Origin of the sequence: Nakamurella lactea DSM 19367 (assembly GCF_000426645.1) — a bacterium.
GTDB classification, from domain to species: Bacteria; Actinomycetota; Actinomycetes; order Mycobacteriales; family Nakamurellaceae; genus Nakamurella; species Nakamurella lactea.
This window is the reverse complement of record NZ_KE384550.1, coordinates 138,076-195,746: the sequence shown is the minus strand read 5'-3', so window position 1 is coordinate 195,746 and position 57,671 is coordinate 138,076. Positions and strand designations below refer to the sequence as shown.

General features: G+C 68.7%; 51 protein-coding genes (2 of these 51 only partly in view). 27 read left to right on the top strand and 24 right to left on the bottom strand.

What is annotated here, in order from left to right; genetic code table 11:
* Nucleotides 1-941 carry the 3' portion of a class I adenylate-forming enzyme family protein gene (locus tag K340_RS0124505; protein WP_029138630.1) on the top strand. 676 nt of this gene lie to the left of the window's left edge, so only the last 941 of its 1,617 coding nucleotides appear in the window; the start codon falls outside the window, past its left edge; it ends in the stop codon at nucleotides 939-941.
* 75 nt (nucleotides 942-1,016) lie between these two features.
* On the opposite strand, the gene K340_RS36810 is transcribed toward K340_RS0124505, so the two are convergent.
* Nucleotides 1,017-1,190: a winged helix-turn-helix transcriptional regulator gene (locus K340_RS36810; protein ID WP_211229630.1), complete on the bottom strand. Its 174-nt coding sequence runs from the start codon at nucleotides 1,188-1,190 to the stop codon at nucleotides 1,017-1,019.
* 72 nt (nucleotides 1,191-1,262) lie between these two features.
* On the opposite strand from K340_RS36810, the gene K340_RS0124495 reads away from it, so the two are divergent.
* Nucleotides 1,263-1,883 carry an SDR family NAD(P)-dependent oxidoreductase gene (locus K340_RS0124495; RefSeq protein WP_051267554.1) on the top strand — a complete coding sequence of 207 codons (621 nt, stop codon included), beginning with the start codon at nucleotides 1,263-1,265 and terminating at the stop codon, nucleotides 1,881-1,883.
* A gap of 32 nt (nucleotides 1,884-1,915) precedes the next feature.
* On the opposite strand, the gene K340_RS0124490 is transcribed toward K340_RS0124495, so the two are convergent.
* Entirely contained in the window at nucleotides 1,916-2,500 is a 585-nt protein-coding gene (locus K340_RS0124490) for a TetR/AcrR family transcriptional regulator (protein WP_161632178.1), read from the bottom strand.
* A gap of 140 nt (nucleotides 2,501-2,640) precedes the next feature.
* On the opposite strand from K340_RS0124490, the gene K340_RS33090 reads away from it, so the two are divergent.
* Nucleotides 2,641-4,221 (top strand): AMP-binding protein, encoded by a 1,581-nt coding sequence (locus tag K340_RS33090; RefSeq protein WP_051267552.1) that lies wholly within the window; start codon nucleotides 2,641-2,643, stop codon nucleotides 4,219-4,221.
* 25 nt (nucleotides 4,222-4,246) lie between these two features.
* On the opposite strand, the gene K340_RS0124480 is transcribed toward K340_RS33090, so the two are convergent.
* The 5 genes from K340_RS0124480 to K340_RS33080 are packed head-to-tail and all read right to left on the bottom strand — an operon-like array spanning nucleotide 4,247 to nucleotide 8,977.
* Nucleotides 4,247-5,182, bottom strand: coding sequence for a TIGR03619 family F420-dependent LLM class oxidoreductase (locus tag K340_RS0124480; RefSeq protein WP_029138626.1), 936 nt, complete (start codon nucleotides 5,180-5,182; stop codon nucleotides 4,247-4,249).
* 33 nt (nucleotides 5,183-5,215) lie between these two features.
* On the bottom strand, nucleotides 5,216-6,202 hold the full coding sequence (locus tag K340_RS0124475; RefSeq protein WP_029138625.1) for an LLM class F420-dependent oxidoreductase: 987 nt from the start codon (nucleotides 6,200-6,202) through the stop codon (nucleotides 5,216-5,218).
* Nucleotides 6,199-7,260, bottom strand: coding sequence for a hypothetical protein (locus K340_RS0124470; RefSeq protein WP_029138624.1), 1,062 nt, complete (start codon nucleotides 7,258-7,260; stop codon nucleotides 6,199-6,201). Before K340_RS0124470 ends, K340_RS0124475 begins: the two co-directional genes overlap by 4 nt.
* Nucleotides 7,260-8,099: a CoA-transferase subunit beta gene (locus tag K340_RS33085; RefSeq protein WP_051267550.1), complete on the bottom strand. Its 840-nt coding sequence runs from the start codon at nucleotides 8,097-8,099 to the stop codon at nucleotides 7,260-7,262. Before K340_RS33085 ends, K340_RS0124470 begins: the two co-directional genes overlap by 1 nt.
* Entirely contained in the window at nucleotides 8,096-8,977 is an 882-nt protein-coding gene (locus K340_RS33080; RefSeq protein ID WP_051267548.1) for a CoA transferase subunit A, read from the bottom strand. Before K340_RS33080 ends, K340_RS33085 begins: the two co-directional genes overlap by 4 nt.
* A 157-nt stretch (nucleotides 8,978-9,134) precedes the next feature.
* On the opposite strand from K340_RS33080, the gene K340_RS0124455 reads away from it, so the two are divergent.
* The 6 genes from K340_RS0124455 (at nucleotide 9,135) to K340_RS0124430 (ending at nucleotide 15,303) form a co-directional block, all read left to right on the top strand.
* Nucleotides 9,135-10,292, top strand: coding sequence for an acyl-CoA dehydrogenase family protein (locus K340_RS0124455; protein ID WP_051267546.1), 1,158 nt, complete (start codon nucleotides 9,135-9,137; stop codon nucleotides 10,290-10,292).
* Between the two features lie 204 nt (nucleotides 10,293-10,496).
* The gene (locus K340_RS0124450; protein ID WP_029138622.1) at nucleotides 10,497-11,372 is read left to right on the top strand and encodes a branched-chain amino acid ABC transporter permease; all 876 of its coding nucleotides are present in this window, start codon (nucleotides 10,497-10,499) and stop codon (nucleotides 11,370-11,372) included.
* A complete protein-coding gene (locus K340_RS0124445; RefSeq protein ID WP_029138621.1) occupies nucleotides 11,369-12,514 on the top strand; it encodes a branched-chain amino acid ABC transporter permease in 1,146 nt (381 codons plus the stop codon). The genes K340_RS0124450 and K340_RS0124445 overlap by 4 nt, the downstream gene beginning before the upstream one ends.
* The gene (locus K340_RS36325) at nucleotides 12,511-13,221 is read left to right on the top strand and encodes an ABC transporter ATP-binding protein (RefSeq protein ID WP_051267544.1); all 711 of its coding nucleotides are present in this window, start codon (nucleotides 12,511-12,513) and stop codon (nucleotides 13,219-13,221) included. The genes K340_RS0124445 and K340_RS36325 overlap by 4 nt, the downstream gene beginning before the upstream one ends.
* Nucleotides 13,218-13,991 carry an ABC transporter ATP-binding protein gene (locus K340_RS0124435; RefSeq protein ID WP_029138619.1) on the top strand — a complete coding sequence of 258 codons (774 nt, stop codon included), beginning with the start codon at nucleotides 13,218-13,220 and terminating at the stop codon, nucleotides 13,989-13,991. Before K340_RS36325 ends, K340_RS0124435 begins: the two co-directional genes overlap by 4 nt.
* A 37-nt stretch (nucleotides 13,992-14,028) precedes the next feature.
* Nucleotides 14,029-15,303 carry an ABC transporter substrate-binding protein gene (locus K340_RS0124430; protein WP_029138618.1) on the top strand — a complete coding sequence of 425 codons (1,275 nt, stop codon included), beginning with the start codon at nucleotides 14,029-14,031 and terminating at the stop codon, nucleotides 15,301-15,303.
* Nucleotides 15,304-15,378: 75 nt separating this feature from the next.
* On the opposite strand, the gene K340_RS0124425 is transcribed toward K340_RS0124430, so the two are convergent.
* The 4 genes from K340_RS0124425 to K340_RS33075 form a co-directional block, all read right to left on the bottom strand.
* Nucleotides 15,379-16,668, bottom strand: coding sequence for an ABC transporter substrate-binding protein (locus tag K340_RS0124425; protein WP_084614923.1), 1,290 nt, complete (start codon nucleotides 16,666-16,668; stop codon nucleotides 15,379-15,381).
* A 242-nt stretch (nucleotides 16,669-16,910) separates the two neighbouring features.
* Nucleotides 16,911-17,777, bottom strand: a complete 867-nt coding sequence (locus tag K340_RS0124420; protein ID WP_029138616.1) for an enoyl-CoA hydratase-related protein — start codon at nucleotides 17,775-17,777, stop codon at nucleotides 16,911-16,913.
* A 70-nt stretch (nucleotides 17,778-17,847) separates the two neighbouring features.
* A complete protein-coding gene (locus K340_RS0124415) occupies nucleotides 17,848-18,612 on the bottom strand; it encodes an SDR family oxidoreductase (protein ID WP_029138615.1) in 765 nt (254 codons plus the stop codon).
* Nucleotides 18,613-18,669: 57 nt separating this feature from the next.
* Nucleotides 18,670-19,752 (bottom strand): Rieske 2Fe-2S domain-containing protein, encoded by a 1,083-nt coding sequence (locus tag K340_RS33075; protein ID WP_051267542.1) that lies wholly within the window; start codon nucleotides 19,750-19,752, stop codon nucleotides 18,670-18,672.
* 113 nt (nucleotides 19,753-19,865) lie between these two features.
* Here K340_RS33075 and K340_RS36160 point away from each other — a divergent pair, with 113 nt between their 5' ends.
* A complete protein-coding gene (locus tag K340_RS36160; RefSeq protein WP_154674468.1) occupies nucleotides 19,866-20,804 on the top strand; it encodes a hypothetical protein in 939 nt (312 codons plus the stop codon).
* Between the two features lie 3 nt (nucleotides 20,805-20,807).
* On the opposite strand, the gene K340_RS33070 is transcribed toward K340_RS36160, so the two are convergent.
* A complete protein-coding gene (locus K340_RS33070; protein ID WP_051267540.1) occupies nucleotides 20,808-22,199 on the bottom strand; it encodes an MFS transporter in 1,392 nt (463 codons plus the stop codon).
* Between the two features lie 228 nt (nucleotides 22,200-22,427).
* Here K340_RS33070 and K340_RS0124395 point away from each other — a divergent pair, with 228 nt between their 5' ends.
* Genes K340_RS0124395 through K340_RS0124380 form a run of 4 tightly spaced genes read left to right on the top strand, consistent with a single transcriptional unit; the run spans nucleotide 22,428 to nucleotide 26,186 of the window.
* A complete protein-coding gene (locus K340_RS0124395) occupies nucleotides 22,428-23,201 on the top strand; it encodes an SDR family NAD(P)-dependent oxidoreductase (protein WP_029138613.1) in 774 nt (257 codons plus the stop codon).
* The gene (locus K340_RS33065) at nucleotides 23,198-24,058 is read left to right on the top strand and encodes an enoyl-CoA hydratase/isomerase family protein (protein ID WP_051267536.1); all 861 of its coding nucleotides are present in this window, start codon (nucleotides 23,198-23,200) and stop codon (nucleotides 24,056-24,058) included. Before K340_RS0124395 ends, K340_RS33065 begins: the two co-directional genes overlap by 4 nt.
* On the top strand, nucleotides 24,055-25,089 hold the full coding sequence (locus K340_RS33060) for an acyl-CoA dehydrogenase family protein (protein ID WP_051267535.1): 1,035 nt from the start codon (nucleotides 24,055-24,057) through the stop codon (nucleotides 25,087-25,089). Before K340_RS33065 ends, K340_RS33060 begins: the two co-directional genes overlap by 4 nt.
* A complete protein-coding gene (locus K340_RS0124380; protein WP_037366612.1) occupies nucleotides 25,086-26,186 on the top strand; it encodes an acyl-CoA dehydrogenase family protein in 1,101 nt (366 codons plus the stop codon). The genes K340_RS33060 and K340_RS0124380 overlap by 4 nt, the downstream gene beginning before the upstream one ends.
* 6 nt (nucleotides 26,187-26,192) lie before the next feature.
* Here the strand turns inward: K340_RS0124380 and K340_RS33055 are convergent, their stop codons facing one another.
* Complete coding sequence (locus K340_RS33055; RefSeq protein ID WP_211229629.1) at nucleotides 26,193-26,891, bottom strand: enoyl-CoA hydratase-related protein; 699 nt, start codon at nucleotides 26,889-26,891, stop codon at nucleotides 26,193-26,195.
* Nucleotides 26,892-27,046: 155 nt separating this feature from the next.
* Between K340_RS33055 and K340_RS0124370 the strand changes: the two genes are divergently transcribed.
* A complete protein-coding gene (locus K340_RS0124370) occupies nucleotides 27,047-28,624 on the top strand; it encodes a class I adenylate-forming enzyme family protein (protein WP_161632177.1) in 1,578 nt (525 codons plus the stop codon).
* A gap of 42 nt (nucleotides 28,625-28,666) precedes the next feature.
* Nucleotides 28,667-29,545 (top strand): MaoC/PaaZ C-terminal domain-containing protein, encoded by an 879-nt coding sequence (locus tag K340_RS0124365; protein ID WP_029138610.1) that lies wholly within the window; start codon nucleotides 28,667-28,669, stop codon nucleotides 29,543-29,545.
* A gap of 6 nt (nucleotides 29,546-29,551) precedes the next feature.
* On the opposite strand, the gene K340_RS0124360 is transcribed toward K340_RS0124365, so the two are convergent.
* Both K340_RS0124360 and K340_RS0124355 read right to left on the bottom strand, forming a co-directional pair.
* The gene (locus tag K340_RS0124360) at nucleotides 29,552-30,316 is read right to left on the bottom strand and encodes an enoyl-CoA hydratase/isomerase family protein (protein ID WP_029138609.1); all 765 of its coding nucleotides are present in this window, start codon (nucleotides 30,314-30,316) and stop codon (nucleotides 29,552-29,554) included.
* Nucleotides 30,317-30,373: 57 nt separating this feature from the next.
* On the bottom strand, nucleotides 30,374-31,990 hold the full coding sequence (locus K340_RS0124355; protein WP_029138608.1) for an AMP-binding protein: 1,617 nt from the start codon (nucleotides 31,988-31,990) through the stop codon (nucleotides 30,374-30,376).
* Nucleotides 31,991-32,208: 218 nt separating this feature from the next.
* On the opposite strand from K340_RS0124355, the gene K340_RS0124350 reads away from it, so the two are divergent.
* A complete protein-coding gene (locus K340_RS0124350; RefSeq protein WP_029138607.1) occupies nucleotides 32,209-33,222 on the top strand; it encodes an MBL fold metallo-hydrolase in 1,014 nt (337 codons plus the stop codon).
* A gap of 9 nt (nucleotides 33,223-33,231) precedes the next feature.
* Complete coding sequence (locus K340_RS34790) at nucleotides 33,232-33,687, top strand: pyridoxamine 5'-phosphate oxidase family protein (protein WP_051267527.1); 456 nt, start codon at nucleotides 33,232-33,234, stop codon at nucleotides 33,685-33,687.
* 31 nt (nucleotides 33,688-33,718) lie between these two features.
* Here K340_RS34790 and K340_RS0124340 read toward each other — a convergent pair whose 3' ends face one another.
* Nucleotides 33,719-34,468 (bottom strand): SDR family NAD(P)-dependent oxidoreductase, encoded by a 750-nt coding sequence (locus tag K340_RS0124340; protein ID WP_029138606.1) that lies wholly within the window; start codon nucleotides 34,466-34,468, stop codon nucleotides 33,719-33,721.
* Nucleotides 34,469-34,597: 129 nt separating this feature from the next.
* Between K340_RS0124340 and K340_RS0124335 the strand changes: the two genes are divergently transcribed.
* Nucleotides 34,598-35,587, top strand: coding sequence for an NAD(P)H-dependent flavin oxidoreductase (locus K340_RS0124335; protein ID WP_029138605.1), 990 nt, complete (start codon nucleotides 34,598-34,600; stop codon nucleotides 35,585-35,587).
* A 1-nt stretch (nucleotide 35,588) separates the two neighbouring features.
* The gene (locus K340_RS0124330; RefSeq protein WP_161632176.1) at nucleotides 35,589-36,365 is read left to right on the top strand and encodes an enoyl-CoA hydratase/isomerase family protein; all 777 of its coding nucleotides are present in this window, start codon (nucleotides 35,589-35,591) and stop codon (nucleotides 36,363-36,365) included.
* A gap of 45 nt (nucleotides 36,366-36,410) precedes the next feature.
* Here K340_RS0124330 and K340_RS0124325 read toward each other — a convergent pair whose 3' ends face one another.
* On the bottom strand, nucleotides 36,411-38,396 hold the full coding sequence (locus tag K340_RS0124325; RefSeq protein ID WP_029138603.1) for a glycoside hydrolase family 15 protein: 1,986 nt from the start codon (nucleotides 38,394-38,396) through the stop codon (nucleotides 36,411-36,413).
* A 70-nt stretch (nucleotides 38,397-38,466) separates the two neighbouring features.
* Between K340_RS0124325 and K340_RS0124320 the strand changes: the two genes are divergently transcribed.
* Nucleotides 38,467-39,009: a DUF1697 domain-containing protein gene (locus K340_RS0124320; protein ID WP_029138602.1), complete on the top strand. Its 543-nt coding sequence runs from the start codon at nucleotides 38,467-38,469 to the stop codon at nucleotides 39,007-39,009.
* A 133-nt stretch (nucleotides 39,010-39,142) separates the two neighbouring features.
* Here the strand turns inward: K340_RS0124320 and K340_RS0124315 are convergent, their stop codons facing one another.
* Genes K340_RS0124315 through K340_RS0124305 form a run of 3 tightly spaced genes read right to left on the bottom strand, consistent with a single transcriptional unit; the run spans nucleotide 39,143 to nucleotide 41,752 of the window.
* Nucleotides 39,143-40,171: an NAD(P)/FAD-dependent oxidoreductase gene (locus K340_RS0124315; protein WP_029138601.1), complete on the bottom strand. Its 1,029-nt coding sequence runs from the start codon at nucleotides 40,169-40,171 to the stop codon at nucleotides 39,143-39,145.
* A complete protein-coding gene (locus K340_RS0124310) occupies nucleotides 40,168-40,680 on the bottom strand; it encodes an isoprenylcysteine carboxyl methyltransferase family protein (RefSeq protein WP_029138600.1) in 513 nt (170 codons plus the stop codon). Before K340_RS0124310 ends, K340_RS0124315 begins: the two co-directional genes overlap by 4 nt.
* A gap of 4 nt (nucleotides 40,681-40,684) precedes the next feature.
* Nucleotides 40,685-41,752 (bottom strand): type III polyketide synthase, encoded by a 1,068-nt coding sequence (locus K340_RS0124305; protein ID WP_029138599.1) that lies wholly within the window; start codon nucleotides 41,750-41,752, stop codon nucleotides 40,685-40,687.
* A 51-nt stretch (nucleotides 41,753-41,803) separates the two neighbouring features.
* On the opposite strand from K340_RS0124305, the gene K340_RS0124300 reads away from it, so the two are divergent.
* The gene (locus K340_RS0124300) at nucleotides 41,804-42,640 is read left to right on the top strand and encodes a UbiA family prenyltransferase (protein WP_029138598.1); all 837 of its coding nucleotides are present in this window, start codon (nucleotides 41,804-41,806) and stop codon (nucleotides 42,638-42,640) included.
* A 43-nt stretch (nucleotides 42,641-42,683) separates the two neighbouring features.
* On the opposite strand, the gene K340_RS0124295 is transcribed toward K340_RS0124300, so the two are convergent.
* Nucleotides 42,684-45,281, bottom strand: coding sequence for a LuxR C-terminal-related transcriptional regulator (locus tag K340_RS0124295; RefSeq protein WP_154674465.1), 2,598 nt, complete (start codon nucleotides 45,279-45,281; stop codon nucleotides 42,684-42,686).
* Between the two features lie 790 nt (nucleotides 45,282-46,071).
* On the opposite strand from K340_RS0124295, the gene K340_RS0124285 reads away from it, so the two are divergent.
* The 3 genes from K340_RS0124285 to K340_RS0124275 all read left to right on the top strand — a co-directional run bounded on the left by K340_RS0124285 (nucleotide 46,072) and on the right by K340_RS0124275 (nucleotide 54,168).
* Nucleotides 46,072-50,454, top strand: a complete 4,383-nt coding sequence (locus K340_RS0124285) for a DUF7927 domain-containing protein (protein WP_029138595.1) — start codon at nucleotides 46,072-46,074, stop codon at nucleotides 50,452-50,454.
* A 172-nt stretch (nucleotides 50,455-50,626) separates the two neighbouring features.
* Nucleotides 50,627-51,370, top strand: coding sequence for a class F sortase (locus K340_RS34785; protein ID WP_245599722.1), 744 nt, complete (start codon nucleotides 50,627-50,629; stop codon nucleotides 51,368-51,370).
* A gap of 143 nt (nucleotides 51,371-51,513) precedes the next feature.
* Nucleotides 51,514-54,168, top strand: coding sequence for a LuxR C-terminal-related transcriptional regulator (locus tag K340_RS0124275; RefSeq protein WP_084614910.1), 2,655 nt, complete (start codon nucleotides 51,514-51,516; stop codon nucleotides 54,166-54,168).
* Here the strand turns inward: K340_RS0124275 and K340_RS33040 are convergent.
* The 3 genes from K340_RS33040 to K340_RS33035 form a co-directional block, all read right to left on the bottom strand.
* The gene (locus K340_RS33040) at nucleotides 54,147-54,629 is read right to left on the bottom strand and encodes a DoxX family protein (protein ID WP_051267523.1); all 483 of its coding nucleotides are present in this window, start codon (nucleotides 54,627-54,629) and stop codon (nucleotides 54,147-54,149) included. The genes K340_RS0124275 and K340_RS33040 overlap by 22 nt on opposite strands.
* A gap of 176 nt (nucleotides 54,630-54,805) precedes the next feature.
* Entirely contained in the window at nucleotides 54,806-55,462 is a 657-nt protein-coding gene (locus tag K340_RS0124265) for an alpha-ketoglutarate-dependent dioxygenase AlkB (RefSeq protein ID WP_029138593.1), read from the bottom strand.
* 73 nt (nucleotides 55,463-55,535) lie between these two features.
* Nucleotides 55,536-56,159, bottom strand: coding sequence for a TetR/AcrR family transcriptional regulator (locus tag K340_RS33035; RefSeq protein ID WP_051267520.1), 624 nt, complete (start codon nucleotides 56,157-56,159; stop codon nucleotides 55,536-55,538).
* Between the two features lie 130 nt (nucleotides 56,160-56,289).
* On the opposite strand from K340_RS33035, the gene K340_RS0124255 reads away from it, so the two are divergent.
* Both K340_RS0124255 and K340_RS0124250 read left to right on the top strand, forming a co-directional pair.
* On the top strand, nucleotides 56,290-57,225 hold the full coding sequence (locus K340_RS0124255; protein WP_051267640.1) for an SDR family oxidoreductase: 936 nt from the start codon (nucleotides 56,290-56,292) through the stop codon (nucleotides 57,223-57,225).
* A gap of 101 nt (nucleotides 57,226-57,326) precedes the next feature.
* Nucleotides 57,327-57,671 carry the 5' portion of a UbiX family flavin prenyltransferase gene (locus K340_RS0124250; protein ID WP_245599712.1) on the top strand. It continues 222 nt past the right edge of the window, so 345 of the gene's 567 nt are visible here — the first part of the coding sequence; it begins with the start codon at nucleotides 57,327-57,329; its stop codon lies beyond the right edge, outside the window.

Genomic DNA, 57,671 nt, shown 5'->3' with positions numbered 1-57,671 from the left:
TTCCGGGCGACACCTGGCTCAACCCGGTGCCGTATTACCACGTGGCCGGCAGTTGCAGCGTGATCCTCGGTGCCGTCACCACCGGTGGGTCGTTCGTCGTGTTGCCCCGCTACGAACCGGACCAGGCGGTCGGGTTGATCGACGCCGGCGGCATCACCCGGCTCGGCGGCGTGCCGATCATGGTGGAACAGATCCTCGACGCGTTGGTGCAGCGCGGCAGCACCCCGCGACTGAACTCGGTGCCGACCGGTGGCGCCACCGTCAGCCAGGCGCTGGTACGCCGGATCGGCGACACCCTCGGCGCCACCGTCGTGGTCGGGTACGGCCAGTCCGAGTGCCCGATCATCACCAACAGCGACCTCGACGATCCGCCCGAGGTCATCGAACGAACCGTCGGCCGTCCGGTGGAGGGCACCCGGCTACGGCTGCTCGACCCGCAGAGCGGCGCGGTCGTGCCACTGGGTGCGGTCGGTGAGATCGCGGTGAAATCGCCGGTGACGATGAACGGCTACTTCGGCCAGCCCGACGCCACCCGCGAGGCGTTCACCGATGACGGCTTCCTGCGGACCGGCGATCTCGCCTCCATGGACGAACTCGGCCGCCTCACCTTCTTCAGCCGGGCGCGGGAGGTGATCATCCGCGGCGGCGAGAACATCTATCCGGCCGAGGTCGAAGAGGTGCTGCTGTCCCATCCGGCCGTTCGCGGTGCGACCGTGGTCGGCATCGACGACGAACACTGGGGTGAGCAGGTTGCGGCCGTGATCCAGTTGACCCCGGGTGCACACGTCACCGGCGACGGACTGCGGGAGTGGCTGTACGGGGAACTCGCGCACTTCAAGATCCCGAAACACTGGGTCTTCGCCGACGAGGTCCCGATGACCTCGTCCGGCAAGGTCCGCCGGCTGGCGGTCCGGGACGACCTCAACGCCAGCCTGCGCTAGACGCCTGCCTGCGTGAGACGTGCACCGGCGATACCGCCGGGCCGTTGATTTCCCGACGATCTCACGGTGTGGCGGTCATGCCTGCTGGTCGAACTGGGCGTCGTAGGCTGTGCGTGCGGTGTTGATATCGTCGACGGTGGTGAACGCCCACTCGATCAACGGCTGAACGGCCCGGCGCAGGCTGTGCCCGGTCTTGGTCAACTCGTAGGTGACCTGCGGCGGCACCGTGGGGGTCACCGTACGTGTCACCAGACCGTCGCGCCCTCCCGCGCCCGAGTGCCACCTTCCCCGCAGATCGGGTCGGTTTCGCCGTTGACCTGCATGGCCCGGACCTTCGGCTCCCACGGATTCGACGTGGCCCTGCTCTCCCGCAGCCAGGCCAACCTCGACGCGCACGCCGCGACTCTTTCGGCAGAGGGCATCTGCGCCAAGGGCTTTGCGGCCGACGTTCTGGACACCGATTCCCTCACCGGCGCACTCGAGTCCGCGGCACAACACTTCGGCGGGATCGACGTGCTCGAATACTCCCCTGGCGGCCCCGAGCCGAAGTTCCGCACGCCCTCCAGGGTCACCGCTGCGGATGTGGACCTGCAGATGCGGTACCTGGTCTACGGTGCGATCGCCGCCACCGCAGTGGCGCTGCCCGCGATGCGGAGGGCCGGTGCCGGGACGTTGCTGTTCACCACCGGCGCCGGGTCGGTCGACCCGACCCCGATGCTCGGTGACATCAACACCGCGGGTGCGGCTCTGCGTTCGTGGGTGCTGAACCTGCACAAGGAACTCGAGCCCGAGGGCATTCAGGCCGCGCACGTGGCGATCGGGGCGTGGATCGGTGACCGCGCGCCTGAAGGCACGCCGAGTGCCTCCGCGGATCAGATCGCTCCGCTGTACTGGGACCTGCACGTTCAGCGTGACCAGGCCGAGACGATCTTCACTCCCTGACCCACCCGGTGGCCGTGCCCCGGCGGGTTCGGCTAGCGTACGTCCAGGCCGCGCATGGCCAGGTCGGCGACCTGCACGGCCATCTTCTTCTTGGCCTGCGGCGTGGTGCCATGGAACCAGTTCGGGATGTAGCCCAGCATGCCGACGATGCTGTAGATCACGGTTGAGGTGTCGGACTTGACCACCTCGCCGGCCTTCGCGGACCGGGTGAGCAGCTTGCGCATGAAGTTCTCGTACCTGCTGAACCGCTCGCGCAGCGACTGCGCCTGCTCGGGCGTCAGGTTCTGGCTGATCCAGCGCATCTCCTGGAAGAACACGATCAGCTCGTCGTCGCTGTCCGCGACGTGCAGGGCCTGCAGCCTGATCAGCTCGTGCAGCCGATCGCGTGGGGAGAGGTCCTCCGGCACCTCGTCCAGCAACTCGAGCGTGACGTCGACCTGTTCCGACATCAGGTCGTACAGGATCGCGGACTTGCCCTCGTAGTAGTGGTAGAGCGTGCCCTTGTTCAGACCGACCTCGTCGGCGATGAGATCCATCGTGGTCGCGGCATAGCCGTGGGTGCGGAACAAGTGCGCCGCGGTCGCCCGCACGTCCGTGTATCGAGAAGCCCTAGGCACTGTGTCTCCGATTCATCATTGCGTTCAGCGTGACCAACGTACCTCAACAGGCGGTCCGAAGCAGGGGGACGCGGACACCCTCATGAACTGGTCGGTGACACCTGTTGTCAACCATCTAGTTGGTTCAGTACGCTCGACGGGTGAGCAACGACGCGCGCACGGTGGCCGGCTGGCTGCGCCGGCGTGCCGATGACAATCCCGCTGCCGACATGGTCTCCACCGGGAACGGGTGGTTGACGGTCGGCGAGGTCCGGTCGAGGTCGACATCATTGGCGGCCGGACTGTACCGCGCCGGGTTGCGTCCGGGCGACCGGATCGCCTCGATCATGACCAACCGGCCGGAGTCCGTCCTGCTGTTCTTCGCCTGCGCGGAGCTCGGCGTGGTTCAGGTTCCGGTCAACGTCTTCCTCAAGGGCGAGTTCCTGCGCTATCAGCTCGCGGACGCCGAACCCTCGATGATCGTCGCCGACGCTGCCGGCGTGACGGCGTTGGCCGCCCTGGATGCGCCGGAGGTGGCCGGCGCGCGGCTGGTGGCCCTCGATCCGGAATCCGATGCCCCGCTACGGATCACCGATCTGTACGACGAGCCGCGGACCGGGCTCTGGCCCGATCCGGAGCCGACCACCCTCACCCTGGTGATGTACACCTCCGGCACCACCGGCGCTCCCAAGGGCTGCATGATCGACTCGGGGTATCTGGTGCACATGCCGCTGGCGCATGCGATGAACGACTGGTTCCGGCCCGACGACACGTCTTACTGCCCGTTGCCGCTCTACCACGGGTTCGCGATCAGCGCGCTGATGGATTCGCTGGTGGTCGGCAGCCGGGTCTGCTTCGACCCGGAATTCCGGGCCTCCCTGACGTTCGACCGGATCCGGGAGCTCGGCGCCACCCAGATGTTCGGCGTCGGAGCAATGCCGGCTGCCCTGATGGCCACCCCGGAACGGCCCGACGACACCGAGCACACCCTGGACCGGGCGATCTACATTCCGACGGCGCCGGCGCTGCAGCAGAAGTTCGCCGAGCGCTTCGGCTGCACGGTGTACTGCGAGGGATACGGACAGACCGAGGTGCTGCCGGCAACCATGGGCCGGACCACGGGGGCACGGGACAAGCCGAGCGCGGGAAAGGCGTTGCCCTGGTTGGACGTCCGGGCGGTGGACGACGACGACAACGTGCTGCCGGCCGGTCAGCCGGGCGAAATCGTTGTTCGTCCGCTGGAGCCGCATGCCATCTTCAGCGGCTACTGGAGGAAGCCGGAGGCAACGTTGGATGCCTGGCGGAACCTGTGGCATCACACCGGCGACATGGGGTACTTCGACGACGAGGGCACGCTCTACTTCGTCGACCGGAAGAAGGACGCACTGCGGCGGCGCGGGGAGAACGTCTCGTCGGTCGAGCTGGAGCAGGCGATCGGAAAGCACCCCGACATCGCCGCGGTGGCCGTTCATGCCGTCCCCTCCGAACTGGCGGAGGACGACATCAAGGCGTGTCTGGTGCTGGCGGCCGGAGCCGACGTCGAACCTGGGTCGCTGTTCGAGTTCTTCAAGGCGAACCTGCCGTACTTCGCCATCCCGCGCTATGTGGAAGTCATCGACGCGCTTCCGGTGAATGCGGTCGGCCGGGTGCTCAAGCACCAACTGCGCGCCGGCTGGGACACCCCCGGCACCATCGACCTGGAGGCGCTCGGTCACGTCGTCGCCCGATCCGACCGGCGCTGAGCCGGCTGGGCGCGCTGAGCGGCCGCTATCGTTGGTGTGTTTGTCGGCGGAATGCGGTGTCGAGGCCGGTGAGGAACTCGCGGGCGGCGTCGTAGCCGTGCGGAACACGGGCGAGCGTCCGGAAATCGGAGATGCCGAGTTCGAGCAGCGCCGGCACCGGAGCGAGCATCGCCGACAGGTCGAGGGCGCCGTTGTCGGCGATCAGCGTCGGTAGCGAGTAGGCGAGCCGGATGGTGTCGAAATCGCGACCCTCCGCCTCCACCAGCGCGCGCATGGTCGAGATCGCGTCCGGATAGGACTCCGGCGTTGCGCCCCACGGGATCCAGCCGGCACCGAACCGGGCAAGTCGGCGGGCAATCCGGGGCAACGGACGGCCGCCGATCCACACCGGTACCCCGCCGGCCGCAGGTTTGGGCATCATGTGGATGCCGGTCAGGTCGAACGAACTGCCGACCAGATCGGCCTGCGGCGAATTCCACAGCTGCTGGCAGGCGGCCAGCGTCTCGTCGAGGATGGCGCCGCGTCGGGAGAACGGAACTCCGGCGGCCCGGTACTCGGCCTCCTGCCAGCCGACGCCCGCGCCGAGCTCGAAACGCCCGTGGGACAGGGCATCCAGCGTCGCCGCCACCTTCGCAAGCACCACCGGACGTCGCAGCGGAACGACCAGCACGTTGGTCGCCAGCCGGACCCTGCTGGTCACGGCCGCCAGTGCGCCCAGGGTGGTGAGCGCCTCCAGCCACCCGCCGTCGGCACCGGTGGGCTGCTTGGCGCCGGTCACCCCACCGGAGGCCGGGTCGGCATAGCCGGACAGGTCGGTGCCGAACGCGACGTGATCGGGAAGAAACACCCGGTCGATGCCGGCGTCGTCGGCCGCTCGCGCCTGCTCCAGCAGAAACCGCCAGTCCGGCACCGGAGTCCGGGAAAAGTTGCGCAATCCCACGGTGATCTGGGGTTCGGCCATCAACGAGGTCCTCTCGTGGTCGGTGGTTGCAGGTCAGCGCGCCGCGATGATCTCGCGGGCGACGTCGAGCGGATCGCGTCCGACCGGCTGTAAGGCCAGGACGGGGGTGACGTTGTGGTCGCGCCGGTAGCGTTCGATGTGCTCGGCGCATTCCTGCGGGGTGCCATGGATGATCAGGTCGTCGACCACCGAATCCGGGACGGCCGCCAACGCGCCCCGCCGATCCCCGTCGGCCCACCGCTGTTGCATGGTTGCCAGCTGGTCGCCACGGCCGAGCCAGTCGTGGAAGGCCGCGTAGGCCGGGACGGTCAGGTAGGCGGCGATCAGCCGCCGGCCCAGCGCGCGCGCCCGGTCGGCGTCATCGGTGGGCACCACGATCAGCCGCACCACGACCTCGGGCACCGCCCCCGCTGGGGCAGCGCCGCGGACCACGGAGTCGACGGTGTCCATGTCGTCGGCGGCCAGCCAGTTGACGATCACCCCGTCGGCCTCCCGGCCGGCCAGCCGCAACATCTGCTCGCGCAGGGCGGCCAGATACACCGGCGGGCAGTCCTGGCCGGCAAGATCGAGGCGGAAGCCTTCCACCGTCAGTGTTTCGCTGTCCACGGTGACGCGCTCGCCGGCAAATGCGCTGCGCAGGAACCGCAGCATGCCGCGGGCCCGCTGGTATGGCTGCTCGTAGGGCAGCCCGTTCCACTGCTGCACGATCGCCGGAGAGGCCACGCCGATGCCCAGGATCGCCCGGCCGGGCGCGATCGCGCCGAGCATCGCCCCGCTCTGGGCGAGCAGGCCGGGCCCGCGGGTGTACACCGAAGCGATCGCCGTTCCCAACCGCAGACCGGCATCGGCCGCAGCGGCGATGGCGAGCGGGGTGAAACAGTCCGGTCCGCTGACCTCCGAGGACCACAGGTCGGTGTAGCCGGCGGCCGCCAGCTTTCGGGCGGCAGTCAGCTGTTCGGTCGCGGAAAGGCCGCCCAACGGCACGGTCATGCCGTAGCGCAGCGTCGCCGGCCGGGTCACTTCGCCGTCCGCGGGAACGGGAAGTTCCCCGCCTGGCTGCCCCACTCGTGCACCGCGGTGCCGGTCAGCGGCCGGGTCCGTCCCCACTGCGCGAGCCGGCCCTGCACGGTGCTCACCTGCCGGCAGTACAGCGAACCGGGCCGGCCGTTGAGTTCGAACTGATCGGAGACCTGGCCGTCGACCAGCCGGGCGGAGAACTCGAGGTCGTCGGACCACGCGCGGAGCGTCGTCACCTCCGGGCGGACCATCCCGGTCGTCGGATCGACCACGAACTGCTCCACCTGGGCGGCGAAGGCAAAGGTGGAGAGAACGGGAAAGTCCTTGTAGTACAGAACGAACGGGCTGAAGTGCCCGTTGCCGAAGGCGGCGGACGCCGCGGAGTCGGTCCAGATCGCCGTGTAGTCGCCGGCCGTGAAGTGTCCCCAGAACCAGATGGACTGGGCCGAGGCGTCGCCCGCGTCACCGGCCAGCGGCAGGGTGGACAACTGACGTTCGGCGTGCACCACCGCGGTGCCGTGCCGATGCTCACCACGCCAGGTCACCGCGGCCGGACCCACCGCCCGCGGGGTCACCGGCCACCAACCGACCGCCAGCCGCGCCGACTTCCGATATCCGGAGAAGCCCGGTGACGCACCGGAGAACTTCACCCCGGGGCAGACGGGGTCGACGGCGAGGGTGACGACGAGCTCGCCGAGTTCGATCATCAGCCTGATCGCCGTGACCACCCCGTCGACGACGTCCAGAGCAAGCGCTGCGGTGTCGCCCCAGCGGCCACCTAACTCGTCGGCGGTGAACTGCTCGGGGCGGAAGCGCTCGTGCAGCTCGACGGTGCGCTCGCCGGGGCGGATCAGATTGACGGTGACGCCGGGATTGCCGTCGTCGTACGGGCGGCACCGGTAGAGCCCGATGCCCAGCTGCCAACCGTCGTCGAGATCGACGTCCAGCCAGAACATGTCAAGGAAGTCCGGGTTGTGCTCGCCCTGCGGCCAGCTGTCGAGTTCGGGGAACCAGCGGAGCTCGTCGACGGTGATCGGCCGGAAGATGCGCTCGACGCCCATCACGCCTTCTCTCTGGGTTGGCGGACTCCGCGGGATCGAAGCCCTTGTGGATCAACAACTGTGCGCAGCAGGGTGACCTCCCGGACGGAGGGGGGTGGGGTGATCCCGACGGGCCCGTCGACGACCGGCTCGAATCCGGTCGCCGCCAGTACGGTTTCCAGGTCGATGCCGTGATGCACCGAGCGCAGCCGCAGGCGCTGGGAGATCGGGGTGAAGTCGAAGACTGCGAGGTTGGTGACGACCAGCTCCGGTCCACCGCCGATGCCGAGCCGCTCGCGTTCGCCGTCGCCGTCGAGATAGCCTGCGCCGGAGCGGAAGTCGACGCGCTCCACCAGGGTCCGCCGACTGTGGTCGGGCACCCAGTAGATCAGCCGCTTGTCGAGCGCGCTCATGTCCGCGAGACCGGCGGTACCAGGGAGCCGGGCGCGGGGGTGATGGAAGTCGCCGATCACCGACAGATTGGTGTTGCCGTGCGCATCGATCTGCGCGGCACCGACGAAGAAGGTGGACAGGAACCGGGGATTGGCGACGTAGTCCCAGAATTGGGCGGACAGTTCGAAGTACATGCTCGAGTGCTGCCAGATGGGCCATTCGAAGGTGGAGTCGGTCATCCGCGGGTCGAGTGGGTCCAGACCGGAGCCGCCGGCGATCCACACCAGATCGGGGGCGTGGGTGCGTCTGGCCAGCTCGATCGCGCACACTGCCATGAACGAGGAGATGCCGTTGGTGATCTGGTCTCCGTCGGACAGGCACCTGGCGAGCGTGGCTGTCATCAATTCGTCGACCGTGTAGTCGGCGGCGGGGCTGCTGTCGGCATCCCCGGATGACGGGTTGCTCATCGGGTCATCGCCCGCTCCAGCCGGGCCAGTCGATCCGGACCGATCGCCGCCCGGTATCCCGCGGGGTCCACCCGGACGTAGCTGTTCAGGAACTCCCGGGTGGCCGCGGCATCCGAACTGCAGGCCACCCACTGCTCGAACAGGTCGGCGTCGTAGTCGTAGGCCGGAAACATCGATGTCGGGTGGGCGCCGTGCGGGGCGAGGACCACTGCATCGACCGCGAACCCGGGCAGGATGGTGCGGTCCGGGTTCTCCCGAAGCACGTCGGTGGACACGATCTCCTCGACCGTGACGATCACCCTGGCCGCCGCGCGTGGCATGACGCCGATCGTTGGGTAGCGGGGTCCGGCGTCGATGCCGACGTTACCGAAGCGGTCGGCCCGGGCCGCGTGCAGCAACGCGACGTCCAGCGGCAGGGCCCGGCAGGCGACCACCGGCATTCCGCCGAACGGATCGGCGATGACGGCAAGGTTCGGATTGCCGACCTGCAGCAGATCGGTGCCAATCATCCCTCGGGTGGGCAGGAACGGCAGGCCGCGGGCGGCGGCACCGAGCCGGGCGAACAACGCCGTCTCGGACAGCTCTTCGGCGGAGATCCTGCCGGACTCGACGCCCTGCCGGAAGCACTGGGCCAGGCCGTAGTGCTCCATCGTCACCGCGGCGAACGTGCATCGGGAAAGGCATCCGGCGGCGGCCAGCCAGTCGAGCGCCAGGCCACCGCTGAGGGTAACGACATGCAGGTTCTGCCGGCCGTCGCGGATCAGTCCGCGGACCAGCTCCATCGGTGCGCACTGGGTGGGCCCGGCCTGCAGGCCGACGACATCGTCGTCGCGCACGAGTCGCAGAGCGTCCTCCAGCGAGGTGAGTTTCTCCTTCACCGCGGATCCACCTCCTCGAAATGTCAACCATACCCAGCTGGATAGTTGGGAACGCTAGTGAATGGATGCGGGCGGGTCAACGTGCCCAACGGAAAGCGTTGTGCGATCGGCTGACGACTGCTTTACTCAACCTATCGGTTGGGATAGGAGGGCACGAGTGCTCGGATTCAGTGAACCTGCGGAACACCTCGCGATCAGGGATGCGGTGGCCTCGATCGGCGGGAAGTACGGCCACGGCTACTTCGCCGACTGTGCCCGGCGCGGGGAGTTCACCACTGATCTGTGGGACGAGATTTTTGCCGGGGGGTTCGGGGGAGTGAACCTGCCGCAGGAATACGGCGGTGGTGGCGGTGGCCTGCAGGAGATGTCGCTGGTGATCGAAGAACTGTCCGCGGCGGGCTGCCCGCTGATCTTCCTCATCGTCGCCGGCATGTGCGGCCCGCTGATCAACGAGTTCGGTACCGAAGAGCAGAAGCGTGAATGGCTGCCGGGCATCGCCGACGGAGCCCGGCGGATGGCCTTCGCGACCACCGAGGCAGGAGCAGGCTCGAACATCTACAACACCACCACCCGGGCTGAGCCGGCCGGGGACGGCTGGATGTTGAACGGGGCGAAGCAGTTCATCACCGGCGTCGACATCGCCGACGCGATGCTGGTCGTCTGTCGCTCCGGGACGGACGACCGGGGTCGGACCCAGCTGTCGCTGCTCATCGTCGACACCGACGACCCTGGAGTCACGTTCCATCCCATCGACATGGAGATCAAGGCGCCCGATCGTCAGTTCGGAGTCTTCTTCGACGACGTCCGGTTGCCGGCCGATCGGCTGATCGGACAAGTGCCGCACCAGGGGTTCAAGCAGATCTTCTCCGGGCTCAACCCGGAGCGGGTCAACGTGGCCGCACAGGCCGTCGGACTGGGCCGCTACTTCCTGTCGAAGGCGGTCGCCTACGCGGGCGAACGGAACGTGTGGGGAGTGCCGGTCGGTTCCTATCAGGGCATCTCACATCCCATGTCGGAAGCCAAGATCCATCTCGACCTGGCCGACCTGATGAAGACCAAGGGCGCCTGGCTCTTCGACCATGGTCTGCCCGAAGTGGGCCAGGCGGCGTCGGCCGCCAAGCTGGCCGCCGCCGATGCCTGTCTGGAGTGTTTCGACGTGGCGATCCAGGTGCACGGTGGGAATGCGTTCGCCACCGAATACGGTCTCGGTGATCTGTGGGGCCTTGCCCGGTTGATGAAGTCCGCGCCGGTCAGCCGCGAGATGGTCCTGAACTTCGTCGCGCAGCAGTCGCTCGAGTTGCCGCGATCCTACTGACGGACCGGTGTCACCCCGGCGCAGGCAACGATCCGGCGTCGGCGCGCCAGGTCGCTTGACGAACCGGGTGAGCGCCACCACAATTGTCGGAACCCAGCCAACTGGTTGGTGAAGTATCGCTCTCCGCGCCGGCTCAGCCGGCCGTGCCGCCAATGAAGTCGTGCAGCGACTGCTGCACCCGGTCAACCGACAGGGGTCGTTCACATGGACGTTGCTGCGCAGACGGTGTGGGGGTCGATCGTCACCGGGGCGCTGTACGCGCTGGTCGGCGTCGGGTTCGTCCTGCTCTACCGATCATCGAAGGTGCTGAGCTTCTGCCAGGGTGGCTTCATGTTGCTCGGGGCGTTCATCTTCTACGACCTGGTCACCTACGAGCAGCTGAACTGGATCCTGGCCGCCGCGATCGTCGCGGTCGTCGTCGGTGCCTTCAGCGCGCTGATGTACGTCGGCCTGTTTTCGCGGACCGCCTCCGGGGCACCGTTCGTCACCTCGGTGGCCACCATCGGGCTGGCCGGCGTGTTGCAGGCCGCGGTGTCGATCAAATACGGCACCTCGGCGCTGCCGATCGGCGACGTCGTCAGCGGATACCACACCAAGATCGCGGGGGCCACGATCACCGCAGCGGATCTGGCCGCCTTGGCCCTGCCCCTGCTGGTCTTCCTCGGGCTCGCGCTGCTGCTCAAGCGCAGCCGTCTCGGACTGCAGATGAACGCGGTTGCCGACAATCCGGCGCTGTCCGTGCATCTGGGCGTCAGTGCGGCCAGGATCGCCACCATCGCCTGGGCGCTTGCGGGATTCACCGCGGCGCTGGCCGGGGTCGCTTTCGCGCTCCGGTTCTCGGTGGATCCGTCCGGGGTCGCCAACGTCGGCCTGTATGCCTTTCCCGCGATCATCATCGGCGGGCTCGACTCGATTTCCGGTGCGGTCTTCGGTGGGTTCGTGCTGGGTTTCTTGCAGATCACCACAACGACCGTGCTCGGCGCCGACTGGGTGACGATCGTGATCTTCGGGGTGCTGCTGCTGTTCCTGATGTTCCGGCCCACCGGCCTGTTCGGGAAGGCCGAGGTGGTCCGGCTATGACCGAGCAGGCCGAGCTGAACAGTCCGCCGGCGCTGCCGGCCGCTCCCGCCGCGAGCGACCGGCCACGGCTATCGCCTCGACGGGCCGGACTGCTGTCGCCACTGGGTCGCCGTGGTACCCCGGCGAGGCTGTTCATGATCGCCGCGCTGCTCGCCGGGGGTCTCTGGGCGGGCTTCGGCAGTCCCTACATCAACCTGATCGGCCAGGCCTGCGTGATCTTCGGCATCGCGGCGCTGGGCCAGTGGATGCTCGTCGGCGGCGCCGGCCAGATCGCCATCAGTGGTGGCGCCTTCATGGGCATCGGCGCCTTCACCGCCGGTCTGTTGGCGAATGCCGGCATCGAGAACTTCTTCGTCATCCTGGTGGTCTCGGCCGTCGTCGGCTTCGGGGTCGGGTTGCTGTCCGGCATCCCCGGGCTGCGCTTCCGGGGTCTGTATCTGCTGCTGGCCAGCCTGGCGCTGCAGTTCATCATGCAGTCGATCAGCTACCAGGTACAGCAGAAGGTGAGCCCGGCCGGACTTGTCGTCCCGCCGTTGACGATCGGCGGGAAGGACTTCTCGTTCGGGACCAGCTTCTACTGGCTCGTCCTGGTCATCCTCGTCGTCATCTACGCGCTGCTGGCCGGCCTGGAGCGCACCGGGGTCGGCGTCGCCTGGAAAGCGCTGCGGGAAAGCGAAGTAGCAGCGGCGATGACGGGTGTGGATGTCACGAAGTGGAAGCTGTATGCGTTTGCTGCCAGCGGCGCGATCACCGCGATCGCGGGAACCCTGTTCGCCTACTCGGTCGGCAGGGCCGACCACGAGAGCTACACGATCCTGGTCAGCATCAGCCTGCTGACGATGCTGTTCCTCGGCGGCTCGGGCTCCCGGATCGGTGCGCTCTTCGGTGCGGTCATCATCACCGCGCTGCCGTACTTCCTGCAGTCGGAGGTGTCGGTCTGGTTCCAGAACGCCGGCCTGTCTTTCGACTGGTACACGAACAACATGAGCGTCATCAATGCCGGCCTGTTCTCGGCGATCTTCGTGATCGTCATTCTCTTCGAGCCCGAAGGCATTCAGGGGTTGTTGATCAAACTCGAGACCGGCATCCGTTCGCTGTTCCGTCACCGGAGCCCCAAGGGCGCCAAGGGAGTCGAGTCGTGACCGCCCTGACCGTGCGCAACCTGCAGGTCTCCTACAGCGGTGTACCGGCCGTCGCCCGGTACGACGTGGAACTGCAGCCAGGGTCCCTCACCGTGATCCTGGGACGCAACGGCGCCGGCAAGACGTCCACCCTGCGGGGGATCGTCGGCTTCCTCCCCGGTGAGACCGGACGGGCGACCGGTGAGATCGAGCTGCTCGGCCAAGTGGTGAAAAGACCGTCGCCGCTTGCCCTCTCGCGACAGGGACTGTGTCTGATCTCGGAACGGAACAAAGTGTTCACCGGCGTCACCGTTGCGGACCAGCTCGAGCTGATCTCGCCGAACGCGCGGGCCCAGCGACGCGTGCTGGACATCTTCCCCCGGCTGGCGGAGCGACTCGACATCCGCGCCGGGCTGCTGTCGGGTGGTGAGCGGCAGATGCTGGCAACGGCGTTGGCACTGCTGCGCGAACCGAAGGTGCTGCTCGTCGACGAGTTGTCGCTGGGCCTGGCGCCGGCCATCGTTCATGAACTCATGCAGCGACTGCGAACACTTGCCGACGAACAGGGTTTGGCGATCCTGGCAGCGGATCAGGCGGTGACGGCCTCACTGAAGGTCGCCGACGTGGTGCAGGTGATGGACGACGGTGAGGTGGTCGCCTCGGGTCCGATCGCCGATCTGGATGTCGAGACGGTGCTGGCGACCTACCTCGGTCAGGAGACGGTGTGACGGCGACATTGGAGGTTGCGACGCTGGAGGTTCAGCACGTCGATGTCGAACTCGGTGGGGTATCGATCCTGCGTGACATCAGCTTCGACGTGCGGCCAGGGCAGACGCTGGGGATCGTCGGTCCCAACGGCGCAGGCAAAACGACCATCCTCAACGTGATCAGCGCCGTGGTGCCGACGGTCAAGGGTCAGGTGCTCTTCAAGGGCCGGCCACTCGGTCAGCTGCGCCCACACCGGGTGCGTGATCTCGGGATCGGCCGGAGCCTGCAGTCCACCCACTACTTCCACGACATGACCGTGCTCAACCTGGTGTCGTTGGGCAGCCTGCGGAACACCGTATGGGGGGCCTTGCGATTCTCCGACCACCGCAAGCTTGCCAGACGGGGTGAGCCGAGTCGGGCGGCCGAGGTGCTCGATCTGCTGGGTCTGACGCACTACGCCGACCGCCCGCTGGGTGAGCTGTCCACCGCAGTGCAGAAGCTCGTCGACATGGCGCGGGCGCTGGCGGTGGGGACGGACCTGGTCCTGCTCGACGAACCGACCTCGGGGGTATCGGGTGCCGAACGTGGGGTGGTCACGACTGCCCTGTCCAAACTCCGGGAACTCGGCGTGACCATCGTGCTCATCGACCACGATCCCGGATTCGTGATGGCCAATTGCGACCAGTTGATGGCCATGAACTTCGGCGAGGTGCTGAAGATCGGCAACCCGCGCGAAGTGATGGACAGTCCCGAGGTGCGTCAGTCGTACCTCGGTGACTCGCAGTACTGAATTCCCACCGCAGTACTACCTCGTCAAGGGAGATGGCATGAAACATGGCCCACGGAACGTCCTCGTCTGCGCGATCGCCGCAGCGGCGCTGACGCTGGCCGCGTGCAGCAGTTCGACCGACACCGCATCGGGTACCGGAGCCGACGGGGGAGCCGACGCCGGCGCGGCCACCAGCGCCGGTGACGCGACCGGCGCTGCCACCAGCGCCGGTGGCGAGAGTGCCGGTGGCGGCACGATTGTCTGGGGCGCGACCGATGCGTTGTCCGGCGCTCTGGCCACTTCGGCCGGAGCGATCCAGATCGGGCTGAACGCCTATGTCAAGGCGACCAACGCCGCCGGCGGACTGGACGGAAACACCATCTCCTACGAGGCGTTGGACTCGGCCGGCGACGCCAGTCGGACCGCCACCAACATCACCCAGCTGGTCACGGCCAAGAAGGCGACGGCGATCTTCGGGAACACCCTGAGCTCGACCTGCTCCGCCGGGGCGCCGATCGTCGAGCGGTACAAGGTACCGATGGCCTGCCTCTCGATCGCCGAACCCAATGACTGGGTGTACCCGATGGGGCCGAAGAACGACAAGATGGCGGGCGCCATGCTGGCCTCCGCCAAGCAGATCTCGGGCAAGGACGACCCGACGGTCGCGATCGTCTACCTCAACACCCTGACCGTGGTGGCGCTGTCCGACAACATCACCAAGCAGGCGGAGGCCGCGGGTGTCAAGGTCGTTGCCAGCGAAAAGGTCGAGATCACGGCGAACGACCTGTCTCCGACAGTCTCCAAGATCGCGGCGGCCAAACCCGATGTGATTCTGTACAGCGGACTTTCGGCGGCGCTCATCAGCCTGGTCAAGGGCGCGGACGCAGCGGGCCTGAAGGCACCGGTGATCGTCGCCGATGGCGTCATCGCGCTCGATGCGGTCGCCGCCGTGCCGGACGCCCCGATGTACTTCCTGTCGGTCTACCAGCTCATCGACCCCGCGAACGCAACCGGAGAGGCGAAGACCTACCTCGACGCGATGACGGCAGCCGGGGCGAAGGTCGACTACCACAACCTGAACCAGGGCACAACGGTGGCCGGCTACCTCGCTGCAGCGGCCTTCGGAGAAGCCTCCACGGCGTGCGGAAATCCCTGCAGCGGTGCGGATCTCAAGAAGCAACTCGACCAGGTGAAGCCCGACTTCGGGGGCTTGGCGCCCGGCTTCTCCTATGCGAACCGCGCCGACCACTACCCGTATCCGAAGCTGTACCTGAACCAGGTGAAGACGGCCGAGTCGACGACGCAGGTCGGTGAGTTCGACGTAGACGAGTAAGCGCCCGACCGTGCCTCACGCCGATGGCCCTGCCCGAGAAGGGCAGGGCCATCGTTTCGTGCGTGGCGCGGAGTATCAGTCCTCGAGTTGGAACGTTCCGAGCTCATCGGCCCCGGCGGCGTCCGGATGTGCCTGGTACAGGAAGAACGTCGAGTACGGGTACTTGTCGTCCCTGTTGGCCCAGGAGAAGCCGGGCGCAAGACCCTGGAAGTCGAACTTCATCGTGTTGAGCTTCTCCTGGAGATCCTTGCCGGTGCAGGGGAATCCGCACTTCGTCGCAGCCTCGCTGGTGGCCAGCGCGCCGATGTAGGCCGCTACCCGGACCGGGGTGTTGAGGTACTCGTAGTCGGACTTGCCGGTGTGGGCCGTGACGGCTTCGACGTAGTCCTTGCCGGCTCCGGTTGCCGTGGCCGGATCGAGCGCGGCGAACGGCTGCATGAAGTAGACATTCTTGTCGTTGGTGGCGGCAACCGCCCCGAGCGCGGAGGCCCCGTCGATCGACATGACCGGGACGTCGAGACCGCCGGCCCGCAGCGCCTTGACGAATCCGTTGAGGACAACCGGAACGCCGTCCCACATCACGATATCCGGCTTGGCCGCGATGATCTTGGCGGCGTAGCTGGAGAGATCGGTGGTGGCGAAGTCGACCTTGTCGCGGAACACGACGCTGGCGTTCGCGGCGGCGGAGGCCGCCTCAACCGAATCCGCCCATTCGATCGTGGTGGCGGTGTTGAGATACACCAGGGCCATCTTCATCGGCTCGCTGGTGTCGCCGACGACCTTGCGCGCGGCCTGCAGACTCACGCCGCCCATCCGCTCGTGCTGGGGACCATAGGTGAAGATGTTGTCCTTCACCTCGGCGACCGCGTAGCACAGGACCGGGATGGAATAGCGCTCGGCGATCGGTTGGGCAGAGCTGCAGACCGCACTGGTCGGCCCGTTGAAGATCGCCGACACCTGGTCGGAGGTCGCCAGCTGGGTGGTGGTCACCGCGGTCTTCGAGGCGTCAGCACCGTTGTCCTGGGTCTTGGTCTCAACCTGGTGCCCGTCCAGGCCGCCGCCGGCATTAACCGCTCCGACGAGACTCTCGACACCGGTCTGCACCCATTCACCCGAACTCGCCAGCGGCCCGGCGAGCGGGATCGACACCCCCCAGGTGTGGGAGCCGTCTGCCGCGGCCGGCTTGCCGCTCCCGCTGGTGGTGTCCTGACCGCCGGAGGTTTCCGCACCGACGGATGCAGAGCTGCTGTTGGGAGAGTCGGTCGGATCCGCGGCGTTGTCACTGCTGCACGCGGCCACACCCAGCGCGAGCGCCACGATCGCTGTCAGCGCTAGCAACGAGCGCCGAGTACTTCGATGAACCATGAGCTACCTCCATCGACAGCGGCCGACGCCCAGTTGGCATCGTGCCGGTGGGTATCGGACGTCCGGTTGGAGGTCCGACACAGCCGGAGTGCGCCGAGAGTGAGCTGGGTAGCGACGGAGCACGCTACCGCACGTCGTTGGACTCGAGCGCATCCCCGCCCCGGTAGCGTATCCCAACTAATAGGTTGGGATCAATCGTCAGACGGATTTGCTGGTAACGATCTGAGCCGCCGCCGTGCAGGTCAGAAGAGGTCGGGGATATCGCTCGCCCGTCCGGTGAATCGCGGTCGCCGATGCTCCTGGAACGCCGCAATACCTTCCTGGGCATCGACCAGCGAAGCCCAATAGGTGGCCAGCGAGTCGGACAGGTGAGCTTCCAGCGGATCGCCCGCTCCGGCGCCGTGGTAGACGAGTCGCTTCGTCAGCCCTGTCGCGTAAGGGGAACGGTCGCTGGTGCAGCGGCGGGCGAAGATCATCGCCTCCTCGACCAGCCGGTCGGGTTCGTGCACGCTTCGGACCAGGCCGTACTGCAGGGCGAGCGATGCGTCGATGATGTCGGCCGTGTAGACGAGTTCCAGACTGCGCGCCAGTCCGACAATGCGAGGGAGAAACCATGACGACGCGGCCTCCGGAACAAGGCCGATGCGTCCGAAGACGAAGCCGATGCGAGCGGCCGACGACATCAGACGGGCATCCATGGCCAGGGTCATCGTCGCGCCGAAACCTACGGCAGGGCCGTTGATCGCGGCGATCACGGGCTTGGGAACTGCGTTGATCGCCAACGTCATCCGCCCGCCGCCGTCGCGTACCTTCTGCTGATACGGCGGTTGGTCGTACCGCTCGCGGAACTTGTCAAGGATCTCCAGCAGCGACCGGTCGTAGGCGAAGACCTGCTCAGCGGCATCCAGATCGGCGCCCGCGGAGAACGCCCGGCCGGCTCCGGTGACGACGATGGCACGCACCTCGTCGGACAGTGCGTCGGTCCGGAAGAACGTCTCGATCTCCTCGGCCACCTGCCAGTTCATCGCATTGAGCCGGTCGGGCCGGTCGAGCGTCAGCAGCCCGACGCCGTCCTCGTCGAGTCGCCAGTCGAGGCTGTCGTACGTCACGGGGTCTCATTTCGAGCGCGTCGGGGAGATGGGTGAAGGCGGCGGCGTCGGCCGTTCGGGCCGACTGCGCTCACAGTGGCGTGCCGGCGACGCCGCGGTGGTGCAGGTGTCCGCCGTCGACCGGGAGCACGGCACCGGTGATCCAGGCCGCGGCATCGGACAGCAGAAAGCTGGTAGCGGCGGCAATGTCGTCGGGTTGACCGAGTCTGGCCAATGGAATCTCGCGGCGCAGCTGCTCCGCTTGCTCGGCCGGGATGGCCGCCGCCATGTCGGTGTCGATCAGGCCCGGAGCGACCGCATTGACCCGGACCCGGGGTGCGAGCTCGGCGGCAAGTTGCTGGGTCAGGTAACTCAGCGCCGCCTTCGTGGCGTTGTAGTACCCGGTGTTCGGTGACGGAGCGAGGCCGCCGATCGAGGTGATGTTGACGATCGCCCCGCCGCGCGCCCGCATCACGGACTCATGGGCGAGTCGAGACCAGAGTACGGGCGCCCACTGATTGACCTCGGCCATCTTGGCGGCCGCGCCGGGATCGACTGCGAGCGTCGGACCCCATTGCAGGCCCGCGGCCGCGTTGTTGACCAACAGATCAACGGTCCCGTGCCGCTGCACGGTTTCGGCGACCACCTTCGCGGCTCCCTCGGTGTCCGCGACGTGGCAGGACCGCCACTCGCATCGCGCGCCGATGGCCGCGGCCGCCGACTCCAGCGGCGCCTGCCGACGGCCGACGATGATGACCGTGGCTCCGCGGGCGACCAGCTCTTTCGCAATCGCCCTGCCTATCCCGCGGGAGCCGCCGGTCACGATGGCGACCTTGCCGGCGTGCGTCTGGTCCACGGCTCATGCCTTTCAGCCAACCAGTCGGTCGAGGTGACTCTGTTCGGCCCTGGCCGGTCAGCCGACCGGATTGTGGTCGTACTCCGGAATCGCCCAGTCCCCGGTGGTGCGCTGGTCTCCCTCGAGTCGCTTTCCGTCACGGTAGGCGGTCTCGAAGTAGAACTGCTTGGACCAGCGGCGGAAGGCCGAGTAGTAGATCTCCTCGCCGCCGGCATACGGCGGGTGCTCGATGTACTTCTGGTTCTCCCAGATCGCGAAGTCGCGACGGATCTGCGCGTCCTGGAACCGGAGCATCATTTCTGCGCGGCCGGTCGGCGGATCGTCCAACTTGCTCCCGGGCTCCCGGGAGACTGCCATGGTGCAGAAGATCTGCGAGTGCTCACGGTCGATCGGGGTGGTTGCCGTCATCTGCGCGGTGATGAAGTCGTCGATGTGGAACCGGGCGAGCGACAGGCCGAGGCCCCAGGCCTCGGTCTCCGTCACGCCGTCGACCGGGCCGTTCGGCGTCAGCCAGGTTGCCGGCTTGTTGTACCCGAACCAGTAACCCATCTCGGTGTGCAGGTACTCGCCTTTCTCCTCCCACAGCAACGGCCGGCCCGGCTGGCCGGCGCCGTGCACGATGGGAAAGTGGAAGTAGTCCGGGGTGTTCTCGATCGGCATCTGGGTGATGATCTTGCGCACCCCGACGTGGTCGGCCCCGTACGGATAGATCGGGTAGAAGTTCTCCTGGTCGCCGTACTCCGGCACCCCCGGGTACTCCCAGAACGGCTCACGGCCGTAGCCGTCGTACCAGACGATGAGTAGCCCCTGGACCTCGCGGGTGTGCCAGCGGTCCAGCTTGACCTTGCGGGTGGCGTTGGGGGCGTAGGGGATCCGGTTGAGCGTGCCGTCGGTGTTCCACAGCCACCCGTGGAACGGGCACTCGATGCAATCGTCCTTCACCCGGCCGCCGTGGCCCAGGTGGGCGCCAAGGTGCTGGCAGTAGGCGTCGAGCAGCGATACCTCTCCGCTGTTCGAGCGGAACAGCACCAGATCCTGGTCGAAGTACTTGACCGGGCGAACGTCCCCCGGTGCCAGCTCCGCAGAGAACCCGATCTGGTACCAGCCGGTGGCAAAAACGTCGTAGGGCCAATCTTTCATCTCACGCTCCGAGTGCGATCTAAACCAACTCCTTGGTTGGTTATAGTGAGTCAGAGTAGTCCTGGAGTCAAACCGGCGCACGGAATCCGGGCACAGCTGAGAGGAGCCGCACAGTGGTGGATACGGCGCAGGAGCAAGGTCCGGTGGACCTGGTGCTGATGGACGAGGTGTCGGGCGCGGTCGTCGTCATCGCGGCAACCCGCGGCCGGCGGATGTCGCTGGACCGGGTCATGGTGTTCCTGGCCGACGGGGTGACGCACTGGTACCACCGCGACTTCGGCACCATCGACCACACGCCGCTGCTGAGTTGGACACCGGACGGGCGCACGGAGCGGGTGCGGGTCTCGGCGCACACCGTGCAGGACCTGGAGCCCGCGGAACACCTGGCCGCCGAACACGAGCCACTCGCCTTCCGGCTGCCGCTGACCATGGATCTACTGCTGGAGCCCATGTCGCTGCCGGTGCCGCGGCAGCGCGAGTTCGGTGACGGTGGGCTGCTGGGCTCGCAGGTCTACCGTGCCTCCGGCACGGTGGCGGCCGGCAGCGTCATCCATCGGGTGCGCGGGCAGGCCTGGACCGGCGGGACGTCGTTCGGCGGCCAGCAGAACGAGAACGGGGTCCGGCTGCAGGCGGCGTTCCAGGACGGCTCGTCGCTGCTGGCCACCGCCGCGACATCACCCGCTCGGCGTGGCCCGGCCGCGGTGCAGGTGCACACGGTGACGTCTCCGCGCACGGTGTCCAGATTCGACATCCACGGTCCGCACCGCAGGATCCCGATGCGGCTGTACGGCCGGATCGATGAAACGCCTGGTACCACCGCGGTCTCCGGTGCCCCTGGGATCAACCTGATCGGCGGTTACCGCAGCCTGGACCAGCACCTGGCCTTCGTCCAGCCCAGTCTGGACGGCCGCCGGTGGGTCCGCCGGGCGTACACCCCGTTCGACGTCGCGCAGTCCGGCGTCACCGGGTTCGGCATCCTGGAACAGGTCGGGATCGTCACCTCGACCGAGCCACCGACCGTCGTCGGCACCGGAATCCCCGAGACCTTCTGACCTTCAGGCGACCGCAGCGAGAGGCTCACGATCGCCGTTGCCGGGAATCGTCAGCGCCAGCACGCTGGCCACGGCGACGATGACCGCCAAGGTGGCGAACGCGATCAGATATCCGGACTCCGCGGGAGGCCCGCCCGGCTCGACCCCGGCGGTGATGACGGTAGCGATCATCGCGGCGCCGATGGCGCCGCCGATGGTGCGCATGTTGACGTTGACCGCGCTGGCGACCGCGGTGAGCTTCGCGGACACTGCCAGCACGACGGCCATCGACACTGCGGCCAGATTGACACCGAGCGCGACCCCGTACACCGCGAGGGTCGAACCGATCTGCCACAGTTGCGTGCGCGCCGCCAGCAACACGACCAAGGACAGAGCCATCACCGCGCTCGCGGTCAGAATGACCAGGCGTGGCCCGAACCGGGCGGACGCCCTTGCCGCGGTGACCCCGCCGACGAACACGCACGCGGCCATCGGCGCCATCACGAGGCCGGACATAGTGACCGACGCGCCGAAGCCGTAGCCGGTGGATCGCGGCGCCTGCAGGAACTGCGGGACGTACGCGTACACACCGAACATCACGAAGCCGAGCAGGAACGTCACCAGGTTCACCGAACGGACCGCGGGACGTTTGAGCATGTCCAGATCGATCAGCGGCCGTTCGGCGTGCCGCTCCGCGACCACCCAACAGATCCCGAACCCGACGGTGGCCGCATACAGCCCGAGCATCCGCGGGTCGGCCCAACCCCAGGCTCCGCCCTGGATGGTGGCCAGGATCAGTGCGGTGACGGCGAGGCTCAGAAACGGTGCGGGGAGCCAGGAAACCGTTCCGGCCTGCCGTGGCGACTCGCGCAGGACCAGCGCCGCGAGGACGGCGGTCGCCGCAGTCAGTCCCATCGGAACCAGGAACAGTGACCGGTACCCGAGCAGATCGATCAGCGGGCCGGCCAGGACCAATCCCACCCCCGCGCCGATGCCGGTGAGCGCCGCAATGGTGCCGACCGCCGCCGGGATCCGATGCGCGGGAAACTCGTCCCGGACAATCCCGATCGACAGCGGCACCACGCCGGCGCCGACCCCTTGCAGCACCCTGGCCGCCACCATCAGGCCGAGGTTCGGCGCGTAGGCGGCGGCCAGCGACCCGACTGCCAGGGTGCACAGTGCGGCGACCAGCACCCTTTTCCGGCCGAGGACGTCCCCCAACCGCCCGACCAGCGGGGTGGCGACGGCGGACGCCAGCAGATACGAACTGACCACCCAGGCGACCTGCCGGGAATCGGTGCCCAGGTGGTCCTGGATGGTCGGCAGCACGGGCATCACCATCGCCTGCAGCAACGCGAACGCCAGCGCAGCACCGAGCAGAACCGCGTAGGTCAGGCGGAGGTGAAGTGTGGTCACCCGGTGAACTTAACCAACCATTGAGTTGGTTTGATAGTGGTGTCTCCGGTGCGCCGGGCCGCCATCGGATCGTCGCCGGTGTCGACGGGTCGGGTAGCGGTGGCCAACTACTTGGTCGATATGTTCAGATGGGACGCCGGATCCGGGCAACGCCGCGGAGCGCCGACGCCGATCCCGGCCACGGTGGCCGCTGCCGTCAGCGGGACACCCGAGAGAGAGGGTGCGGACATGGACCGACGAAGGGTCGCGGTGGTCACCGGTGCGGGACGAGGTCTCGGCCGTGCGGTGGCCGCGGAGCTTGCCCGACAGGGGATGGACGTGGCGGTGCTGGCCCGCAGCGCCGACCAGGTGCAGCAGGTCGCCGCGGAGATCGGCGAGTTGGGGGTCCGCGGACTCGCCGTCACCGTCGATGTGCGCTCCTCCGCCGCGGTGGCGACGGCCCGCGACGACGTGCTGGAGGCGTTCGGTGCCGTCGATGTGCTGGTGAACAACGCCGGCTCGCTGCTGTACAAGCCGCTGGTACCCCTGCCCGGTCGGGACGATGGCGGTTCGCCGGTGTCCGACGACGAATGGGATTCCGTTCTCGACGTTCATCTGCACGGCGCCATGCGCATGCTGCGTGAGTTCGGCCCGTCCATGCTGGCGCAGCGTTACGGCCGGGTGGTCAACGTCGTCTCGAACGTGGTGCGGCGCGCCGTCCCGTTCACCACGGTCTACGACACCGCCAAGGGCGGGCTCGTCCAGCTCACCAGATCAGTGGCGCGGGAGTGGGCAAGGACCGGGGTGACGGTGAATGCCGTTGCCGCGGGCCACTTCTCCACGGAGATGACGCGCGAGCAGTTCGACGACCCGGACGCAATGAAGCGACTGCTGGCCAGGGTTCCCGCCCGCCGGGCGGGCGAACTCGAGGAATTCGGTGCCCTGGTGGCGTTCCTGTGCGGCGAGTCGGCCGGGTACATCACCGGGGAGACGATCGGCATCGACGGAGGTGAAACCCTGTGACAGCACAGGACAACGGTGACGTGCTGACGGAGCGCCATGGGGCGACCCTGCTGGTGCGGCTGAACCGCCCGCAGCGGCACAACGCCATCGGCGGGACGATGTTGCGTGACCTCGCGGAGGCATTCGACCGGGCCCGATCGGACGACGGTGTCCGCGTCGTGGTGCTGACCGGCACCGGGAAATCCTTCTGCGTGGGGGCGGATGTCGCGGACTTCGACCAGGTGGCCGGGGTCGCGGCCAGGGACATGCTGGCCGGTGAACTGATCGGCGGCGCCAAGGGTGTTGCCGAGCTCTCCCCGGACGAACGGGTAGTGGACGAGTTCGGCAATGCCGGCCGGTGGGTACAGCGCATCTGGAGCCTGGACAAGCCGGTGATCGCCGCGGTCAACGGGGCGGCGGTCGGTGGTGGCTTCGCACTGACGCTGCTGGCCGACCTCCGGGTGGCCGGCGGATCCGCACGCTTCGGCACGGGTTTCGCCGCCGTCGGGATCGCCCCGGAGATGGGGGCCAGCCTGCTGTTGCCCACCATCGTCGGAGCCGCCACCGCCGCCGAGCTGCTGTTCACCTCGCGGATGCTCACCGCCGAGCAGGCCCGCGACATCGGTCTGGTGTCGTCGGTCTTCGATGACGACGATCTCACCGACGGCGCACTGGAGCTGGCCGCGCGCATCGCCGCCAATCCGCCGCTGGGGGTCCGATTCGCCAAGCGCCTGCTGCGTCGGGCCACCGCCGCGGACCTCGTCGGGCAGCTGCAGGCGGAGCATCGGGCACAGTCCGTCCTGTTCGATCACCCTGCCACCCATGAGGCAATGAACGCGGTCGCCGGTCGCGTGCAGCGCCGCAGGGAGCAGCCATGACAACGTCTCCCTCGGCGCTGGCGGCCTGGGACGATCTGGTTCCGGGCGCGGAGCGCCAGGAACTCGCCGACACCGCCCGCCGGCATTTCGCCGAGCAGTTCCCGCTGACGGGAGTGCGTGAGTGCTTCGGTGCCGGCGGGCGCCCGCTCGATCGGTGGGTCGAGATCGTGGAGGCGGGATATCCCGTGATCGGTCTGCCCGAGTCGGCCGGTGGCATCGGCGGGCTGACGGATCTCGTTGCGGTGGTGGAGGAATCCGGCCGGGCGTTGCTGCCGCTGCCGCTCGCGGCGACCGCCGCCGGCCGGCACACGCTGATCCGCGGCGGGCTCGGGGTCCCCGCGGAGACGGACCGCAGCACCGCGCTCACCACGGATCCGGCCGCCGGAGTGCTGGACGGCGCCGGTGCGGCGACCGTCGTCACCGTCGCCGTCGTCGATGACGCCACCACCCGGGTGGCCGAGGTGACCCCGGCCGGCGCGCCCGAGCTGGTGACGCATGTGGACCCGAGCCGCCCGGTGGCCCGGTGGTCCGGGTCCATCGCGGAGGGCCGGGCGCAGACCGTCGATGCCACGATCGATCACGTGCTGGCGCCGGCGCGCACCATCTTTGCCGCCGACCTGGTCGGCATCGCCGCCGGCGCACTGCAACGCAGTGTCGACCATGCCCTCGCCCGTGAGCAGTTCGGCAGGCCGATCGGGGCGTTCCAGGCGGTCAAGCACCGGCTGGCCGACCACTACGTCCTCGTCGAACGTGCCCGGTCCCTGACCCGCGCAGCCGCGGTGGTGGTCGATCACCCCGAGCTGGACACCGACTGGGCGCCGGGAGTTCTGGCGTTGTTGGCCAAGGCCGCCGCCGCCGAGGCCGCACTGCGGATCACCGCCACCCATGTTCAGCTGCTCGGCGCGATGGGGGTCACCTTCGAGGCCGATGCCCACCTGTACTTCCGCCGGGCGGAGCAGACCGCATCCGTGCTGGGATCAACCGCCGAGTGCCAGATCCGTGCCGTCCGGCTGATGGGAACGAGACGATGAATCCCGAACTGCTGGCCGAGTTCGACGCCTTCCTTGCCCGGGTGCTGCCCGCCGACTACCACGAGCGGTACGCCGACTACCGGCGCGACGAGGCTCTGAAGATCGCTTACCAGGCGGCGGCTTTCGACGAGGGCTGGCTGATGCCCGAGTGGGAGGGCGAACTGGGCGGCCACAACCTGACCGAGGCCGATGGGCTGGCCCTGCGGATCGAGGGGGCCAGGCGCAACGTGCCGCGGTCGCCCAATGTGCAAGGGCCAGGAGTGGTGGCTCCGGCCCTGCGCGCCTTCGGTACCCGTGAGCAGCAGCAGCGCTACCTGCGGCCGGTACTCCGCGGGGACGAGTGGTGGGCGCTGGGGATGTCGGAACCGCTGGCCGGTTCCGATCTGGCGTCGCTGCGCACCCGGGCACGGCTGGACGGCGACCACTTCGTGGTGGACGGGCAGAAGATCTGGACGACGCAGGCCCACAAGTCCCGTTGGTGCACGCTGTACGTGCGGACGGATCCCGACGCCAGCAAGCACGCCGGGATCTCCTGTCTCATCATGGATCTGCGCTCGCCCGGTGTCGACATCCGGCCGATCGCCCGGGCCGCTGAGTCGATCGACGAGTTCTGCGAGGTCTTCCTGGACGGCGTCCGGATCCCGAAGGGCAACCTGCTAGGTGAGCTGAACGACGGGTGGCGGGTCGCCGGCGCCAGCCTGGAACACGAACGGGACATGGTCTGGGTGAACAATTGGGTCGACGTCGAGCACGCCCTGCGCCCGGTGCTGGACCGTCCGGACCTGCCCGGCCATGTCGCCTCGGAGGCGGGGAGGCTGCTGGCCGACGCTGCCGCCATCAGGTTCACCGGGATGCGCACCGCGATCGGCCGGATGGCCGGACGGAGCACGCCGGAGTTCCTGCTGCTCAAGCTCTTCGGGTCCGAGACCGCGCAACGGGCCGGTCAGCTCGCCCTCGAACACGGCGATGGTCGGGCCGACCCGCACCTGTTCGCCGATCGGATGGAGTCGCTGGCCGCGACCATCTACGGCGGCACCTCGGAAATCCAGCGGAACATCATCGCCGAGAAGGTGCTCGGCCTGCCACGGGACCGCTGATCGCGGCTACTGGCGGGAGTCAGGTTGCCGGACCGTCAGCTCCCGCGCGAGACGTTCGGCGCGATGGCCGGCCGCGGCGGAGTCGCCCGCGATGTCGTAGAGCTCCCGGACGGTGCCGACGGCATGGCGGTCGGCGGCGGCGATGGCCGCGGCGAGTTCGACGGCCCGACCGACCGGATCGGCGACGACCTCGTTCACCAGGCCGATCCGCAGCGCCAGGGCGGCGTCGATCGGTTCGGCCGTCAGCGACAGCTGCCGCGCCCAGCCCTGGCCGACGGCGGCCGACAGTCGGGCGGACATGCCCCACGCCGGAAGCAACCCCAACGTCGCATGGGTGTCGGCGAATCGTGCTGTCGGACCGGCGATCCGGAAATCGCAGGCCAGCGCCAGCTCGAGACCACCGGTGTAGGCCGGCCCGTTGACCGCCGCGATCACCGGAACCCCGGCGGCCGCGATCCGGTCGGTGAGGTCGCGCGGAAACACCTCACGGGCGCGGATCGCCGCCAGGTCGACGCCGGCACAGAACGCCGAACCCGCGCCGGTCAGCACGATCGCCCCGGCTGTCGGGTCGGCGGCGGCGGCCGTCAGCAGGTCGCCGAGTTCGCGCAGCAGGGCGGGCGACAGCGCGTTGCGCTTGTCCGGCCGGTTCAGCGTGAGAATCGCGACGCCATCCGGTCGGGTCGCGCGGAGCATCGGTGTGGTCAACTCGACCGTTCCTCCTGACGGGTCGGACGGGAGCGGGGGTGTACTCGACGATACCCAACACCATCCCGAAATGGCCAACCAAGTGGTTGGATATGATGAGGACTTGGAAGTCGGCGGTGACGACGGGCGACGACGCCCGCGGACGGGAGAACACGGTGACAGACACGCGGACCGAAGCCGGACTGGCCTACGCCACGGGAGCCGAGGCCGATGCGGTGCTGACCGAATCCGTCACCCAGGTGATCCGTCGCCAGGCCGCCGCCCACGGGGATCGCGCGGCGGTCCGCTGGCGGGACGGCGCCGAGGTGAAGTCGCTGACCTACCGGGAGCTCGCCGAAGCCGTCAACGCGGTCGCGCACAGCCTGAGCGGACTGGAACCCGGGTCCAGGGTCGGTGTCTGGTCACGGAACAGCATCGAGTTCGTCCTGCTGGAACTGGCCATCGGAACGCGTGGCCTGATGATGTGCGCACTCAATACGGCCTGGACCGACGCCGAGGCGGCCTACGCCGTCGACATGGTCGGGCCGTCTGTCGTCTTCACCGGGTACGACGGCCTGGGTCGCCCGCTCGAGGATCGGGCCCGGCAGCTTGCCGCAGACATTCCGGTGGTGGACATCGCCTCGCTCAGCGGGCTTGCGCCGGCGCCGGAGTCGTTTCTGGACGTCGATCCGCAGACCCCGTACATCGTTCAGTTCACCTCCGGCACCACGGGTTTCCCCAAGGGGGCGATGATCAGCCAGCATGCGGCCGTCAACGGAGGTTGGCTGCGGTTGCAGCACAGTGCCGGTACCGAGGACGTCTCGCTGAACGCCGTCCCGTTGCACCATGTCGGCGGCGCCGTGTCGATCGTGTTCGGCGCGCTCACCACCGGCAGCGCCTTCGTGGTCCTGTCGAAGTTCGATGTCGACGAATTCATCTGGCTGCTCGGTGAGGTGGGTGGCACGCACTTCGGCGGGGTACCGATCATGGTCGAACGACTGCTGAATCATCCGGACGTCAGGTCGAAGGGCCGCGACGTCAAGGTGGTCGGTCTCGGTGGCGCAGACATCAGCCCGTTCCTGATCCGCCGGGTCAACGACGAACTCGGCGCGGATGTGATCACCACCTACGGCCAGTCGGAGTGCCCGTTCATCGCCAACAGCGTCGAGGGCGACGACCCGGACCTGATCGCCACCACCGCCGGGCGGCCCGGCGACGCCACCACGCTGCGCATCGTCGACCCCGGCACCGGCGAGGTGCTGAAATTCGGCGAGACCGGCGAGATCCAGATCAGCTCGCCGATGGTGATGCTCGGCTACTACGGCGATCCGGAGCGCACCGCCGAAGTGCTGCCTGGCGATGGGTTCCTCCGGTCGGGCGACCTGGGCTCGATCGACGAGCACGGCTACCTACGGATTCACGGCAGGATTCGCGAGGTGATCATCCGCGGCGGCGAGAACATCTATCCCGCCGAGGTCGAGGCCGCGCTGTCGACCCATCCGGACGTCACCGGGTCGGCGGTGGTCGGTCTGAGCGACCCGTCGTGGGGTGAAACCGTTGCCGCGAGCGTGATCTCGACGAACCCGGAGCTGACCGGCGCCGACCTCGAGGAATACCTCGAGCAGCGGTTGGCGCACTTCAAGATCCCGCGGACCTGGCGCTTCGTCGCCGAGCTGCCGATGACCGCCTCCGGCAAGATCCGGCGGGTCGAGGTCAAGGCCGGGATGAACCACCGGGCACCGTCCGCCGGCTGATGTCCGTTTCCCCGCCCACCATCTCTCACCATGGAGCGACACGTGCCGATCGATCCCACCGTTGCCCTCGCCGACCCGGCGTCCGAGCGCGCCATCTCCTGGAGCACCGATGATGTGCTGCACTACCACCTGGCGACGGGGTCCGGAACGGACCCGCTGGCGCCGACCGAACTGCGGTTCGCCACCGAGTGGAACACCGTCGTGCTGCCGAGCTTCGGTGTGGTGGCACCCGGGCTCCGGCAGATCGAGCCGCCCTCGCTGAACCGGCCGGGCATCGACATCGACCTGCACAAGATCCTGCACGGCAGCCAGCGGATCGCTGTGCACCGGCCGATCCCGGTCAGTGGGGAAGCCGTGGTGGGCACCAGGGTGTCGGCCATCCAGGACAAGGGGAAGTCCGCCGTCGTCGACTTCGAGACCACGGCGACGAGCCCGGACGGAACTCCGCTGTGGACCTCGACCATGGGCATCTTCGCCCGCGGCGAGGGCGGTTTCGGTGGCGAACGCGGTGAAACGCTGGCGGTGGCGATGCCGGACCGGGCACCGGACCTGGAGGTGGACGTGCCGACGCTGCCCCAGCAGGCGCTGTTGTACCGGCTGCTGGGCGACCGGAATCCGCTGCACGCGGACCCCGAGGCGGCCAGGGCCGTCGGGTTCGACCGGCCGATCCTGCACGGCCTGTGCACCTACGCGATGGTGCTGCGGACGATCGTCCGGAGCGTGCTGGACGACGAAGTCGCACCTATCGGCGAGTACACCGGGCTGTTCACCGGCATCGTGCTGCCCGGGGAGACCATGGGGCTCAAGCTCTGGGACACCGGGATCGCCGACGACGGGCTCCGGCATCTGATCGCCGCGGCGACCGTGCGGGATCGCGACGACGCCCCGGCGCTGAGTGTCGATCTCGCGGTGACGAGCTGACCGACCTCAGCGGCCGCGGAAGACCGGGTCCCGCTTCTCGGCAAAAGCGCTGAATGCCTCGCGGGCGTCGGCGGTCGCGGTGGTGACGCCGCTCCCGCTGGCCTCCGCATCGAGCTGGTCGGCGAAAGACGATGCGAACGAACGGTTCAGCAGCTGCTTGGTCAACGCGAGGGCAACGGGCGGCCCGGCCGCCAACCGGCGGGCCAGCGCCTGCGCGGCCTCCGCGAGCGCGTCGGGCTGCACGACCTCGGTGACCAGGCCCAGTTCCCTGGCGGTCTGTGCGTCCAGGACCTCGGCCAGCAGGGCCAGCCGCTTGGCGGTCTGCAGGCCCACCAACCTGGGCAGCAGCCAGCTGCTGCCGAAGTCCGGGGCCAGCCCGCGTTTGACGAATACCTGGCAGAAGGTGGCGGTGCTCGACGCCAGCACGATGTCGCAACCCAGCGCCAGGCTCATCCCGGCGCCGTAGGCCGCGCCGTTGACGGCCGCGATGGTGGGTTGCGGCAGCTGATGCAGCTTGAGCGCCGTGCGGTGGATCCGCCGGGTGATCACCGCCGGCGGATCCTGCGTCATGGTGGCCGGCAGACCGGCGCCGGAACAGAACGCCGTACCCGCTCCGGTGATCACCACCGCCCTGATGTCGCCGGACAGCCCGATGGCGTCGAGTTCGTCGTGCAGTGCCGCGAAGTCGTCCGGGGACAACGCGTTGCGCTGCTTCTCGTTCGCCAGGGTGAGGTGAGCGACGTCGTCGCGCCGCTCGATCAGGATCGTCATGGATGTCCTTTCAGGAGGTGCCGGGCAGGGCCGGCCGAACCGGTTCCATGGCCAGGCCTACTCGGTGCCGGCCGCAAGCTGCCGGGCCCGGTCGTAGTCGGCCTTGCCGTTGGGGCCGCGGGGGACGTCGTCGACGATCCGCACCCGGCGGGGCGCCTTGTACCCGGCCAGCCGGGCCTTCACCCCGTCGATGATCTCGGACTCGGAGCGTTCCGCCCCGGGCTCGAGACTGACGACGGCGGTGACGATCTGCCCCCACTCGGCATCCGGCAGGCCCACCACCAGCGCGTCGGACACGCCGGTGAGATCGACGATCACCGCCTCGACCTCCTCGGTGAAGATCTTTTCGCCGCCGGAGTTGATGCACAACGACTCTCGGCCGATCAGCTGGATGGTGCCGTCGTCGTTGACGATGCCGCGGTCGCCCGGCATCGAATAGCGCTCGCCGCCGATCTCGACGAAGGTGGCGTCCGACTTCGCCTTGTCCTTGTAGTAGCCCAGCGGGACGCGCCCGCTGACCGCCAACCGGCCGATGACGCCGGAGCCGGCGGCGACGAGGGCGTCGTCGTCATCGAAGACCCGCACATTCGCGCCCGGGTTGAACCGGCCGGTGGCCGGGATGTTGTCCTTGGTGGCCAGTGACCAGCCGAGCCCGAATCCTTCCGACGACGAGAAGCCGTCCATGATCGTGGCCTCCGGCCAGTGCTCCAGCAGCCCGCGCTTGGTCGGCTCGGAGAGCAGCGCCGCCGAGTTGAGAACGTCCTTGACGCCCTGGATGTTCCACCGGCCGGGCGCGGCGTCGAAGGCCCGCAGGATCCGTTTGCCGAAGACCTCGCCGGCGATCGCCACACTGGTTACCCGGTGGCGATCGATGGTGTCCAGGAACTCGGCCGCGTCGAATCCGGGGGCGGTCAACGACACGTTCAGCCCACCCTGGTGCATCGTGATCAGCGCTCCGAAGAGACCGTTGCCGTGCATCAGCGGACTGGCCGAGATGTGCGTGCGGCCGGGAACCGTGAGCATGGCCCGGATACCGTCGACTCCCTGCTCCAGCGGGTACTTCAGGCTGCCCACCTCATTGGTCTGCCGGAGGAAGTCGATGCTGCGCCACATCACGCCCTTGGGCAGGCCGGTGGTGCCGCCGGTGTACAGCAGGAACAGATCGCTGCCGTGCCGACCCCAGGATGAGCGAACCGCCTGGGAAGTTCCCTGTGCTGCAGCCTGTTCGTAGGGCACGGCCCATTCGGGGCAGGGTGCGGTGCCGTCGTCGACGTGGAGCCACTGGCGGATCTTGCCGGCCTGCGGGCGGAGCCGATCGGCGGCCTCGGTGAACGATCCGTGGAACACCACACTGGTGATGTCGGCGTCGTTCCACAGGTAGAGCAGTTCCTCCCCGCCGTACCGGTAGTTGGTGTTCACCGAAGGAATGCCGAGTTTGAGGGCGGCGTGAGTCGCCTCCAGGTACTCCGGGCAGTTCCGCAGGTACAGGGCAACCCGATCGTCGGCGGTGGCCTCCGTAGCCAGCGCCGACGCGATGCCGTTGGCGCGGGCGTCGAATTCCGCCCAGGTGAAGGATCGCTCGCCGTGGATCTGGGCCGGCGCCTCCGGCAGCTGGCCCGCGACCGTCTCCCAGACATCGGCGAGATTCCAGGTCAGGTTGTCGCCATCACTCATGCTCGGCCTCCACTGCTGGCGGGCCGGCCGGATCGCTCGCGGCCGACGGGCGAGTTCACAGCCGCGCACCTGCTGCGGCATCGGTTCGAAGATTATGTCGATGACGAACGCACGTCAACCGAGCGGTTGGGAACGCTGTTTTGGTCGTCCCAGGGTGTCGACCGCCGGGTGGTGTGAGGAATCGAGCCTGTGGTGCGAGGAATCGAGGCGGGTAAGACATGGGCAGCTCGCGGGAATGGGCCCGGCCGACGGTGGACGAGGTGTCCGACGGGGTGTTCCGCATTCCGTTGCCGATGCCGGGAAATCCCCTCGAGGCCGTCAATGTCTATGCGGTGACCAGCCCCGATGGCGTCGCCATGGTCGACGGCGGGTGGGCCAAGCCGGGCGCGATCGAACGCCTGGAATGGGCTCTCGGCAAGCTGGGCAAGCGGCTCTCCGATATCCATACGGTGCTGACCACCCACTTCCACTTCGACCATTACACGCTCGCGGTCGACCTCAAACGGCGGATCGGCTGTCGGATTGCGTTGGGAGAGGGCGAGCGCCGGACGATCGACGAGATCCTGGCCGGCAGCACGGCGGTCGGACCGAACTCGATGGAGCGGCTGCTGGCGCGCTGCGGCGTGCCCGCCAGGTACACCGCCGAGAACCTGTTCCGGGGTGAGGGCAGCGCCAACTACATGTATCCGGACGTCTGGTTGCACGACGGCGACCGATTCGACCTCGGCCGGGACATCCTGGCCGTCTCGACCCCCGGGCACACCACCGGCCACTTCTGCTTCATCGACGAGCGGGCCGGACTGGCCTTCACCGGGGACCACATCCTGCCGACCATCACGCCGGCGATCGGCGGGGAGGGGCCGTCGGAGCGGATGCCGCTGGCCGATTACCTGAGTTCACTGCAGCTGATGGCCGACCGGCCGGATGCCCGGCTGCTTCCGGCGCACGGCATCGTCGCGCCGAGCGTCCACGCCAGGGTGCGGGAGCTCCAGGAGCATCACGAGCAGCGGCTGAACCAGTGCCTGCAGGCGATCGGCGCCGGTGCCGGCGACACCTACGACGTCGCCAAGGCACTGCGCTGGACCCGTCGCGGCCGCCGGCTGTCGGAGCTGGCCGGCATGGACCAATTGATGGCTGTGCACGAAACCCGTTTCCATCTGGACGTTCTGCACGCGACCGGTAAGGTCGCGGTCGACTCGACCGGTCCGGTGGACCGTTATGCCATGGCCTGAGGAGGCACTGTGGGAATCACGCTGTCGACGCAGGAAGTTGCCGAGGTCATCGGGACATCCGGCACCGCCGTACTCACCACGCTGCGCAAGGACGGTCGCCCGGCGTCGCTGCCGGTGTGGTACGTGGCATTCGACGGGGCGCTGCACTTCCGTTCCCCGACAAGGACCTTTCGGGTGCGGCACCTGCGACGCGATCCACGGGTGAGTGTGCTCCTGCACGACGGCGAGCACTGGTCCCGGCTGCGTGGAATCCTCATTCACGGCGATGCCGAGTTTCTCGAGGACCCCGCTCTGCGTCGGCGGGTCGCCGACGCCTTCGACGCCGAGTTCGCCGACCTGCGGGTGCCGGCAGCGCAGCTACCGAGGGCGGTCACCGCCCACTATGCCGAAGAAGCGATCTTCCGGGTGTCCATCCCCGCCCGGCCCACCACCTGGGACAACACCAAGATCCGGCTGAACCCGTGAGCCGACGGACGGAGAAGGTTGCCGCACCGGATCAGCGCGGCGCCATCCGCAGGGCGCCGTCCATCCGGATGGTCTCCCCGTTGAGGTAGTCGTGGGCGACGATCATGCCGACCAGCTGAGCGTATTCGTCCGGTCGGCAGAGTCGTTGCGGGAAAGGAATACCGGCGGCCAGGGATGCCCGGAACTCCTGGCTGACGGTGGCCAGCATCGGGGTGTCGACGATGCCGGGCGCGATCGTGTTCACCCGGATCCCGTACTGCGCCAGATCCCGCGCCGCCGGCAGCGTCAAGGCGACCACCCCACCCTTCGACGACGAGTAGGCCGCCTGGCCGATCTGGCCCTCGTAGGCGGCCACCGACGCGGTGTTGACGATGACGCCGCGCTGGCCGGACGCCAACGGCTCGGTCCGGGCGATCTGTTCGGCGGCGAGCGCGAGCACCGTGAACGTGCCGATGAGGTTGATCTTGATCACCGATGCGTACAGCGACAGGTCATGGACTCCCTTCTTGCCCAGAATGCGCGCCGACGGCCCGATCCCGGCGCAGTTGACCACCGTCCGCAGCGGCCCGGCGTCGGCGGCCAGCGCGACCGCCGCTCGCACCTGGTCCTCGTCCGTCACGTCGGCGTTGAGGTAGCTGACGCCGGCGACGTCCGGCGCCGACCCGATGTTCAGATCCAACCCGAACACGGTGGCGCCCTTGGCGGCCAGCAACGCTGACGTCGCTGCGCCCAGGCCGGAGGCGGCTCCGGTGACGATGGCTGTGCTGTTCTCGAGTTGCATGTCTCTCCCGTTAGTCAACCCATCAGTTGGTTGGGTAAAGTGATACCAGCCTCGGCCGGCAGGGAACTTCTCAGGGTCGTTCCCGGTGTCGCCGGCACCTGCATCACGCGCCGTTCGGAAGGAAGTCCCTTGATTCGCACCCGATTCACCGACCTCGTCGGCGTGGAGTATCCCCTGGTCTGCGGCGGGATGACCGGCCTCGGTACGGCGCCGCTGATCGCGGCGGTCGCGAACGCCGGCGCCCTTGCCTTCCTGACCGCCCTGACCCAGCCGACGCCGGAAGCGCTGGCCGCGGAGATCTCCCGCACCAGGGACCTGACCGACCGGCCGTTCGGCGTCAACCTGACCATCCTGCCGACCATCACACCCGTTCCGTACGACGAGTATCGCGCGGCGATCATCGAGAACGGTGTCACCATCGTGGAGACCGCGGGTTCCAGTCCGGAACCGCATCTGCCCGCCTTTCACGCCGCCGGCGTGAAGGTCATCCACAAGGCCACCAGCGTCCGGCACGCGGTCTCCGCCGCACGCAAGGGGGTCGATGTCATCAGTATCGACGGGTTCGAGTGCGCCGGGCATCCGGGCGAGGATGACGTTCCCGGTCTGGTGTTGATCCCGGCCGCCGTCGCGAAGATCGACATTCCGGTCATCGCATCGGGTGGCATCGCGACCGGCGCCGGCCTGGCCGCGGCGCTCGCGCTGGGCGCCGAGGGGGTGAACATGGGCACCCGCTTCATGGCGACCACCGAAGCGCCGATTCACCGGAACGTCAAGGAACAGATCGTCGCCAACGGCGAACGCGACACGGTGATGGTGTTCCGGCAGTTCCACAATTCGGCCCGGGTTGCGCGCAACGGCATCTCGGAGCAGATCGCGGCGATCGGGTCCCGCCCCGGTGCGACGTTTGCCGACGTGGCCGAGCTCGCCTCGGGTGCCCGCGGCCGGTCGCGGGTGCTGGAGGCGGGAGACCTGGAAGACGGGATGTGGTGGGCGAGCATGGCGCAGGGTCTGATCAACGACGTGGACAGCTGCGATGCCGTCGTCCGGCGGATCATCGGCGACGCCGAGTCGATCATGTCGAAACGGCTGCCGGGGTTGCTGTCCGACCAGGATCGTTGACGTGTCCCGGCCCGACAGCGAGGCGGTGCTGCTCGACGTCGAAAACGGTGTCGCGCGGATCGTACTCAACCGACCGGACACCGGTAATGCGCTCACCGTGGAGATCTGCCATGGTCTCCGAGCGGCGTTCGAGTCGGTCTCGAACGACCCATCGGCGCGCGTCGTGCTGTTCTCCGCGCAGGGCCGGCAGTTCTGCGCCGGCGGCGACCTGCGGGCCATCGCGTCCGCACCGGATCATGCCGCGTTCGTGCTGGAACTCGTCACCGCCGCGCACGCGGCGGTGCGATCCATCGCGGCGCTGCCAAAGCCCGTCGTCACCGTTGTGCACGGAGCCGCGGCCGGGGCGGGCCTGTCCCTGGTGCTGCTGTCCGATCTGGTCGTCGCGTCCGACCGGGCGAGCTTCATGACGGCGTACACCGCGGTCGGGTTGACGCCAGACTGCGGCCAGTCCTGGTTGCTGCCCAGGGCCATCGGCACGACCCGCGGCCTCGACCTCACGCTGCAGCCGCGCCGGGTCGGCGCCGCCGAGGCACTGTCCATCGGACTGATCGCCAGGGTCGCCGCCGACGGGACCCACCTGGCGCAGGCGGATCAGCTGGCCAGGTCGCTCGCCGACGGCCCTGCGGCGGCATCGGGGCAGGCACGTGCCCTCATCCGGCAGGGCTACGCGGCCGGATTCGACGCCCAACTGGACCTGGAGGCCGCCACTATCGCGGCGATGGCCGGCACAGCCGAGTCCGCTGCCCTCATCGCCGCGTTCCTCGAGGCGAGCGAATAGGCCGGAGACCATCGCGGTCGGCATCGCGCCGGCCGCTACCGCCGGTCAGGTGCGCACGTTGGCCGGGTTGAAGCTGACGCCGTCGTGCCGCTGCTGGGCACCGATCACGTGCGTGACGGCGTTGATCAGCGCCAGGTGGGTGAACGCCTGTGGGAAATTGCCCAGGTGCCGCCCGCTGTGCGGCTCGATCTCCTCGGCGTACAGCCCCAGGGGTGAGGCGTGCGACAGCAGCCGCCGGCACAGTGCGTCCGCCTGATCCAGCTCACCGATCTCCACCAGAGCCGACACCAGCCAGAACGAGCAGATGGTGAAGGCGCCCTCGGTGCCCATCAGCCCGTCGTCGGTCTCCTCGGTGCGGTACCGCAGGACCATCCCGTCGGCGGTCAGCTCGTCGGCGACGGCCTTGACCGTCGCCACGATCCGCGGATCGTCCGCCGGCAGGAACCGCACCAGCGGCAGCAACAGCACCGACGCGTCCAGCGCCTCGGTCCCGTAGTGCTGGACGAACACTCCGCGGTCGTCCACCCCGTTGGCCAGCACGTCGGCATGGATCTCGTCGGCGACCTGCTGCCACTGGTGCACGAGCTTGTCGGCGCCGCCACGGGCGGTGGCCAGCCGGACGCCGCGATCGACGGCGACCCAGCACATCACCTTCGACGAGACGAAATGCTGTGGCTCGCCGCGCATCTCCCACATTCCGGAGTCCGGGTCGCGCCAGTTCGCGATCGCCGACTCCACCTGGGCCACCACGATCGGCCAGAGCTCGTCCGGCAGCCGGTTCTTGGATCTGCTGTGCAGGTAGATCGAATCCAGCAGCGCACCCCAGACGTCGTGCTGTTTCTGCCGGTAGGCGGCGTTGCCGACCCGCACCGGCCGGGCGCCGCCGTAGCCGTCCAGGTGGTCGAGGGTGAACTCGGTCAGGTCGTGTTCGCCGCCGATGCCGTACATCAACTGCAGGTTCTTCGGATCGTCCTTGGCCACGTCGTGGATGAAGTAGAAGAAGTCGTCGGCCTCCCGGTCGAAGCCGAGCGTGTAGAGCCCCCACAGGGCGAAGGTCGAGTCCCGGATCCAGCTGTACCGGTAGTCCCAGTTGCGTTGTCCCCCAGGGGTTTCCGGCAGTGAAGTGGTGGCGGCGGCGAGCAGGGCGCCGGTCGGCACGTAGGTGAGGCCCTTGAGTGCCAGCGCCGACACCTGCAGATAGCTGCGCCACGGGTGATCGGGAAAACTGCCCTGGGTCAACCATTCCCGCCAGAAACTCTCGGTGTGCGCCATCCGGTGCTCGGCCTCCTCCACCCTGGTCGGCACCGGCAGCGCGGAGAAGGACAGCGCGACGAAATGCTTGTCGCCGGCATTCATCCGGGTCCGGGCGACGGCGACCGGGCCTTCGACGCCGAATCGCAGCGACGACGTCAGCCGCAGGGTGGGTGAGCCCGGTTTCGCGGAGCCCTTCCCGTCCGCGGTGTCGTGAGCCCCATCGGCGCCGGCCGGCGCCGCCCCGGTGCCGGCGAACCTGGCCGGCCCGGCGGTCGCCTGCAGCACGTCGTACCCGCCGTTCGCGTACTCCCAGTCGGGCGCGCTGCGGGCGTAGTCGAACATCGGTTCGCACTCCACCGAGAGGTCGACGGCGCCGTAGGTGCACTCGATGATCCGCAGCAGACAGTGCCGGGCATCGTCGTCGGTAGGTGCCCGGCGATGGCTGTTCGACCGTTCCTCGACGTCGTGCCAGGGCCCCACCACCAGGGCGTCCCGCACCACCAGCCACCCGGTCGGGGTCTGCCAGGTGGTCTCCAGCACCAGGGTGCCGGGCAGGTAGCGACGGGCGGCCGGTACCGCGACGTTCACCGGGCTGACCCGGAACGAACCGGCGTCGCGGTCCACGATGGCGCCGAAGATGCTCGGCGAGTCGGGCCGTGGGACGCACATCCATTCGACCGAGCCGTCCGGTGCCACCAGGCAGTTCGTCTCGCAGTCGGACAGGAATGCGTAATCGGCGATCGGTGGGAAGTGGTCGGGCGTCGTCATCTCCGGCATGTAGTCGATTGTGCGGCAACGGGCGCCGCCCGGTGGGACCTGGCCCCGGTCAGCCTGCAAGACTGCCGGTGTGACGCAGAATCCGGCGACCAGGCAGATCGTGTTGTTGCGGGGGATCAACGTCGGCAAGGCGAAGCGGATCGCGATGGCCGACCTGCGGTCGCTGCTCGCCGGGCTCGGTCACACCGAGGTGGTCACCGTGCTGCAGAGTGGGAACGCGATGGTGACCGCTACGACGGAGCCGACGGTCACCGAACAACTGGTGCACGCGGCCATCACGGAGCGCTTCGGGTTCGACGTCGCGGTGCTGGTCCGGTCGGCGGACGAGCTGGCTGCGGCGATTGCCGCCGATCCGTTCGGACAAGCCGCGCCCGATGGGTCGAAACACTTGCTGGGCTTCCTGTCCCGTCCGCCGAAGGCCGGATCGGTGGCCGCCGTGCTCGACCGTCACCCCGACGGGAATCTGCGGTTCGAGGGGGGTCACCTGTACCTGTGGTGTCCGGACGGCGTGCTGAAGTCGCCATTCGCCACCGTCGACTGGCAGCGGGAACTCGGCGTCGACGTCACCATGCGTAACTGGAACACGCTGACGAAGCTGGCCGCCCTGGCCTGACTTCCCCGCGTAGCGGGGTTCGCCCGGCCGGGCTCGCCGCGCTCGCCGCGCCCGGCCGCGCTCGCCGCGCTCGCCGCGCTCGCCGCGCCCGGCCGCGCTCGCCGCGCCCGGGCGGACCCGCCGAGGCCGACGATCAGCGGGTGAGCTGGTGGACCGTCGCCCGGAACAACCGGGGATGACGGGCCGCCGCGCCGACCAGCCGACGACGCACCGGTTCGCGGCGCCGGCCGGCCAGCAGCGCGCCGGTCAGGTAGCGGTAGCGACGGGTGACGCCTCGCCAGGCACGTTCGTAGTCGGCCGGTCGGTCGGCGGTCAGGCAGCGGATGAGTTCCCGGGCGCTGCGGGCGGCGATGTCGATGCCCTCCCCGGTCAGCGCGTCGACGTAACCGGCGGCATCGCCGACCAGCAGTACCCGGCCGGCGACCCGGCTGCCGACTCTTTGTCGCAACGGTCCCGCGCCGCGGACCTGATCGCCGGCAACGCCTTTCAACCTTTCGGCCAGCTCCGGGAAGGCGGTCAGCTGCTCGTCGAACGAGCCCCGTCGATCGGTCAGCAACGCCACCGACAGCAGGTCGGGTCCCAGCGGCGTCAGATAGGCCTCGGCGGCGGCGGCCCACCGGACCTCGACGTGATCGGTCCACGGCGTGATCTGCAGATGACGGCGTAGTCCCCAGCGGGGCGCCGAGCGGTCCGGCAGCTGCAGCCCCAGTGCGTGTCGGATCCGCGAGTGCAGGCCGTCGGCGGCCACCAGGTAGCGGGAGGTGAGAGCGCCGGCCCTGACCCGCTCGCCGTCCTGCTGGATGTCACCGACGGATCCCTCGACGAACTCGACGCCGGCCGCCTCGGCACGCCGGAACAGCGCTCCCTGCAACAGGTCCCGCCGCATTCCCCAGCCGGTGCCGGAGCCGAAGCGGGCCTCGGCGAGATATCGGTCGTCCAGATAGCGGATCCCGACGAAGGCCGCGCCGGGTAGCTCGACGCCGGCCCGCAACCCGAACCCGGCCAGCAGCTCGACCGCACCGGGCATCAGGCCCTCGCCGCAGGCCTTGTCGATGGGCGAGCGTCGCGGTTCAACCACCCGGACGGTCAGCCCGGCGGCGCGGGCGAACAATGCGGTGAACAGGCCGGCCGGCCCGCCGCCGGCGACCGTCAGATCGATCACGTCGGAACCGTTGCCAGCGCAGCGTTCTCGGCGCGAATCCGGGTCCGCAACAACACCGCGTTCACCACCGTGAAGATCGCCGCCGTCAGCCAGGCGGTGTGCACCAGCGGCAGGGCCGCACCCTCCACGACCACCGCGACGTAGTTCGGATGACGCAGCAGGCGGTACGGTCCGGTCCGCACCAGGCCGAGCCCGGCAACTACCACGATCCGGGTGTTCCACTGCCGGCCGAGGGTGCCGATGCACCACCAGCGCAGGGCCTGGCTGGCCAGCACCAGGCCGAGGCAGGGCCACCCGAGCGCCGGCAGGAACGGCCGGTCGGCCAGCAGCACCTCGGCCGCACAACCGATCAGCAGCCCGGTGTGCAGGGTGACCATCGCCGGGTAGTGACCCGCACCGACCTCGGTACCGCCGCGCTCGATGCTCCACCGCAGGTTGCGCCGGCTGACGATCAGCTCGAGCACTCGCTCGGCGGCCACCGCCAGTAGCAGGATCAGATAGCCGATCACCGGTTCACCAGCGCAACAGTACGAACTCGGAGCAGAATCCGGGCCCGAGCGCCGTCAGCACGCCGTAGCTGCCCGGCGCCGGCTGGCGCTCCCGCTGCGTGTCGGCCAGCACGTGTAGTACCGAGGCTGACGACAGGTTCCCGACCTGGGCCAGCGACGTCCGGGTCAGTTTCATCGCATCGTCGGGCAGCCCGAGGGCGGTGGACATCGCGTCGATCACCCTGGGACCGCCGGGGTGGGAGACCCAGTGGTCGATCCGGTCGACGGACAGCCCGTTGTCGGTCAGGAACGCCCGCATTCCCGGGCCGACGTATCGCTCGACCAGCTCCGGAACGGCCGCGTCCAGCACGATCTTCAGGCCGCCGGCTGTCACGTCCCAGCCCATCGTCCGCGCGGTGTCCGGGAACAGCTGGCTGCGGGCGGCCAGCACCCGTGGCCCGGTCCGGGCCGGGGAACCGGCGGCGCGGTTGCTGCCGACGCCGACCACCGCGGCGCCACCGTCACCGAACAGACCGCTGGCCACCAGGTTCGCCATCGACCGGTCGCCGCGCTGGATGGTCAGCGAACACAGTTCCACCGACAACAGCACCCCGACCTGATCCGGATGACCGAGCAGGTGGTCGTGCAGCCGGGCGATGCCGGCCGCGCCGGCCACACAACCCAGGCCGAACAGCGGCATCCGGATCACGTCGGGCCGCAGCCCGATCCGGCCGGCGATCCTGGCCTCCAGCGACGGGACCGCGATCCCGGTGATGGTGGTCGAGATGACCAGGTCGACGTCGGCCGCGGTCAGGCCCGCCTCCTGCAACGCGCCCTGCACCGCCCGGGCGCCGAGTTCGACCGCTGCCTGCAGATAGGCGTCGTTCGTCATCCCGAAGTCGGTGAGCTCGCGGTACCGCTCGATCGGCAGCGCCAGGTGCCGGAAGTCGACCTCGGCGTTGCGGTGCAGGCGCCGCAGCAACGGACGCTGGTCGCCGTCCGGCAGGCACAGCTCGGCGAACGCCTCGGTGAGCTCGGCCTGCGGGTATCGGTACTCCGGGACCACGCCGTGCACCGCCGCCAGGGTGGTCATCACCCCACCGTATCCGCGTCGGCCCGCCGCCGGTGTCCCTAACATCGGAGGATGTCCCGGGTCCGAGCGTTGCTGATGGCCTGCCATCCGCTGCCGACCCTCGCCGTCACCGTGGTCGGCGGGGCGCTGGGCGGTGCCGTCGGCCTGTCGGCCGGCCGGCTGCTGGTGCTGGTCGCCGCGATCCTCACCGGGCAGTTGTCGATCGGCTGGAGCAACGATGTGCTGGACGCCGAGCGCGACCGGCGCAGCGGCAGGACGGACAAGCCGCTGGCGGTCGGCAGCATCGATCGGCGGACGGCCACGCTCGCCACCGGCATCGCCGTGCTGCTGGCGGTGGCGTTCGCGCTGGCGCTCGGCGGCTGGGCAGGGGGTGCGGCGCTGTCGATCGTGGCGTGCGGCTGGGCGTACAACCTGGGCCTGCGGTCGACGGTGCTGTCGTTCCTGCCGTACGCGATCGCCTTCGGCGCACTGCCGGCGGTCGCGACGCTGGCCCTGCCGACCGCGCCGTTGCCGGCCTGGTGGGCGGTGGCCGCCGGGTCGATGCTCGGCGTGGGTGCGCACCTGTTGAACGTGCTGCCGGATCTGGAACAGGATGCAGCGAACGGGATCCGTGGTCTGCCACACCGTCTCGGCCCAGGTCCGTCGACCGGCTGCGCGGTGCTGCTGGTGCTCGGGGCGGCGGCCGCGCTGCTGTTCGGCCCGGTCGGGCCGGTGCCGCCGTGGCGATGGATCGCGTTCGGTGCGATGGTGGCCGGCGCCGCCGGAGTGGCCGTGCTGCAGCGCCGTGGTCCGGCTGGCAGATGGCTGTTCAAGGCGCTGATCGTCGGAGCCGCGATCGATGTGGTGCTGTTCGCCGTCTCGGGCACCGGAATGACGACCGGCAGCTGAGCTCCTCTGCAGGTAGCTGCGCACCGCGGATCATGAATGGCGGTTACCGCCGTGGCGGCCTCCTCGTCTCGACCAGACCGAGTTCACGGGCGCGGCCGATAGCATCCTCCCGTCTGCCGGTGCCGAGTTTTCGATAGATGTTGCGAACGTGGGTCTTGACCGTGTTGTGCGAGACCACCAGCTCCTCGGCCGTCTGTTCCAGCGTCAGCCCGACGGACAGTTGCTGCAGAACAACGTGTTCCCGCGAAGACAACCGAACGAGGTCCACCGAAGACGGGTACGGCGGGCGGTGTTCACGTGCGATCCGCAGCAGCTCGAGCACGCCGGCCGGCGACTGCTGGTCGACCAGATCGGCCAGCGGTACGGTGGCGAACGGGCGCAGCAGCCCGTTCCCCGCGCCCAGCTCGCCGGCGCGTCGCAGGGTGTCTCGCGCGGATGGTCGATCGCCGGATGCCGCCTGAGTCGCGGCCCGGATGGTCAGCATCTCCAGACGATCCCGGGTGGTTGCTCCCTGCTCCCAACTGAGGTCGGTGGCCAGTCGCTGCGCCTCGACCAGGTCGCCGGACAACAGCGCCAACCTCGCGGCCGGCACCTGTAGCAGCGAATGCGGCCCGTGGTTCTGCAGCATCCGATGTGCCTGGCTCCCCCGTCCGGCTGACAGCAACAGCGCCATCTCGGCCGCGGCCAGCAGTGGCGTGGCAACCGCTTCCGGACCGAGCAGGTGGCGCCGGGTCAGCTGCTCGCGCTGCAGCCGATCGAGCATGCCGAGGGGATCACCGAAGTGCAGAGCATATTGCGCATGGGCATAGAGCACGAACGCCCACAGGTCGCTGTCGGGCAACGTCGGCGGCAATTCGTGTGCGACCGTCTTCGCCGTCTGGAGGTCGAAGGCGTCCAGTGCCACCAACAGACGCGCCGAGGCCGCAATGGCGCGGATCTCGCCGGTGTCGATGGTTCGCTCGACCGCAGCACGATCGAATCTGGTCAGCCAGTACTCGGCGGCCGGGATCTCGCCCAGCACAGCGTGATCGAGCGCGAGCAGCCCGGCGGCCGCCGGTACCTCCCGACGGTCGGATCCGGCCCGGTAGGCGGTGGACAGCAGGTGTTGGGCATCGCCGAATGCTCCGGTGAGCAGCAGGCTGAGTCCGGCCACCAGGTTGACGGTCGGAAAGTACCGCGCGGCCGCCGCCGGCTGAACCGACCGGGCCGTTGCGGCGACGGTCAGCAGGCGGCGGACAAAGGTTGCGGCGCGGGCGAACTGGCCGCGCTGACGCAGCACCATGGACGTCAGCATTCCGTTGTCGATGATGTCGGCAGCCTTGGCGGTGATCCCGAGCTGGGTCAGCTGGCCCGGCGAGGCGGGGAGGGTGGCGTCGGTCAGCAACCTGGACTCGGGCACCGGCAGTACCAGTTCCCGCAGCGCGACCACCCGTTGACTGCCGGCGAGCGATTCCCACGGCGCCGTGGTGAAGGCGCGGACCAGTGCGTCTCGCTCGGTGAGTTGCAGCGTCCACCAGTGCCTTTCCATCACCGCGACCGCCAGCGGCCAGTCCCGGGCCTGCAGGCAATGATGCAGGGCGGTCGCGGGTTGTCCGTGCTCGAAGCACCAGAGCGCCACCCGCCGGTGCAGTTCAGGAAGCCGGTCCGGGTAACGCACCGTCAGTTCTGCCCGGAGCGCCCGGCGGGCGGCCCCCGGCCATCGATACATGACTTCGCCCGAACGTTCGGTCGCCATCAGCAGACCCTCGGACTCGAGCCGGCTCACCATCGCGGTGGCGTCGACCCCGGTGATCGCATCGGCCAACCCGACGGTGAACTCCGCCGGTAGCGAGGTCAACAACGGGAAGTCGAGAGTCGGCCGGTGAGTGACGATCGGGGCCAGCCGCCGGCGCAGATATCCGACTGCGGTATCGACGGTGAGCCGTGCCAGGTAACCGGGATCGGGTGGCGCATCGGCCAGCCGGCTCACCACCAGCCGGGTGAGTTCCGGCCAGCCGCCGGTGTCGGCATGCAGCACGTCACTATGGAAGGCGCCCGGCCGCAGGCCAGCGGCTCCGACCAGGGCGGCAGTCTCGTCCTCGGTGAACCGCAGGTGTTTGGCGGTGATCTCGGTGGTGGGCAGCCGGCCGGTCAGTTCGGCCGGGAAGTGCTGTCGGCCGCGCAGGCAGACCAGCACTCGCAGACCTGGGGTGGCACCGATGGTTTCGACCAACTCGACATCGATCCCGTGATCAGTGACGTTCTCGAAACTGTCCACCACGAGCAACAGTGGTCCGGCCGCGGCCAGTAGGTGCTCGGCGATTCCGCGCGCGCTGCGCCATGGACCTGGCGCCCGCGCGGCCGGATCGCCGGGGGATCCGTCGGCCTGCCCGAGTGCGTGAATCAGCTTGGCCCAGAACGTCTCCGGATCGCCGCCGCCCATCGGCACCCGCAACCATGCCGTTCGCTCCGACCCCGGGCGACCCGGCCAGGGGCCGCCGGCCGCGCAGCCCAGCCAGTCGGAGACGAGGGTGGTCTTGCCGAAGCCGGTCGGTGCCCGCAGCACGATGAGCGAGGCGGCACTGTCGAGCATGGTGAGCAAGCGCGGTCGCTGGATGGTCGGATCGGGCCGGCGGGGACGCGGCACGGTGGGGCAAGGCACTGGACGAGGTTCCTTGAAGTCCGTCGGATGAATGTCTGAATGCTGACCCACGGCAGCACCGACCGCCGCGCTCGTGCCCGGAGACTGCAGAAAATCACCCCGGTTCGGGCGTCTGCGTCACCCTGGCCACGCCTTGGCCACCGGATGGGCCCAACGACTACCGGCGTGATCACCGTTGCGTGAGTCGCCCGGCGGCGATCGGGTTGCACCGATCCGTCGAACGGTCGAGTCCTCATCGGAATGAACGGCCGTCGGGATCACCCCGCTGCGGGTGATCGAGCGGGTGAACTTCGCCGGCCTCACCCGGGCGAACCATGCCGGTCGGCAGGCATCCGAGCCGCGGCCGAGCACGGGTCGAACACGGAAAACGCCGCAATCGCCAGCCATCTCGGGCCTTCATGGGGGCGCCGACGGCAGCGGACAGTCGACGGGTGAGGACGCCCCGTCGCCCTGTCCCGAGGGCCCCGGCTTCGATATGAAAGGGCGCGTTCCAACCCCACCTGACCGAAGGATCGTCGGGCATTCCGACCATTCGGATGGGTCCACCGAGATCAGGAGCTACCCCGTGCCTGCACAATCCGCTCGACCCAACGCGCCCGGAAGGGCGCGCCACCCGCTGACCCGGCGGCGCCGGGGAACTCATCGTCCGAGCCCCTCGCGCTGTACCGCCGCCCTCGGTTCGCTGCTGGCGCTGGTCGCGTCGGCACTGTTCATCGCCGGTTCGACGTCGATGGCTCCCCAGGCTTCGGCGGCCCCGGGAAACCCCGGAACCCCATCGGACCCCACAGTCGTGTACGCCGAGGACTTCCAGAATGTTCCGGGACCGGACCCGGTTTCCCGGCTGGACCAATACACCGGCGCCGACGGAGCCACCTACACGGCCGATCCCGAATGGCTGCGGGGCTGCAACGGTTGGATCGCGTCGGCGAATCAAGAGGTGGACGGCGCCGACCAGGTGGCCGACTGCCTCACTCCCGGGTTTCCCGCCAGCGGTCAGAACGCCTGGAACGTATCCCAGCAGCTGGCCTGGGGCATAGGAATGTACACCGGACAATCGGAGAACGAGGCCCGCGGCAACTACGCCGATACAGCTTACACCGCACTTGATCCCGGCGTCGGTCTGGTGGAGTTCGAGACCGTCGACAACATCCCGTTCCAGGCGGCCAACAGGTTCATCGCGTTCAGCGTCGACGTGGCGGCGGTCAACTGCAGCGTCAGTGCGCCGTTGCTGGAGTTCTACCTGCTCGACCAATCGGGCGCCGATACCGCCGTCGGCCCCGAGGTCAACGCCTGCACGGCGTCCACCACCTTCCCCATTCCCGGCGTCGGCGCCAGCGGCCCGCGACAGGTGTCGGTCGGGACGTACACCTCGCAGGGCGCCGTGTTGTTCTCCGGCAGCTCGGTGGGCCTGCGGATGATCAACAACAACGGCAGCGGTCGCGGCAACGACCACACCATCGACAACATCCAGATCCTGGACGTCACTCCACAGCTGGACAAGGAGTTCAGCCCGGCGAGGATCGCCCCCGGCGGCACCAGCACGCTCACCTTCACCATCACCAACACCAGCGAGCTGGCCGCCAAGAACGGGTGGTCGTTCACCGACGCGCTGCCCGCCGGGCTGACGGTCTCGGCGACCGGCGCGGCCGCGACCAGCTGCCCGTCCGGGCAGGTCGCGGCCGCCGCCGGCAATGCATCGATCAGCGTGACCGGCAACCTGAACGCCGGCCAGAGCTCGTGCACCGTCACGATTCCGGTGACCGGCAGCGAGCCGGGCAGCTACACCAACGGCCCGGACAACGTCACCGAAACCGGCCTCGAACCCCCCGGTGACACCACCCTGATCATCGAGCCGGTCGACCTGCAGATCGAGAAGATCGGTCCGGACACGGTCGAACCGGGCGCACCCATCAGCTGGACTTTGCGAGTCACCGACGTCGGTCCGGGTGACAGCACCGGCTTCACCGTCACCGATGCGGTTCCCGTCGGGTACACCGACATCGCGGCAACTCCCGGCTGCACGGTCGCCGGCAGCGACATCACCTGCACCGGCGGTGCGCTGGCCAACGGCGAGTCCACCGACATCACCGTCACCGCAACGGCGCCGGACGGGGCCGGTTGCCTCACCAACGCCGCAACGGTGATCGGCAACGAGCAGGATCCGGACGACGGCAACAACACCGCCGAGCTGCAGACCTGTGTCGGCAGCCGGGATCTACACATCGAGAAGACCTCGAGTGCCCGTCCGGGGTCGGTGGTGGGCGACACCATCACCTACACGGTGACAGCGAAGAACACCGGCACCTTCGACTTCACCGGCGACAACCCGGCAGTGGTGCTTGACGATCTGTCCGGAGTTCTGGACGACGCCTCCTACCGCAACGACGCCGCGGCGGACCGCCCGGGTGACGTCGGGTATCAGAGTCCACTGGTGTCGTTCATCGGCCCGTTGGCCGCCGGGGACACCGTGACGTTGAGCTACACCGTCACCCTGAAGGCGGGTGGAGACGGCAAGGTTCGTAACGTCGCCTGGCAGCCGAAGATCCCGGACGGGAAGACCCCGCCGGCCTGCGATCCGCCGAACGACGATGGCCTCGACCCGGCAACGGGCGAGCCGTGCGCGCAGACCGAGTTCGACCTGCCCCGGTTGACGATCACCAAGACGGCGTCGCAGCCGGAACTGCCGGCAGTCGGCGACACGCTGACCTACACGGTCACCGTCACCAATGCCGGCCCTGGCGACTACACCGCCGACCACCCGGCCACCTTCACTGACGACCTGACAGAGGTGCTGGACGACGCCGGCTGGAACGACGACGCGCAGGCATCGGCCGGAATCACCGGGTTCACCGACCCCACGCTGTCCTGGTCCGGGCCGCTGGTTGCCGGTGATTCGGCCACCATCTCCTACTCGGTGACCTACAGGGGCGACGGCGACCGACTGCTGACCAACGCCGCCTGCGTACCGGAGAACGAGACCGCCCCCGGCGCCGATCCGTGCGGAACGGTCGTGGTACCGGCGGCCAAGATCCTGACGTGGAAGACCGTCGAGGCCTCCGCCGATCCGGTCGTCGCCGGGACGGTGCTGACCTACACCCTGCACTTCAAGAGCGTTGGGCAGATCGCCGGCCAGGTCGACGTTGTCGACGACCTGACGCAGGTCACCGATGACGCCGAGATCAGCAAGGACCCGGCAACCACGGATCCGTTGCAGGCCAAGCACAATGGCGACACCATCACCGTGCAGGGCTCGGTGCCGATCGGCCAGACCTACACCGTCACCTACCAGGCCACCGTCAAACCCGACGGCCAACGCGGTGACGACCAGGCGGCGAATTTCCTGCTGACGCCGGGCCAGACCCCGCCGACCGGGCCGGGCTGTGAGCCGGCCGACGATCGGCTGCCGGACTGCACCAACACGAAGATCGGTGAGTTGAAGGCGACCAAGAGCGTCACCGCCTCGGCGGATCCGGTGGTGACCGGCACCGTCCTGACCTACACGCTGACCTTCACCGATGTCGGTGCCGGACCGGTCACGGTGGATCAGAACGACCTGCTCGGCGACGTGCTGGACGACGCCGAGCTGACCACGGCGCCGTCGGTGTCGGATGATGCGTTGACGGTAAGGCGAAGCGGCGACACTCTCGGCATCGCCGGTGCTCTCGTCGGTGGACAGACCGTGACGGTCAGCTATGCGGTCACCGTGAAAGGCGAGGCCGATCGGGGTAACGACTCGGCCGACAACTTCCTCGTGCCGCAGGGCACCACCCCGCCGGCCCAGTGCGCGGACGACAACCCGACCTGCACCAAGACCGACCTGCCGGACATCGATCCGGTGAAGACCGCAGACCCGGCAACGGGTTCGACGGTGACGGCCGGGCAGCGGGTCACCTACACGCTCACCTTCAGGAATGTCGGAAAGGCGGCCGGTCCCATCGACTACACCGACGATCTGACCAAGGTCCTGGACGATGCGGTGATCTCGGCGGCGCCCAGGACGTCCGACCCGGCGCTGAAGGCCGGCAAGGTCACTGGCGGGAAGTTCCGGGTGACCGGAACCCTGCAGGCGGGTCAGGTCGCGACCGTCGTCTACGCCGTGACGGTCAAACCGGACGGCGAGCGCGGCGACAAGAGGATGAGCAACTTCCTGGTGAAGCCGGGCCAGGTCGACCCGCCGGTCGAGTGCGCGAAGGACAACCCACTGTGCACCGATCATCCGGTGGCAGAGATCGTCGACAGCAAGTCGGTCGACCCGGTGACCGGGTCGGCGGTCCAGGCCGGCCAACGGCTGACCTACACCCTGACCTTCGCCAACAATGGCACCGGCAGTGGCCAGGTGGCGAAGGTCGACGATCTGACCCACGTGACCGACGACGCGACCCTGGTGAGCCCCCCGAAGTCGTCGGACAAGGCACTGTCTGTCAGTCGGCACGGGAACCGGATCAGCATCTCCGGCATCCTCCCGGCGGGCAGGACGGTGGTGGTCTCCTACGCCGTGCAGGTGAAGCCGCAGGCTCAGCGGGGCGACAGCGTGCTGGCCAACTTCCTGCTGAAGCCGCAGCAGAAGCCACCGGCCGACCCGGTGTGCACGGCGAAGGCCGGTGAGGAAGCGGACTGCACCCGTAACCCGGTGGAGGACCCCGAACCCGGTCTGGCCATGGTGAAGTCGGCTGATCCGGTGAACGGCGGCGCGGTCGGCTCGACGGTGACGTACTCGTTCCGGATCACCAACACCGGCAACGTGCCGCTCACCGACGTGCACCCGGTGGAGGGCGCATTCTCCGGTACCGGCACGTTGTCCGCGATCAGCTGCCCGGCCGCGGCCGCGGAGCTGGCACCTGGAGCGGAGGTGACCTGCACAGCCGGGTACACACTGACCGACGCGGACGTGGCAGCGGGCCGGGTGACCAACACCGCCACCGCGACCGGTACCCCGCCGGATGCCGGCCCGATCGCCTCCGCGCGGTCGGAGGCAACGATCAGCGGTCTGCAGGCGCCGGTGGCTGACCCGCCGGTGACCATCAACACCGGACTCGCCGGCAACGGCACCGGGCACACCGCGATGGTGATCGCGGGAGCGGTGCTGCTGGTGCTGTTGATGCTCGGCGCCGGGGCCTGGCTGCTCGTCACGCGGCGTCAGCGCGTGGCGCACCAGGTAATGCCGACCGACTGATCGGGACCGGCATCGCGGCTGTCCGCCCGGGGAACGATCCCTGGGCGGACAGCCGCACCACCGACTGCACTGCGATGAGGATCGTCCGATGTCGATGAGTACCCAGCCTCCGATCAGAACCGGGTGGTCGCGGCGTCGGTGTGCGCGACGTCGAATCAGGATCGCCGGCGTGATGATGGGCGCGGTGCTGGTCGCCGCCACGGCGATGATGTTGATGCTCAGCGGATTGCAGTCGACCCCGCCGGCGGACGCGCCTGTTCCCTCGCGAACCTTCACCTCGACCGTCCCGCCGGAGAAGCTGCTGCCCGGCGACACCATTCCACCGGCGACCGGTGACGTTGTCGCCCCGGTGGGCGGTGACGTGCCATCGACCGGGCCGGCCGACGACAGGGCCGGAACGCCGCGAATCGTCGCCGGTGGCCCCGACCGGCCGCCGCGACACGCCGGACCCTGGACGTTCGACGGGCCCGACCGACTCTTCATCCGGTCGCTGGATGTCGAGGCACCGATCGAGGACGTCGGCGCCGAGCACGGAGCCATGGTGATCCCGGACGTGATCAGTCGGGTCGGGCGATGGAACGGCGGAGCCGCCCTCACCGGCACGGCGGGGACCGTGTTGATCGCCGGCCACGTCAATATCGCGGGGCAGGGCCTCGGTGCGCTGTATCGATTGTCCGAGATCCAGCCCGGCGCCGTAGTAGTGACCACCGGCGACACCGGGCGACGAAGCTCGTGGCGGGTCACCTCTCTCGAGTCGGTGAACAAAAGGGCGCTGCCGGACGACATCTTCGACGGTGCCGGTCCGCGGCGGCTGGTGCTGGTGACCTGTGGTGGAAAGCTGCTGCACATCGACGGTCCGCACGGCGGATACAACACTTACGAGAACAACATCGTGGTCCGGGCGGTACCCGCCTGATGGCCGACCGTGCCGGTCCCACCTACCGGCGGACCGATCGCAGAACCCGCCGAACACGACAGTCATCCCGAATGTCAGAATCGTGACGGCCGACTTCGGGTCGGCGCCGGGAGCGAGGGACATCGAACTGCCACCACAGTGACATGACGACATCGAGATCGTCCGCCGGGCAAGGGCTAACGTCGGGGCCGCCCAGTAACGGACACGCACGCGATTCCGGCGACCGTCGGCCTGCCGCGGGGCTGGTCGAACGACCGCGGCTGTACCGGTTGTTGGACTCCAGTCCGGCCCGGGTCAGCGTGCTGCGGGCGGCCACCGGATCGGGAAAGACGACGCTGCTGCGGAACTGGGCGGCCCGACGAGCTGAGTCGACCTTCTTGCTGTGGCTGACCGTGCATTCCTCCGTCGGCTCCCGGCAGGCGTTCTGGACCAGGGTCACCGAATCCGCCCGCCGGGCCGGCGATCTCGACGCCGATCGCTCGTCGATGCTGCTGCAGCGGGTCGGCGTCGGGGTCGATCCCGTCGACGTCGCGATCGACCTACTGCGCCCAGTGGGTGCGGTGGTGTTCATCTTCGATGCGTACGAGAACGTGGGTGCGGCGGCAACCGAGATCGACGAGGACATCCTGCGTCTGGTTGCGGAGCTTCCGGACGTACGGATCGTCATCGGCACCAGAGGTGGCACCGGCCTCACCGACGAGATGCTGCAACTGCGCCATACCGTGCAGGTCATCACCGACGACCAGCTCGCATTCAACGCCGATGAAGTCGCCGAACTGCTGCGACTGCACCTGGACAGGGGCGACCCGGTGCTCGCGCGGTCGACGCTGCGGGCGACCCACGGCTACGCGATTGCCCTGCGCGCGATGGTGCTCGCGATGTCCAGACGGACGGTGATCCCGGTCGCCGGTAGCGACGACTGGAACCGTTTGGTGGCCACCGATCTCGCGAGTGTGCTGCCGGACGACTCGGCGGCCGAGTTCGTTGCGTTGACCAGTGTCGCCCCGTACGTCGATCTCGACCTGGCGGTCGGGTTGACCGCTCGCAGCGATGCCGAAGAGCTGTTGGAGCTGTTGGAACGCCAGGGATTCGGCCGGTGGATTCCCTACGCCTACCGTCATCCCGTTTTCCAGTACGTCGACTCCGTGCGGAGCGCATTTCTGCGGGAGTTGCGTCGCCGTGACGTCGGCGCCTACCGCAGGTCGGCGGGCCGGACCGCGCAATGGTTGGTCGGCTACGGCGACCACGAACTCGCGTTCCAGCTGGCGCTGGATGCCGCCGATTACCCACTGGCAGTGCGGGTTTACCTCGACCTGCTACGGATCTATCCGGAGAGCTACCTCACCGACCGGCTGCTGCGGCCACTCAACTCCGTGCCGCATCACGTGCTGTGCGCCCATCCGATGCTGGCCTTCGCGCTGGGATTGGCCCGACTGACCGATCCGGTGACGCGGGGGACGGCCCGCGACGCATTCGCCATCGCGGTGGAGCACCGGGCGACGTCGCCGATCGCCGGTCCGGACATCGACGGCTTCATCAACCTGAGCCTGCGGGCCGTCAGCCGCCGATTCGTGGGTGATTTCAACGGATCCGCCCGCGAGAGCCTGGCCGCCACCGCGAAACTCGGTGGTGTGTCGGCGGATCGGCTGGACGAGCTGCGGGAGCCGATCGCGATGATCCTGCGTCAGCTGAGCTTTTCGCTGCTGCAGGGCGGCCAACCGGACGCGGCCGTCGCCGTGCTGAGCCGGTCGGCCTCGTTGAGCCGATTGGGCTCGACCCGGAACTATGCGTTGTCGTACCTGGTGGGGGCGCACGCGTTCGCCGGCGAACTCCCGCGCGCCAGGGCGGCGCTGAGCCAGATCGATCCGGCGGCCTGGCCGCGCGACCACGCCAGCATCTATCTCAACGCCATGACGACGGTGGGTGAGAGCCTGCTGCACTCGGACGCCATGGAGTTCGACCGCGCGGTGGGAGTCATCGACCGCGGCTGGTACACCGAGACCGCCGAGTTCTGGCCGCTGCTCACCGCCGCCCTGCTGGTGGCGAAAGTTGGCTCTGGTGAGGCGCTGGCGCAGACTCGCCGGGTGCAGTCGGTGCTGGATGCCGCACTTCCTCCGAACGGTGTCGGCGACAACCTCGCGACCCGCACTCTTCACGGATTCCTTGCCATCGCATGGCTGTCCGCGGGCCGGGCCGGCGCCGCCGAACGCCTGTTGTCCGGCGACCACGACGACGGACGCGCAGAACTGGCCGCGGCGCGGGCGCTGCACTTGCTGCTGACCGGCAGCGCCGGCCAGGTCATTGCCCGGCTACCGGGCTGGTTGGCCACGGCCGGACACAGCGTGCGCAGCAAGGCAGCGACACTGACGTTCGGCGCCGCCGCGGCCCTGCGGACCGGGGACGGCTCGATGGCGGTGAGCCTGCTGCGGCGGGCCGAAGAACTGACTGCGGTGCACGGAGTCCAGGTCCACCTGGCCTGGCTGCCGATCGACGATCGGCGGGCCCTCGCGGAACTCTGCCGACACGCCGGAGCCACGTCGATCGGCGAACGGCTGGATGCGGTGACGGTCGATGTGATGCCGGCGCAGGTCTCGCAGATCGCCCTGACCGGTCGTGAATCGGTGGTGCTGGCCGCCCTGACGACCACCGCTTCCCGGGAGGAGATTGCCCGGCGGCTGCAGGTTTCGGCGAACACGGTGAAGACCCAGATCCGGCACATCTACCGAAAGCTCGGTGTCAACGACCGCGCCGCAGCGCTGCGCGCCGCCATCGAGCATCAGTTGCTGGAGGACAGTTGAGCCGGGGCATTGCATACGCCCTGATGCCCGGGTCCTCCCGGCGGGCGTAGCCATTCCGCCCGGCTTCTGCCCGGTTTGTCCGCCACCGCCAGCAGCAGGCCGCCGAGCATGCTGACGTTCTTGAAGAACTGGATCTGCTGCATCGATCGCTTTGCCGGATCTGTCTCTTTCCAGAAGCTGTGTCCGGCAAGCGTTGTCGGTACCAGACTGCCGGCCAGCGCCAGTGCGGAGAGTCGTGGCAGCACGCCCAGCGCGAGCGTGCTGCCGGCCAGCAGCTTCACCGCGCCGTCGACCTTGACGATCTGCGAGGTGTCGGACACCACCGGAAGCATGTCGGCCAGCCCGCCGACCAGTTTGTCGGCGGTCGGGGCCTTGCCCTCCGGATTCCGGAAGGCGTCCAGCCCACCGGTGACGAACATCGAGGCGAGCATCGGGCGCGCGATCAGTCGGATGAGTCCCATGCTTGCAGTGTGCTCCGTCAGCCCGACCGCTGCTTCGTGAACCCGGCTCTTGCCTCGTCGGCGCAGTGGTCGTTGGCGATACCTCGATCACAACGCGAGGTGCCGCGGATGCCCACCGGCGGATCTCCCGGGAAGCGTTGCCGCCTTTCGGCTCCGAGGTATCGCGGCCGCCGGACTCAGCGAACGCCGCGCGGCCGGAACTGGATCGAGATCCGGGGCCCGACCGGACGAGAGGTCTTGGGAATGCAGTGATCCCAGGTGCGCTGGCACGATCCGCCCATCACGATCAGGTCGCCGTGGCCCAATGAGTGCTTGATCGAGTGGCCGCCGCTGCGCGCCGAGGGGGACCGCGGCCGGAGCATCAACGAGCGCGCGGACCCGACCGACAGGATCGCCACCATGGTGTCCTGATTTCTGGACCGGCCGATCCGGTCGCCGTGCCAGGCGACCGAGTCGGCGCCGTCGCGGTACAGGCACAAGCCGGCGGTGACGAACGGCTCGCCCAGCTCGGCCCCGTAGAACTCCGACAGGGCATCCCGGGCGCGGATGAGAAGTGGATGTGGCAGCGGCTCGTCGGCCTCGTAGAACTTCGTCAGCCTCGGGACGTCGACGATCCGCTCGTACATCTCGCGCCGCTCCGCCTTCCATGGCACGTCGTGCAGCAGCGCCTCCAGCAGTAGATCGCCGCCGGCCAGCCAGGTCGGCAGTTGATCGACCCAGGCGCCGTGTTCGAGTGCTGTCCGGCGGACCCGATCGCGCAGCGGGCCGAGCTGCGGAGCGCCGGCCGAGTCGACCGGATTGTCGAACAACGATCCCTGGAGGGCCTCGAGCATGCGGCCATGGTACTCCGCTACGAACAGATGTTCGAGTACATTTCGACCGGGCTCGGCTTGTTGGGCCTTGCTGTCAGCCGTTGCTGTCCGGGGCCCCGATGAGGTCCTTGATGAGGGTCAAGGAGAGTCGGGCCGCGTCGGAGCCACCCGGCGAGTGCAGGGCACGGTCCACGGCCCAGCGGTCGAGCACGTTGAGCACGGCGCCGGTCAGTTCGACGGCGAGGTCGGCGGGGATGTCCTGCCGTACGAGCCCCAGGGCCAGGCCACGGCGCACGGCCTGGTTGAGCCAATCGGCGACGTCGGTACGCAGTGCGAGCAGTGCGCTGTCGGTCTCGGCGGATTCGTCCCGGTGATACATCAGTCCGAGCTGTCGCGTCTCCGGATGGTCGGCGGCCGCCCGGCCGAGATCATCGAGCAGTCGCGCCATCGCCGGCCAGAAGTCTCCGGCGGTGAGGGTGGCCAGCTCGGGCAGGGTGATGGCATCGCCGAGCCGGGCGCGCAGAACGGTGACGACGTGATCGTGCAGTCCCTTCTTGCTGTCGAAGTAGTGGTACAGCGAGCTTTTCGCCCAGCCGGCGGTCTGCAGGATCTCGTTCAACGACGCGGCCTGGTAGCCATCCCGGGCGAACGTCCGGGCCGCGGCGAGCAGCAGATCGTGCCCACTGTCCGGGTCAACGGGTCGTGGTGGTCGGGCCATTCGAGCAGTCTATCAAATTCTTGTACCGCTTGGTCCAAGAATCGTGTACCGTGTGGTCCACGAACTCCGGTGCCCGGTCCGGAAGCCGGCCTCGGGCAGCCCATCAATCCCACAGGAGATGCAGGAAGCCATGACCACAGATCCACCAGCGGAAGCACCACCGAACGTGCACGGGCAACGCGTCCTCGTCGCCGGGGCGACCGGCTATCTCGGTCGGCACCTCGTGCGCGCCCTGGTCGATGCCGGATGCCGGGTGCGCGTCCTGGTGCGGCGACCGGAGCAGGCGACCACGTTCCCCGGCGGGGTCGACGCCTTCGTCGGACAGGTGACCGACCCGGCGACCCTGTCGGGCGTCACCGACGGCGTTGACGTGGTGTTCTCCGCTCTGGGCATCACCCGCCAGCGTGGCGGCGGGAAGTACCTGGACGTCGACTACCGCGGCAACCTCGCGCTGCTGCGCCTGGCCGAGAAGGCCGGCGTCGCGCGCTTCGTGTACGTGTCCGTGCTGCACGGCCGCGAGCTTCGCGGAACCGTGCGGCTGGCAGCGGCGAAGGAGAAGTTCGTCGACGCGCTGGACGCCTCGCCCGTCTCGTCGGTGGTGGTGCGGCCCACCGGCTACTTCTCGGACATGGGTGAGTTCCTGACCATGGCCGGTCGCGGCACCGTGTCGTTGATCGGCGACGGACAGCTGAGGATCAACCCCATCTCGGGCCGCGATGTCGCCGCCGCCTGCATCGAGGCCGCGGCGTCGACCGCGACGGACGTGCAGATCGGCGGGCCCGACGTGCTCAGTTATGAGGCGATCGCCCGCGCGGCGTTCGCCGCGCACGGGACCGCGCCGCGGATCCGCCACCTTCCCCGCGGCCTGGTGGTGGCCGCCGTCCGGGTGCTCGCCCGGTGCACCCCCGAGCACGTCTACGGGCCCCTGCAGTTCCTGATCGCCGTGATGACCCATGAGATGACGGCACCACCGACCGGTTCCGACCACCTGGCCAACTTCTTCGCCCGGCAAACCGTCGCTTCCGGCGAGGCATCAACCGCGCACGACGCGCCCACCGCCGGATAGCCGCGGAGGTTCGGATGAGCCAACCTTCACCTGCTCGGCAACCACTTGAAACCGCTCCCGAGCGAAGGAGCGAGACGGACACAGCCGCACGCCGGCTGGTCGTGGGGATCAGCGGAGCGACCGGCATTTGCTATGCGGTCGCCGTGCTGGAGTTGGCCCGAAAGGCCGGCTGGGAAACACACCTTGTCGTCAGCCCGGCGGGCCAGCAGACGCGGGCCTACGAGACCGACCTGTCGGCGGCGGAGCTGGCCGCCATGGCCGACGTCGTCTACCGGCCGGCCGATGTGGGGGCGGCCATCGCGTCGGGATCGTTCCGTACCGGCGGGATGATCGTCGCGCCCTGTTCGATCCGCTCACTGTCCGCCATTGCCTACTCGCTGGGCGACAACCTGTTGACCCGCGCGGCCGACGTCGCGCTGAAGGAGCGGCGGCCGCTGGTGCTGATG

Bases quoted from the DNA above. Each gene is read 5' to 3' on its own strand.
- K340_RS33075 (WP_051267542.1), bottom strand. From the start codon at position 19,752: ATGAAAGATTGGCCCTACGACGTTTTTGCCACCGGCTGGTACCAGATC.
- K340_RS0124470 (WP_029138624.1), bottom strand. From the start codon at position 7,260: ATGGGCGTCGAGCGCATCTTCCGGCCGATCACCGTCGACGAGCTCCGC.
- K340_RS0124480 (WP_029138626.1), bottom strand. From the start codon at position 5,182: ATGGCCGAACCCCAGATCACCGTGGGATTGCGCAACTTTTCCCGGACT.
- K340_RS0124395 (WP_029138613.1), top strand. From the start codon at position 22,428: ATGGACCGACGAAGGGTCGCGGTGGTCACCGGTGCGGGACGAGGTCTC.
- K340_RS33085 (WP_051267550.1), bottom strand. From the start codon at position 8,099: ATGAGCAACCCGTCATCCGGGGATGCCGACAGCAGCCCCGCCGCCGAC.
- K340_RS0124350 (WP_029138607.1), top strand. From the start codon at position 32,209: ATGGGCAGCTCGCGGGAATGGGCCCGGCCGACGGTGGACGAGGTGTCC.
- K340_RS0124255 (WP_051267640.1), top strand. From the start codon at position 56,290: ATGACCACAGATCCACCAGCGGAAGCACCACCGAACGTGCACGGGCAA.
- K340_RS0124355 (WP_029138608.1), bottom strand. From the start codon at position 31,990: ATGAGTGATGGCGACAACCTGACCTGGAATCTCGCCGATGTCTGGGAG.
- K340_RS34785 (WP_245599722.1), top strand. From the start codon at position 50,627: ATGATGGGCGCGGTGCTGGTCGCCGCCACGGCGATGATGTTGATGCTC.
- K340_RS0124495 (WP_051267554.1), top strand. From the start codon at position 1,263: ATGGCCCGGACCTTCGGCTCCCACGGATTCGACGTGGCCCTGCTCTCC.
- K340_RS0124360 (WP_029138609.1), bottom strand. From the start codon at position 30,316: ATGACGATCCTGATCGAGCGGCGCGACGACGTCGCTCACCTCACCCTG.
- K340_RS33035 (WP_051267520.1), bottom strand. From the start codon at position 56,159: ATGGCCCGACCACCACGACCCGTTGACCCGGACAGTGGGCACGATCTG.
- K340_RS33040 (WP_051267523.1), bottom strand. From the start codon at position 54,629: ATGGGACTCATCCGACTGATCGCGCGCCCGATGCTCGCCTCGATGTTC.
- K340_RS0124380 (WP_037366612.1), top strand. From the start codon at position 25,086: ATGAATCCCGAACTGCTGGCCGAGTTCGACGCCTTCCTTGCCCGGGTG.
- K340_RS0124450 (WP_029138622.1), top strand. From the start codon at position 10,497: ATGGACGTTGCTGCGCAGACGGTGTGGGGGTCGATCGTCACCGGGGCG.
- K340_RS33060 (WP_051267535.1), top strand. From the start codon at position 24,055: ATGACAACGTCTCCCTCGGCGCTGGCGGCCTGGGACGATCTGGTTCCG.
- K340_RS0124300 (WP_029138598.1), top strand. From the start codon at position 41,804: ATGTCCCGGGTCCGAGCGTTGCTGATGGCCTGCCATCCGCTGCCGACC.
- K340_RS0124425 (WP_084614923.1), bottom strand. From the start codon at position 16,668: ATGGTTCATCGAAGTACTCGGCGCTCGTTGCTAGCGCTGACAGCGATC.
- K340_RS0124430 (WP_029138618.1), top strand. From the start codon at position 14,029: ATGAAACATGGCCCACGGAACGTCCTCGTCTGCGCGATCGCCGCAGCG.
- K340_RS0124275 (WP_084614910.1), top strand. From the start codon at position 51,514: ATGACGACATCGAGATCGTCCGCCGGGCAAGGGCTAACGTCGGGGCCG.
- K340_RS0124325 (WP_029138603.1), bottom strand. From the start codon at position 38,396: ATGCCGGAGATGACGACGCCCGACCACTTCCCACCGATCGCCGATTAC.
- K340_RS0124305 (WP_029138599.1), bottom strand. From the start codon at position 41,752: ATGACCACCCTGGCGGCGGTGCACGGCGTGGTCCCGGAGTACCGATAC.
- K340_RS0124340 (WP_029138606.1), bottom strand. From the start codon at position 34,468: ATGCAACTCGAGAACAGCACAGCCATCGTCACCGGAGCCGCCTCCGGC.
- K340_RS0124265 (WP_029138593.1), bottom strand. From the start codon at position 55,462: ATGCTCGAGGCCCTCCAGGGATCGTTGTTCGACAATCCGGTCGACTCG.
- K340_RS0124445 (WP_029138621.1), top strand. From the start codon at position 11,369: ATGACCGAGCAGGCCGAGCTGAACAGTCCGCCGGCGCTGCCGGCCGCT.